Origin of the sequence: Albidovulum sediminicola (genome assembly GCF_025751575.1) — a bacterium.
In the GTDB taxonomy this organism is placed as follows: Bacteria; Pseudomonadota; Alphaproteobacteria; order Rhodobacterales; family Rhodobacteraceae; genus Albidovulum; species Albidovulum sediminicola.
Window position 1 is genome coordinate 1 of the sequence record NZ_JAOWLA010000012.1, and the last position, 55544, is coordinate 55544.

The 55544-nt window shown below is 65.3% G+C and carries 54 protein-coding genes, 1 tRNA gene and 1 pseudogene (1 of these 56 running past the window's edge); 28 read left to right on the forward strand and 28 right to left on the reverse strand.

Annotated features, from left to right (window positions below; all coding sequences use genetic code 11):
- Positions 1 to 121: 121 nt before the first annotated feature.
- Together OE647_RS13035 and mnmA are read right to left on the reverse strand one after the other, a co-directional pair.
- Positions 122 to 749, reverse strand: a pseudogene (locus OE647_RS13035) (transposase family protein); the annotation flags it as partial.
- A gap of 77 nt (positions 750 to 826) precedes the next feature.
- Entirely contained in the window at positions 827 to 1966 is a 1140-nt protein-coding gene (mnmA, locus tag OE647_RS13040) for a tRNA 2-thiouridine(34) synthase MnmA (RefSeq protein WP_263722180.1), read from the reverse strand.
- A 124-nt stretch (positions 1967 to 2090) separates the two neighbouring features.
- Here mnmA and sciP point away from each other — a divergent pair, with 124 nt between their 5' ends.
- The 5 genes from sciP (at position 2091) to OE647_RS13065 (ending at position 7682) form a co-directional block, all read left to right on the forward strand.
- The gene (sciP, locus tag OE647_RS13045) at positions 2091 to 2369 is read left to right on the forward strand and encodes a CtrA inhibitor SciP (protein ID WP_263722181.1); all 279 of its coding nucleotides are present in this window, start codon (positions 2091 to 2093) and stop codon (positions 2367 to 2369) included.
- Between the two features lie 93 nt (positions 2370 to 2462).
- On the forward strand, positions 2463 to 3170 hold the full coding sequence (gene ctrA / locus OE647_RS13050; RefSeq protein ID WP_263722182.1) for a response regulator transcription factor CtrA: 708 nt from the start codon (positions 2463 to 2465) through the stop codon (positions 3168 to 3170).
- A 70-nt stretch (positions 3171 to 3240) separates the two neighbouring features.
- The gene (gene ligA, locus OE647_RS13055) at positions 3241 to 5385 is read left to right on the forward strand and encodes an NAD-dependent DNA ligase LigA (protein ID WP_263722183.1); all 2145 of its coding nucleotides are present in this window, start codon (positions 3241 to 3243) and stop codon (positions 5383 to 5385) included.
- Positions 5382 to 7469 carry an ATP-dependent DNA helicase RecG gene (gene recG, locus OE647_RS13060; protein WP_263722184.1) on the forward strand — a complete coding sequence of 696 codons (2088 nt, stop codon included), beginning with the start codon at positions 5382 to 5384 and terminating at the stop codon, positions 7467 to 7469. Before ligA ends, recG begins: the two co-directional genes overlap by 4 nt.
- 90 nt (positions 7470 to 7559) lie before the next feature.
- On the forward strand, positions 7560 to 7682 hold the full coding sequence (locus OE647_RS13065) for a hypothetical protein (RefSeq protein WP_263722185.1): 123 nt from the start codon (positions 7560 to 7562) through the stop codon (positions 7680 to 7682).
- 169 nt (positions 7683 to 7851) lie between these two features.
- Here the strand turns inward: OE647_RS13065 and OE647_RS13070 are convergent, their stop codons facing one another.
- A complete protein-coding gene (locus OE647_RS13070) occupies positions 7852 to 8295 on the reverse strand; it encodes an iron-sulfur cluster assembly scaffold protein (RefSeq protein ID WP_263722186.1) in 444 nt (147 codons plus the stop codon).
- A gap of 63 nt (positions 8296 to 8358) precedes the next feature.
- On the opposite strand from OE647_RS13070, the gene hisI reads away from it, so the two are divergent.
- Positions 8359 to 8718, forward strand: a complete 360-nt coding sequence (hisI, locus tag OE647_RS13075) for a phosphoribosyl-AMP cyclohydrolase (protein ID WP_263722187.1) — start codon at positions 8359 to 8361, stop codon at positions 8716 to 8718.
- 55 nt (positions 8719 to 8773) lie between these two features.
- On the opposite strand, the gene gluQRS is transcribed toward hisI, so the two are convergent.
- The 3 genes from gluQRS to gyrA form a co-directional block, all read right to left on the reverse strand.
- Complete coding sequence (gene gluQRS / locus OE647_RS13080; RefSeq protein ID WP_263722188.1) at positions 8774 to 9610, reverse strand: tRNA glutamyl-Q(34) synthetase GluQRS; 837 nt, start codon at positions 9608 to 9610, stop codon at positions 8774 to 8776.
- Positions 9610 to 10950 carry a methylenetetrahydrofolate--tRNA-(uracil(54)-C(5))-methyltransferase (FADH(2)-oxidizing) TrmFO gene (trmFO, locus tag OE647_RS13085; RefSeq protein ID WP_263722189.1) on the reverse strand — a complete coding sequence of 447 codons (1341 nt, stop codon included), beginning with the start codon at positions 10948 to 10950 and terminating at the stop codon, positions 9610 to 9612. The genes gluQRS and trmFO overlap by 1 nt, the downstream gene beginning before the upstream one ends.
- Before the next feature lie 81 nt (positions 10951 to 11031).
- Complete coding sequence (gyrA, locus tag OE647_RS13090) at positions 11032 to 13758, reverse strand: DNA gyrase subunit A (protein WP_263722190.1); 2727 nt, start codon at positions 13756 to 13758, stop codon at positions 11032 to 11034.
- A 202-nt stretch (positions 13759 to 13960) separates the two neighbouring features.
- Here gyrA and OE647_RS13095 point away from each other — a divergent pair, with 202 nt between their 5' ends.
- Complete coding sequence (locus OE647_RS13095; protein WP_263722191.1) at positions 13961 to 14242, forward strand: usg protein; 282 nt, start codon at positions 13961 to 13963, stop codon at positions 14240 to 14242.
- Positions 14243 to 14300: 58 nt separating this feature from the next.
- Here the strand turns inward: OE647_RS13095 and OE647_RS13100 are convergent, their stop codons facing one another.
- From OE647_RS13100 to rocF, 3 genes are all read right to left on the reverse strand, one after another.
- Complete coding sequence (locus OE647_RS13100) at positions 14301 to 15389, reverse strand: hypothetical protein (RefSeq protein ID WP_263722192.1); 1089 nt, start codon at positions 15387 to 15389, stop codon at positions 14301 to 14303.
- Positions 15390 to 15579: 190 nt separating this feature from the next.
- The gene (locus tag OE647_RS13105) at positions 15580 to 16650 is read right to left on the reverse strand and encodes an ornithine cyclodeaminase (RefSeq protein WP_263722193.1); all 1071 of its coding nucleotides are present in this window, start codon (positions 16648 to 16650) and stop codon (positions 15580 to 15582) included.
- On the reverse strand, positions 16650 to 17576 hold the full coding sequence (rocF, locus tag OE647_RS13110) for an arginase (protein WP_263722194.1): 927 nt from the start codon (positions 17574 to 17576) through the stop codon (positions 16650 to 16652). Before rocF ends, OE647_RS13105 begins: the two co-directional genes overlap by 1 nt.
- Before the next feature lie 121 nt (positions 17577 to 17697).
- Here rocF and OE647_RS13115 point away from each other — a divergent pair, with 121 nt between their 5' ends.
- The gene (locus OE647_RS13115; RefSeq protein ID WP_263722326.1) at positions 17698 to 18129 is read left to right on the forward strand and encodes an Lrp/AsnC family transcriptional regulator; all 432 of its coding nucleotides are present in this window, start codon (positions 17698 to 17700) and stop codon (positions 18127 to 18129) included.
- A gap of 2 nt (positions 18130 to 18131) precedes the next feature.
- Here OE647_RS13115 and OE647_RS13120 read toward each other — a convergent pair whose 3' ends face one another.
- Together OE647_RS13120 and OE647_RS13125 are read right to left on the reverse strand one after the other, a co-directional pair.
- Positions 18132 to 18590: a disulfide bond formation protein B gene (locus OE647_RS13120; RefSeq protein WP_263722195.1), complete on the reverse strand. Its 459-nt coding sequence runs from the start codon at positions 18588 to 18590 to the stop codon at positions 18132 to 18134.
- A complete protein-coding gene (locus OE647_RS13125) occupies positions 18587 to 19165 on the reverse strand; it encodes a YqaA family protein (protein WP_263722196.1) in 579 nt (192 codons plus the stop codon). Before OE647_RS13125 ends, OE647_RS13120 begins: the two co-directional genes overlap by 4 nt.
- Before the next feature lie 139 nt (positions 19166 to 19304).
- Here OE647_RS13125 and ypfJ point away from each other — a divergent pair, with 139 nt between their 5' ends.
- The 3 genes from ypfJ (at position 19305) to OE647_RS13140 (ending at position 21455) form a co-directional block, all read left to right on the forward strand.
- The gene (ypfJ, locus tag OE647_RS13130) at positions 19305 to 20165 is read left to right on the forward strand and encodes a KPN_02809 family neutral zinc metallopeptidase (protein ID WP_263722197.1); all 861 of its coding nucleotides are present in this window, start codon (positions 19305 to 19307) and stop codon (positions 20163 to 20165) included.
- 54 nt (positions 20166 to 20219) lie between these two features.
- Positions 20220 to 20303 (forward strand) — tRNA-Leu (locus tag OE647_RS13135).
- Positions 20304 to 20882: 579 nt separating this feature from the next.
- A complete protein-coding gene (locus OE647_RS13140; RefSeq protein ID WP_263722198.1) occupies positions 20883 to 21455 on the forward strand; it encodes a Hint domain-containing protein in 573 nt (190 codons plus the stop codon).
- A 7-nt stretch (positions 21456 to 21462) separates the two neighbouring features.
- On the opposite strand, the gene OE647_RS13145 is transcribed toward OE647_RS13140, so the two are convergent.
- From OE647_RS13145 to OE647_RS13185, 9 genes are all read right to left on the reverse strand, one after another.
- A complete protein-coding gene (locus OE647_RS13145) occupies positions 21463 to 22077 on the reverse strand; it encodes a nucleotidyltransferase family protein (RefSeq protein WP_263722199.1) in 615 nt (204 codons plus the stop codon).
- 100 nt (positions 22078 to 22177) lie between these two features.
- On the reverse strand, positions 22178 to 24604 hold the full coding sequence (locus OE647_RS13150) for a GcvT family protein (protein ID WP_263722200.1): 2427 nt from the start codon (positions 24602 to 24604) through the stop codon (positions 22178 to 22180).
- A 156-nt stretch (positions 24605 to 24760) separates the two neighbouring features.
- Complete coding sequence (locus OE647_RS13155) at positions 24761 to 26086, reverse strand: branched-chain amino acid ABC transporter permease (protein WP_412174956.1); 1326 nt, start codon at positions 26084 to 26086, stop codon at positions 24761 to 24763.
- Entirely contained in the window at positions 26077 to 27087 is a 1011-nt protein-coding gene (locus OE647_RS13160) for a branched-chain amino acid ABC transporter permease (protein ID WP_263722202.1), read from the reverse strand. Before OE647_RS13160 ends, OE647_RS13155 begins: the two co-directional genes overlap by 10 nt.
- Positions 27088 to 27277: 190 nt before the next feature.
- Positions 27278 to 27604: a hypothetical protein gene (locus tag OE647_RS13165; protein ID WP_263722203.1), complete on the reverse strand. Its 327-nt coding sequence runs from the start codon at positions 27602 to 27604 to the stop codon at positions 27278 to 27280.
- A gap of 155 nt (positions 27605 to 27759) precedes the next feature.
- Positions 27760 to 28464: an ABC transporter ATP-binding protein gene (locus OE647_RS13170; RefSeq protein ID WP_263722204.1), complete on the reverse strand. Its 705-nt coding sequence runs from the start codon at positions 28462 to 28464 to the stop codon at positions 27760 to 27762.
- Positions 28461 to 29321: an ABC transporter ATP-binding protein gene (locus tag OE647_RS13175; RefSeq protein ID WP_263722205.1), complete on the reverse strand. Its 861-nt coding sequence runs from the start codon at positions 29319 to 29321 to the stop codon at positions 28461 to 28463. Before OE647_RS13175 ends, OE647_RS13170 begins: the two co-directional genes overlap by 4 nt.
- Before the next feature lie 94 nt (positions 29322 to 29415).
- On the reverse strand, positions 29416 to 30600 hold the full coding sequence (locus OE647_RS13180) for an ABC transporter substrate-binding protein (RefSeq protein WP_263722206.1): 1185 nt from the start codon (positions 30598 to 30600) through the stop codon (positions 29416 to 29418).
- Positions 30601 to 30760: 160 nt separating this feature from the next.
- Positions 30761 to 31780 carry a GlxA family transcriptional regulator gene (locus tag OE647_RS13185; protein ID WP_263722207.1) on the reverse strand — a complete coding sequence of 340 codons (1020 nt, stop codon included), beginning with the start codon at positions 31778 to 31780 and terminating at the stop codon, positions 30761 to 30763.
- Positions 31781 to 31925: 145 nt separating this feature from the next.
- Between OE647_RS13185 and OE647_RS13190 the strand changes: the two genes are divergently transcribed.
- Positions 31926 to 33296, forward strand: coding sequence for a class II 3-deoxy-7-phosphoheptulonate synthase (locus OE647_RS13190; RefSeq protein ID WP_263722208.1), 1371 nt, complete (start codon positions 31926 to 31928; stop codon positions 33294 to 33296).
- A 46-nt stretch (positions 33297 to 33342) separates the two neighbouring features.
- On the opposite strand, the gene OE647_RS13195 is transcribed toward OE647_RS13190, so the two are convergent.
- A complete protein-coding gene (locus tag OE647_RS13195; RefSeq protein WP_263722209.1) occupies positions 33343 to 34005 on the reverse strand; it encodes a PAS domain-containing protein in 663 nt (220 codons plus the stop codon).
- 145 nt (positions 34006 to 34150) lie between these two features.
- On the opposite strand from OE647_RS13195, the gene OE647_RS13200 reads away from it, so the two are divergent.
- From OE647_RS13200 to OE647_RS13260, 13 genes are all read left to right on the forward strand, one after another.
- Positions 34151 to 35053: a YicC/YloC family endoribonuclease gene (locus OE647_RS13200; protein ID WP_263722210.1), complete on the forward strand. Its 903-nt coding sequence runs from the start codon at positions 34151 to 34153 to the stop codon at positions 35051 to 35053.
- Positions 35054 to 35055: 2 nt separating this feature from the next.
- On the forward strand, positions 35056 to 35691 hold the full coding sequence (gmk, locus tag OE647_RS13205; protein WP_263722211.1) for a guanylate kinase: 636 nt from the start codon (positions 35056 to 35058) through the stop codon (positions 35689 to 35691).
- Positions 35688 to 36206 carry a gamma carbonic anhydrase family protein gene (locus OE647_RS13210; RefSeq protein ID WP_263722212.1) on the forward strand — a complete coding sequence of 173 codons (519 nt, stop codon included), beginning with the start codon at positions 35688 to 35690 and terminating at the stop codon, positions 36204 to 36206. The genes gmk and OE647_RS13210 overlap by 4 nt, the downstream gene beginning before the upstream one ends.
- A 36-nt stretch (positions 36207 to 36242) precedes the next feature.
- On the forward strand, positions 36243 to 36443 hold the full coding sequence (locus OE647_RS13215; protein ID WP_263722213.1) for a hypothetical protein: 201 nt from the start codon (positions 36243 to 36245) through the stop codon (positions 36441 to 36443).
- 82 nt (positions 36444 to 36525) lie between these two features.
- Positions 36526 to 37725 (forward strand): trans-sulfuration enzyme family protein, encoded by a 1200-nt coding sequence (locus OE647_RS13220; protein ID WP_263722214.1) that lies wholly within the window; start codon positions 36526 to 36528, stop codon positions 37723 to 37725.
- 25 nt (positions 37726 to 37750) lie between these two features.
- The gene (locus OE647_RS13225; protein ID WP_263722215.1) at positions 37751 to 38797 is read left to right on the forward strand and encodes an ATP-binding protein; all 1047 of its coding nucleotides are present in this window, start codon (positions 37751 to 37753) and stop codon (positions 38795 to 38797) included.
- A 140-nt stretch (positions 38798 to 38937) separates the two neighbouring features.
- The gene (locus OE647_RS13230; RefSeq protein ID WP_263722217.1) at positions 38938 to 39963 is read left to right on the forward strand and encodes a substrate-binding domain-containing protein; all 1026 of its coding nucleotides are present in this window, start codon (positions 38938 to 38940) and stop codon (positions 39961 to 39963) included.
- A 65-nt stretch (positions 39964 to 40028) separates the two neighbouring features.
- On the forward strand, positions 40029 to 41216 hold the full coding sequence (gene pstC / locus OE647_RS13235) for a phosphate ABC transporter permease subunit PstC (RefSeq protein WP_263722218.1): 1188 nt from the start codon (positions 40029 to 40031) through the stop codon (positions 41214 to 41216).
- The gene (gene pstA, locus OE647_RS13240; protein WP_263722219.1) at positions 41213 to 42523 is read left to right on the forward strand and encodes a phosphate ABC transporter permease PstA; all 1311 of its coding nucleotides are present in this window, start codon (positions 41213 to 41215) and stop codon (positions 42521 to 42523) included. Before pstC ends, pstA begins: the two co-directional genes overlap by 4 nt.
- A gap of 15 nt (positions 42524 to 42538) precedes the next feature.
- Positions 42539 to 43336 carry a phosphate ABC transporter ATP-binding protein PstB gene (pstB, locus tag OE647_RS13245; protein WP_263722220.1) on the forward strand — a complete coding sequence of 266 codons (798 nt, stop codon included), beginning with the start codon at positions 42539 to 42541 and terminating at the stop codon, positions 43334 to 43336.
- A 10-nt stretch (positions 43337 to 43346) separates the two neighbouring features.
- A complete protein-coding gene (gene phoU / locus OE647_RS13250; RefSeq protein ID WP_263722222.1) occupies positions 43347 to 44066 on the forward strand; it encodes a phosphate signaling complex protein PhoU in 720 nt (239 codons plus the stop codon).
- A complete protein-coding gene (gene phoB, locus OE647_RS13255) occupies positions 44063 to 44752 on the forward strand; it encodes a phosphate regulon transcriptional regulator PhoB (RefSeq protein ID WP_263722223.1) in 690 nt (229 codons plus the stop codon). The genes phoU and phoB overlap by 4 nt, the downstream gene beginning before the upstream one ends.
- 153 nt (positions 44753 to 44905) lie before the next feature.
- Positions 44906 to 46444, forward strand: coding sequence for a trimethylamine methyltransferase family protein (locus OE647_RS13260; protein ID WP_263722224.1), 1539 nt, complete (start codon positions 44906 to 44908; stop codon positions 46442 to 46444).
- A 57-nt stretch (positions 46445 to 46501) separates the two neighbouring features.
- Here the strand turns inward: OE647_RS13260 and OE647_RS13265 are convergent, their stop codons facing one another.
- The gene (locus OE647_RS13265; RefSeq protein WP_263722225.1) at positions 46502 to 46798 is read right to left on the reverse strand and encodes a DUF6477 family protein; all 297 of its coding nucleotides are present in this window, start codon (positions 46796 to 46798) and stop codon (positions 46502 to 46504) included.
- 222 nt (positions 46799 to 47020) lie between these two features.
- Between OE647_RS13265 and OE647_RS13270 the strand changes: the two genes are divergently transcribed.
- On the forward strand, positions 47021 to 48160 hold the full coding sequence (locus OE647_RS13270; RefSeq protein ID WP_263722226.1) for a DUF6456 domain-containing protein: 1140 nt from the start codon (positions 47021 to 47023) through the stop codon (positions 48158 to 48160).
- A 66-nt stretch (positions 48161 to 48226) separates the two neighbouring features.
- On the opposite strand, the gene katG is transcribed toward OE647_RS13270, so the two are convergent.
- Positions 48227 to 50404: a catalase/peroxidase HPI gene (gene katG / locus OE647_RS13275; protein WP_263722227.1), complete on the reverse strand. Its 2178-nt coding sequence runs from the start codon at positions 50402 to 50404 to the stop codon at positions 48227 to 48229.
- Positions 50405 to 50715: 311 nt separating this feature from the next.
- Between katG and lipA the strand changes: the two genes are divergently transcribed.
- Positions 50716 to 51666, forward strand: coding sequence for a lipoyl synthase (lipA, locus tag OE647_RS13280; RefSeq protein ID WP_263722228.1), 951 nt, complete (start codon positions 50716 to 50718; stop codon positions 51664 to 51666).
- A gap of 57 nt (positions 51667 to 51723) precedes the next feature.
- Here lipA and OE647_RS13285 read toward each other — a convergent pair whose 3' ends face one another.
- The 5 genes from OE647_RS13285 to hpt all read right to left on the reverse strand — a co-directional run bounded on the left by OE647_RS13285 (position 51724) and on the right by hpt (position 55082).
- Positions 51724 to 52611: a hypothetical protein gene (locus OE647_RS13285; protein WP_263722229.1), complete on the reverse strand. Its 888-nt coding sequence runs from the start codon at positions 52609 to 52611 to the stop codon at positions 51724 to 51726.
- A 134-nt stretch (positions 52612 to 52745) separates the two neighbouring features.
- Positions 52746 to 53639 (reverse strand): cytochrome c, encoded by an 894-nt coding sequence (locus tag OE647_RS13290; RefSeq protein WP_263722230.1) that lies wholly within the window; start codon positions 53637 to 53639, stop codon positions 52746 to 52748.
- Positions 53640 to 53691: 52 nt separating this feature from the next.
- Positions 53692 to 54156, reverse strand: coding sequence for a c-type cytochrome (locus OE647_RS13295; RefSeq protein WP_263722231.1), 465 nt, complete (start codon positions 54154 to 54156; stop codon positions 53692 to 53694).
- A gap of 186 nt (positions 54157 to 54342) precedes the next feature.
- Positions 54343 to 54510, reverse strand: coding sequence for a hypothetical protein (locus tag OE647_RS13300; protein WP_263722232.1), 168 nt, complete (start codon positions 54508 to 54510; stop codon positions 54343 to 54345).
- 26 nt (positions 54511 to 54536) lie between these two features.
- A complete protein-coding gene (hpt, locus tag OE647_RS13305) occupies positions 54537 to 55082 on the reverse strand; it encodes a hypoxanthine phosphoribosyltransferase (RefSeq protein WP_263722233.1) in 546 nt (181 codons plus the stop codon).
- A 67-nt stretch (positions 55083 to 55149) separates the two neighbouring features.
- On the opposite strand from hpt, the gene OE647_RS13310 reads away from it, so the two are divergent.
- A protein-coding gene (locus OE647_RS13310) for a type II toxin-antitoxin system RatA family toxin (RefSeq protein ID WP_263722234.1) crosses the window boundary here: on the forward strand, positions 55150 to 55544 show its 5' portion. It continues 55 nt past the right edge of the window; the window shows 395 of its 450 coding nt (coding positions 1-395); the start codon lies at positions 55150 to 55152; the stop codon falls past the right edge of the window.

The following is a 55544-nucleotide window of genomic DNA, read 5'->3' on the forward strand; positions in this document are numbered from 1 at the left end:
GTCATCGTCATCGCCGTCTCAGGTTTCAGGTTGCGCAACCCAAACCTGCTCCGAAGATCGACAGTGACCGCCAGCCTCGCACACCGCGTCGCTGGCCGCCTCCGACACCATGGGCTGCGGCACTATCCACCAGAACCGTTTGAACCTGATAGGGCAAAGCCTCGGGCATGTGCTGGAGTGGCTCCCAAGTCGTCTTTCAGCCAGCCGTTTCAACGAGTTGGACGACGGCGAATTTGGCCGTCCGGGCAATGTCGACGAACAGGTAGAGCTTGCCCTCGGTCGTCTGCACTTCGGCGATGTCGATGTGAACCGAAGGTCCGCGCGGCGAAAGAAGCCGATGGGTAGCGATTGAACTTCTGCCGCTTTGGCTTGTCGCCTTCCACATCCGGCAGACGCGAGATGCCATGGCGCTGGAGGCACCCGTGCAGCGCCGACCGGGTCAGGTGCGGGATCGAGGGCTGAAGGGCATAGAGGCAGTCGTCCAGCGGCAAGAGCGCATGGCCGCGGAACGCCACAACCGCCGCCGCCTCGGCCGCAGACAGCACGGTGGACCGGGGCTCAGTCGGTCCCGTCTGCAGATCCTCGACCGACGCCCGCTTGCGCCACTTCGCTACCGTCTTCGGATTGATCCCCAGCTCCAGGCTCAACTGCGCGAGCGAAGCTTGCGATCGCTGTACTGCCGCTCTGAAGGCGTGCCCTCGCCATCGGGCTTGAGCCGGTGGCGCCTCGCTGGCTCGATCGTGGCGCAGCCGTGACGAACTTGTCCCACGATGTCTCCTTCCATTCCTGCGAAAGGATCACACCATCAAACCGTGGGATGAAACACCTAGCGCCCCTTCCAGATCCAGCCGCCGCCCAGGATGCGACTTCCCCCGGTTTCGTAGAAGACGCAGGCTTGCCCCGGGCTGACGCCGGTTTCGGGGTCGAGAAGCTCGACCTCCGCCTCTGCCGGTCCCAGCGGGCGCACGATGGCGGGCCGGGGCGGGCGGGTCGAGCGCACCTTCACCGAGACATGGTGTTCGGCCTTGCCGTCGAAAGCCCCGTCGCCCAGCCAGTTGATCTCCCGCACCGGGATCACGCGGGTCGAAAGCGCCTCCTTCGGGCCGACGAGCACGCGGCGCGTGTCGGGATCGAGCCTCACGACATAAAGCGGATCGTCCAACCCACCGATGCCCAGGCCGCGGCGCTGGCCGATGGTGTAATGGATGACGCCCCGATGATCGCCCAGCACGTTGCCGTCCATGTCCACGATCTCTCCCGGGTCGGCCGCGCCGGGACGCAGTTTTTCGATCACCGCGGCGTAGTTGCCGCTCGGGACGAAGCAGATATCCTGGCTGTCCGGCTTGTCGGCAACCGACAGCCCGTATTTCGCCGCCAGCGCCCGCGTTTCAGCCTTGGATGCGAGATGCCCCAGCGGGAAGCGCAGGAAGTCGAGCTGTTCCGGCGTGGTCGAGAACAGGAAATAGCTCTGGTCGCGCGCGGGGTCGGCGGCGGCGTGAAGCTCAGCCCCCCCGGCGCCCATCTTGCGCTGAATGTAGTGCCCGGTCGCCATGCAGTCGGCATCAAGGTCGCGGGCGGTGGCGAGCAGATCCTTGAACTTCACCCGTTCATTGCAGCGGATGCAGGGCACCGGCGTGGCGCCCGCCAGGTAGGCGTCAGCGAACTCCTCGATCACGGCGTCACGGAAGATGTTTTCGTAATCGAGCACATAGTGTGGAAAGCCCATCGCCTCTGCCACGCGGCGGGCGTCATGGATGTCCTGACCTGCGCAACAGGCGCCCTTCTTTGCGAGCGCCGCGCCGTGATCGTAAAGCTGAAGCGTCACGCCGACGACATCGTAGCCTTCTTCCTTCAGCATGGCGGCGACCACCGAGCTGTCCACGCCGCCCGACATGGCGACGACGACGCGCGTTTGAGCGGGGGGCTTCGGCAGGCCGAGCGAATTGAGGGGGGCGTCCAGGGGCATTTCCGTCTCCGAGAGATGTGCGGGAATATAGGAAAATGCGACACAGTCGCAAGGCCGGGTTTCACCACCCCTTAAGCAAGCCGCCCGATGCTGTCCCCTGTGGTGAAGAAAGGAAGGTGTGGGGATGTATCTCAAGAGACTGAAGGGGCCGCGCGCGGTGACGTTGCCGGACGGATCCGTGATGACCCGGGCAGACCTGCCGCCAGCGGAGACCTGCCGCTGGGTGGCCAGCCGCAAGGCGAAGGTCGTCAAGGCCTTGGCCGCGGGGCTGATCACGCGTACAGAGGCGCGGGAACGCTACGACCTTTCCGAGGAAGAACTGGACCTTTGGTTCGAGGCCGTGGCGCGCCACGGGGTGAAGGCGCTCAAAGTCACCAAGATCCAGAAGTTCCGACAACTTTAGATTGTTGAGGTGAATTTCCGCGTTATGGTAACTGAGGGTTAACTATTCTCGGCAAGTCTCAGGTTATCGAGGGATGAAAGGGGAGATCTCCGGATGAGAATTCTGTTGGTGGAGGACGACCCGACCACTTCGCGCAGCATCGAACTGATGCTCACGCATGCGAACCTCAACGTCTATTGCACGGACCTTGGGGAAGAGGGGATCGATCTGGCGAAGCTTTACGACTACGACCTGATTCTGCTGGATCTCAACCTTCCGGACATGAACGGCCACGACGTTTTGCGCCAGTTGCGTCTGGCGAAGGTCGAAACGCCGATCCTGATCCTGTCTGGCGCGGATGACCCCGAGAACAAAATTCGCGGTTTCGGTTCGGGCGCGGACGATTACATGACCAAGCCCTTCCACCGTGAAGAACTGGTCGCGCGGATCCATGCGATCATCCGACGCTCCAAGGGTCACGCCCAGTCGATCATCCGGACCGGCAAGGTCAGCGTCAACCTGGACGCGAAAACGGTCGAGGTGGACGGCAAGGCAGTTCACCTGACGGGCAAGGAATACCAGATGCTGGAACTCCTGAGCCTCAGGAAGGGTACGACGCTCACGAAGGAGATGTTCCTCAACCATCTCTATGGCGGCATGGACGAGCCGGAGCTGAAGATCATCGATGTGTTCATCTGCAAGCTTCGCAAGAAGCTTGCCGAGGCGACGGGCGGCGAAAGCTATGTCGAGACGGTCTGGGGCCGGGGCTATGTGCTTCGCGAGCCTCTGGCGAACGACCGCCGCGTCGCCATCGGCGCCTGAGGGCTGGCAGCCACTGGACCTTGGGCGCGACGCCGCCTAACACTCGGAAGGTGACTTCCAGGGGGCGGCGATGGTTGCGAAAGATGCGGGCGCGGTGCGCGACATTCCGGTGACGGCGCTGTCCGCTGCGCAGGCGCGGGCCGAATGGAGCGATCTCGCGGCAGCCGTTCAGCGCGCGAATCAGGCCTACCATGCCGAGGATGCGCCGGAGATCTCCGACGCGGTGTATGACGCGCTGAAGCGCCGTCTTGCCGAGATCGAAGCGCGGTTCCCCGCGCTTGCCTCCGAAGGGAGCCCCACCGCGCAGATCGGGGCGGCACCGTCCGAGACCTTTGCCAAGGTTCGGCACGCCGTTCGCATGCTGAGCCTCGAAAACGCCTTCGACGCCGAGGAAGTTCGCGACTTCGATGACAGGGTCCGGAAATACCTGAACATTGGGCCCGGGACCCCGCTGCGCTACACGGCGGAACCCAAGATCGATGGTCTGTCACTATCCCTGCGCTACGTCGGCGGAAAGCTTGTGCAGGCGGCCACCCGCGGCGATGGTGAGACCGGAGAAAACGTCACCGCGAATGCACGTACCATCGCGGATATTCCCGAAGCGATTCCAGACGCGCCGGAAGTCCTAGAGGTCCGCGGCGAGGTTTACATGGGCCATACGGACTTCGCTTCGCTGAATGATCGTCAGGCTGCGGCGGGCGAAAAAACCTTCGCCAATCCCCGCAACGCGGCGGCAGGGAGCCTGCGCCAACTCAACGCCGCAATCACGGCGGCGCGGCCGCTACGCTTCTTCGCCTATGCCTGGGGTGAGGCGAGCGCCCCGCTCGCGGGTAGCCAGATGGAGGCCGTTCAGCGCCTTTCCGCCATGGGGTTCCAGACCAATCCACTCACCCGGATTTGTGCCGGGCCCGAGGAGTTGCTCGTCGTTTACAAGGACATCGAAGCGCAGCGCGCGACGCTTGGTTATGACATCGATGGCGTCGTCTACAAGGTCGACGACCTGTCCTTGCAAGAGCGTCTCGGGCTCCGCTCCACTACGCCCCGCTGGGCCATCGCGCACAAGTTTCCCGCCGAGCTTGCCTGGACACGGCTGGAAGCCATTGACATCCAGGTTGGCCGAACCGGCGCGCTGAGCCCGGTCGCCCGGCTTTTGCCGGTCACTGTCGGCGGCGTCGTCGTCTCCAACGCCACGCTGCACAACGAGGACTACATTGCCGGGCGCGACTCCCGGGGGGAGCCCATCCGCGAGGGTAAGGATATCCGCGTCGGCGACTGGGTGCAGGTCTACCGCGCGGGCGATGTGATCCCGAAGGTTGCCGATGTCGATCTGTCGAAACGCCCGGCAGGGGCGCAGCCTTATGCCTTCCCGTCGGTCTGCCCCGAATGTGGCTCGGACGCGGTGCGGGAGGAGGGCGATTCCGTCCGCCGCTGCACCGGCGGCATGATCTGCCCCGCGCAGGCGGTCGAGCGACTGAAGCACTTCGTCTCTCGCGGGGCCTTCGATGTCGAGGGGCTAGGCGCCAAGCAGATCGAAATGTTCTTCAACGACCCGGTGCTGCCCATCCGTGAACCGGCCCAGATCTTCTCGCTTCAGCGTCGCGATGCCGGGAACCTCGCCAAGCTGACGAACCGGGAAGGCTTTGGTGAGAAGTCCGCGAAGAACCTCTTTCAGGCCATTGAGGACAGGCGGAAAATTGAGCTTCGCCGCGTGATCTTCTCCCTGGGTATCCGCCATGTCGGCGAAAGCGCGGCAGGGCTGCTCGCTAACCACTTCGGCACCTGGGAGGCGTTTGAGACCGCCGTCACCGCTGCCCGCATCGGCGAGGGGCCGGAGTGGGCGGACCTTCTGTCCATCGACGGGGTGGGCGCGGTCATGGCGGCCTCGCTTGTCAACGCCTTCCACCAGGCGGCCGAACGCGCGTTGATTGACCGGCTCGTGGCAGAGCTGGAGATCCTGCCGGCCGAGCGGCGCGGCCCGGTGGAAAGTCCGGTTGCCGGCAAGACGGTTGTCTTCACCGGGACGTTGGAGAAGATGACCCGGGCCGAGGCCAAGGCGCGGGCGGAGGCCCTTGGCGCCAAGGTGTCGGGCTCTGTTTCGGCCAAGACCGATCTTGTCATCGCCGGGCCTGGTGCCGGATCCAAGGCGAAGGAGGCCGAACGGCTGGGCGTCGATATCATCGACGAGGACGCCTGGCTGCGGCTGATCGGCGGATGAGCCGCCCGGCCGTCCTCTTTCCGCTTTTCGCGGGGGTGGAGACGCTGCCGGGCGTCGGCGCGAAAACCGCCAGGAACCTTGAGCAGATCGACATCGCGCGCCCGCGCGACATGCTCTTCACCCTGCCGGTTTCTGGGGTGGATCGGGCCCTGCGCGACACCATCGTTGGCATCACGCCCCCGACGACGGTCACGGTGGAGGTGACGGTTGGCGCCCATGTGCCGCCACGGCGCAAGGGCGGGCCCGCGCGGGTCTTCGTCCGCGATGCCAAGACCGAGTTCCAACTGGTTTTCTTTCACGCGCGGGGCGATTTCCTGACGCGCCACCTGCCCACGGGGCAGCGCCGGGTGGTCTCCGGCAAGCTGGAAATCTTCGACGGCCTCGCCCAGATCGTCCATCCCGATCACATCCTGAGACCGGAAGAGGCCGGGGACCTTCCGGCTTTCGAGCCGATCTATCCGCTGACGGCGGGGGTTACGCAGAAGTTGATGCAGAAGGCGGCGGAGGGGGCACTTGACCGGTTGCCGGATCTTGCCGAATGGGCCGATCCGCCGCTGGTGGCGCGTGAGGGTTGGCCCAGTTGGGCGGATGCCTTACGGGCAATGCACCGGCCGGCGCAGATGGCGGACCTGTCGCCCAACGCGCCCGCGCGCCAGCGGCTGGCTTATGACGAACTTTTTGCCCATCAACTGACCCTCGCGCTCGCTCGAAGCGCGCTACGGCGCGGGAAGGGGCGGGCGAGCAAGGGCGACGGGCATCTGCGCCAGCGGGTGCTGGCCGCGCTACCCTACCGGCCAACCGGCGCCCAGGACCGTGCGGTGGCCGAGATCGTGGCCGACATGGCCTCCGACCGGCGGATGAACCGGCTTTTGCAGGGGGACGTGGGATCGGGCAAGACCCTGGTCGCGTTCCTGGCGCTCCTGAACGCGGTGGAGGCCGGGGGGCAGGGCGTGATGATGGCACCGACCGAAATCCTTGCCCGCCAGCATCTGGACGGCCTTCGTCCGCTCGCCGAAAGCGCCGGTGTGCGGCTTGATATCCTGACGGGCCGCGACCGGGGCGCCGAACGGGTGGCCAAGCTTGCCGATCTCGCGGCGGGGAAGATCGCGATCCTTGTCGGCACCCACGCGGTCTTCCAGAAGGACGTGGCATTCGCCGATCTGAGGCTTGCCATCATCGACGAACAGCACCGCTTCGGCGTCTCGCAGCGGATGGAGCTGGGGGCGAAGGGCCATGCAGCCGATGTTCTGGTGATGACGGCGACGCCAATCCCGCGATCATTGAGCCTTGCTCAATATGGCGATATGGACGTGTCGGTGCTGGACGAAAAGCCCGCCGGCCGCAAGCCGGTCAAGACCGCGCTCGTCTCCACCCAGCGGATGGAGGAAGTCGTTGATCACCTGCGTCGCGCGCTGCACGAGGGGCGGCGCGCCTATTGGGTCTGCCCGCTGGTGGAGGAAAGCGAGCTTGTGGACCTGACGGCGGCCGAGGAACGCTTCCGAATGCTGCGCGCCACGCTGGGCGAAGGCGTCGTGGGCCTGGTTCACGGGCAGATGCCGCCGGCTGAGAAGGATGCGGCCATGGCCGACTTCGTGGCAGGACGGACCCGCGTTCTGGTCGCGACCACGGTGATCGAGGTGGGCGTCAACGTGCCAGAGGCCTCGATCATGGTGATCGAACGGGCGGAGAGCTTCGGTCTTGCGCAGTTGCACCAGTTGCGCGGGCGGGTCGGACGGGGCACCGAGGCCTCCACCTGCCTGCTGATGTATCAGGCGCCCTTGTCCGACACCGCCGAGCGGCGGCTGTCGATCCTGCGTGAAACGGAGGACGGCTTCCGCATCGCGGAGGAGGACCTGGCCATGCGTGGGGCGGGCGACCTGATCGGAACCGCGCAATCCGGCCTGCCGCGCTTTCGCATCGCGGATCTGGAGCGCCAGGCAGGCCTTATGGCCATCGCGCAAAGCGATGCGCGGCGTCTTCTGGCTGAGGACCCCGGCCTGACCGGTGCGCGGGGCGAGGCCGTCCGCGTTCTTCTTTGGCTGATGGAGCAGGACCGCGCGATCCGTCTGATCAGTGTCGGATAGTTTCCGCTAAAGTTCACATTTGTTCTCATTAAGTTCTTTACAAATGGTAAATCATATGAGAACAAATAAGCAACACAGGTGGAGGTTCCGATGAAATTCGATCTGAAATCCGTACTCGTCCGCTCGTCCGGCACGTTGGCGCAGGACGCCGCAGGGCTGGCCTCCCTGATCGTGATGCTTGTGATTGGCCTTCATCTGCCCGGTCTTCTCTGACCCGGCCTTCGTTACTGCCTCGCGGTTTTCCTTCCCGGCGGTGCCGATCCCCCGGCACCAGACTCGCCTGTCCGGCGCGGCCTGTCCCCCAAGCTCGCCGCCCGTTGCCGGGGCGCACGGAAATATCGCTGACTGCCGCCGCCGTCGTTTCGACGTGCGGCGGTTTTTTTTATGCCGCGGCTTCGGCGCTGGCAAAGGCCTCCGCGGTCGCCTCAAGCGCGAGCAGAATGGAGGCGTGGCGGTTCTTGTAATCGCGGGCGGGCAACAAAACCTCCAGCCCGTCGAAGGGGGCGGAAGGTACCGGGCCGCCTTCCTTCAACATGGCGCGCAATTCGTCGCGAGCCTTTTCGACCTCGGCGCGCGTCCGCCCGATGATGGCGCCACCGACCACGGCGGCAGAGGCCTGACCCAGTGCGCAGGCCTTCACATCCTGCGCGAAATCAGCGATCCGCCCGTCTTCGACGACCAGATCGACCGTCACGGTCGATCCGCACAGCGGAGAGCGGCGCCGCGCGGTGGCCGTCGGCTGCGCAAGACGTCCCAGGTGCGGAATATCGGCCGCAAGAGCGAGGATCCGCTGCGAATAAAGCTTGATCAGTTCGCTGTCGCTCATGACTTTCCCCTGCGGCTTGCGTCCCATAAATAAGGGAACATGCGGCGTTTGCAAAGGTGAGCCATGACCTTCGATCCTACGACCTTGCGCTATGACGAACGCGGGTTGATCCCCGCCATCGCGCAGGACCATGCCTCGCGCGAGGTGCTGATGCTGGCCTGGATGAACGCCGAGGCGGTTGCCCGGACGATCGAGACCGGCCGCGTGACCTATTGGTCGCGCTCGCGTGGGGCGTTCTGGGTCAAGGGCGAAAGCTCGGGCCATGTGCAGCGGTTGGTGGAACTGCGCCTGGATTGCGACCGCGACTGCCTTCTGGCGCTGGTCGAGCAGACGGGGCCGGCCTGCCACACCAATCGGCGGTCCTGCTTCTATACCGCCCTGCGCGGCGGCGATGAGGTCGAGATCCTGCAGCCGGAGGCGTGAGCGCACCTGCGGATGCCTCCGGCGGGGGTATTGGGGCAATGAAGAAGCCGCGGTCTCAGGAAAGCCCAACCATGTTGCGGATGTCGGCGGGGGTGGCGCCATCCTCTCGGTACTTGCGGATGGCGCGGGCATCGTCGCGCTTGGCGAGCCGCTTGCCGTTCTCGTCCCGGATCAGCCGGTGGTGGTGGTAGACCGGTGTCGGCAGGTCGAAAAGGTGCTGAAGGATCACCTGGATCGGCGTGAACTCGAACAGATCCTCGCCCCGGATCACATGGGTGATACCCTGATCGGCATCGTCGAAGGCGGATGCGAGGAAATAGGCGACGATGTCCTCGCCCTTGCGGCTCAGGACCACGTCGCCGATCGTTGCCAAAGCGAGTTCGGGGTCGACGACCTGCCGACCGCAATGCGTCGGGCCGGTTTCCGTGAAAGTCAGGTCCTGTCTGGCCAGGACCGAAAGCGCCTTACCCAGGTCTAGCCTGAGGGCGTCGCCGGGCAGGCGGCTGGCCAGTGTGCGGCTCCGGCAGATGCCCGGATAGACGGGATGGGCCACGCCCTCCTGCGGGGCGGAAAGGGCCGCGCGGATGTCGCCTCGGGTGCAGGAGCAGGGATAGAGGAGCCCACGTTCGTCCAAGGTTTCAAGGCGCGCATTGTAGGTCGCGATCTTGTCCGACTGGCGCAGTACGTCACCGTCCCAGGTCAGCCCGAGCCAGGCCAGATCCTCGATGATCAGCGCCTCCCACTCGGGGCGGCAGCGTTGCAGGTCGGTGTCCTCCATCCGAAGGAGGAACTCTCCGCCGGCTGCGCGCGCCATGTCATGGGCGAGGATCACGGAATAGGCATGGCCAAGGTGCAATGGGCCCGTGGGCGAGGGCGCGAAGCGCGTCCGCATCAGGGCTGAATCTGAAGCCATTGGGAAAACGAAGTTTTCGCGCGATCGGTGTAGGCCTTGTAACGGTCCTTGCGGCCGCGGCGCCCCCCCTTGGCGTCGATCGGGGGGAAGAGGCCGAAGTTCACGTTCATGGGCTGGAAAGTCTTCGCCTCGGCGCCCCCGGTGATGTGCGTCACGAGCGCGCCCATCGCGGTTTCGGGGCCGGGCGGCGGGAGGTCGCGGCCGAGGATCTCCGCCGCCGCCATGCGCCCCGCCAGAAGGCCCATCGCAGCGCTTTCGACATAGCCCTCGACCCCGGTGATCTGGCCCGCAAAGCGGATATGGGGCCGCGCCTTCAGCCGCATCTGGGCGTCAAGCAGCGTGGGGGAGTTGATGAAGGTGTTGCGGTGAATGCCGCCGAGGCGCGCGAAGCTTGCATTCTCTAGTCCCGGAATCATCCGGAAAACATTGGTTTGCGCGCCATACTTCATCTTCGTCTGAAAGCCGACGATATTATAGAGCGTGCCCAGCGCGTTGTCGCGGCGCAGTTGGACGACGGCGTAGGGCTTCACGTCCGGTCGGTGGGCGTTGGTCAGGCCGACGGGCTTCATCGGGCCGAAGCGCAGCGTGTCGCGGCCGCGCTCGGCCATGACTTCGATCGGCAGGCAGCCGTCGAAGTATCCTGCCGTCTCGCCCTCGTGAAACTCGGTCTTGTCGGCAGCCAGAAGCGCGTCGATGAAGGCCTCGTACTGGTCGCGGTTCATCGGGCAGTTCATGTAGGCGGTGCGCTCCGCCTCCGTTTCGCCCTTGTCGTAGCGCGATTGCATCCAGGCGACCGACATGTCCACGCTTTCGGCATAGACGATGGGGGCGATGGCGTCGAAGAAGGCCAGTTGCTCGGCCCCGGTTTCGGATCGGATTGCCTGGCCAAGCGCGGCGGAGGTCAGGGGGCCGGTCGCGATGATCCAGTAGCCTAATGAGGGAAGGTCCTTAACTTCCTCTTCCGAAACGGAAATCAGAGGATGGGCGCGCAGGCGTGCGGTCACGGTTTCCGCGAAGGGATCGCGGTCGACGGCCAGCGCGCCGCCAGCGGGAAGCCGGTGGGCCTGGGCCGATTCCATGATCAGCCCGCCCGCCGCGCGCATCTCCCAGTGCAGCAGCCCCACCGCGTTGCGTTCATCGTCGTCGGAGCGGAAGGAGTTGGAGCACACCATCTCCGCCAACAGGCCGGTCTTGTGGGCGAAGGTGCCAACCTTGGGGCGCATTTCGTGGATGACCACGGGCACGCCCATGGACGCGGCCTGCCAGGCGGCTTCCGATCCGGCCATGCCGCCGCCGATGATGTGGAGCGTTTCTGTCATGGCGCGGGGTTTACGCCAGATCGCGGCAAACGAAAAGGGGCGGCGCAAGGGCCGCCCCGTTCCAAGCCCGCTGTTCGTAGCTTATTCTTCGGCTGTCTCGTCCTCGCCCTGTTCGGCGATGCGGGCGACGGACACGACTTCTTCCCCCGCGCCGGTATCGAAGACCTTCACCCCCCCGGCAGAGCGGGAGCGGAAGCTGATGCCATCGACCGGACAGCGGATCGACTGGCCGGTCGAGGTCGCCAGCATGATCTGGTCGTCCGGATCAACGGGGAAGCAGGCAACGAGCCGCCCGCCGCGTGTTCCGGTCGAGATCGCCTTGACCCCTTGGCCGCCACGCCCGCGCACCGGGTAGTCGTGCGAGGAGGTCAGCTTGCCGAGGCCCGAGGTTGTGACTGTCAGGATCAGGTCCTCCGCCGCCGACATCTCGGCGTAGCGTTCGGGGGTCAGCTGGCCCGCCGCCACATCCTCCTCGTCGTCCTCCACCTCGTCTTCGGTTACGCCGGCCATCAGGCGGCGCTGCTTCAGATAGGCGGCGCGTTCGGCCGGGTCGGCGTCGAAATGGCGGATGACGGACATGGACACCACGCGGTCGTTCGCACCCAGGCGGATGCCACGCACGCCGGTGGAATCGCGCCCTTTGAAGACGCGCACCTCGGTCGTGGGGAAGCGGATCGCGCGCCCTTCGGCGGTGATCAGCATTACATCGTCCTGCTCATCGCAGATCCGCGCATTCACGAGGCTGACGCCCTCCGGCAGCTTCATCGCGATCTTGCCGTTGCGCATGACGTTGGTGAAGTCCGACAGGGCGTTGCGGCGCACGTCGCCTTCGGAGGTCGCGAAGAATATCTGGAGGTTTTGCCATTCCTCCTCCGGCACATCCACGGGCATGAGGGCGGCGATCGACACACCCTGCGCGATCGGCAGGATGTTGATGATGGCCTTGCCCTTCGCGGTGCGGCCCGCCAGCGGCAGGCGCCAGCACTTCAGCTTGTAGACCATGCCGTCGGTCGTGAAGAACAGAAGCTGCGTATGCGTGTTGGCGACGAAGAGCGTGGTGACCACGTCGTCTTCCTTCGTCGCCATGCTGGCCAAGCCCTTGCCGCCACGGCGCTGGCTGCGGAATTCGGCCAGCGGAGTGCGCTTGATGTAGCCGCCCGAGGTGATGGTAACGACCATATCCTCGCGCTCAATCAGGTCCTCGTCCTCCAGATCGCCGGCCCAGTCCATGATCTCGGTCCGGCGGGGAACGGCGAAGGCGGTCTTCACCTCGTTCAGCTCGGTCGAGATGATTGCCATGATCCGCTCGCGCGAGGACAGAATATCCAGGTAATCCTTGATTTTGGCAGCAAGCTCTTCAAGCTCGTCCGTGACCTCCTTTACCCCCATTGCCGTCAGACGCTGAAGGCGCAGGTCCAGGATCGCGCGGGCCTGGGTTTCGGATAGGTTGTAGGTCCCGTCCTCATTCATCTTGTGGGTGGGATCGTCGATCAGGCGGATATAGGGGGCGATATCGGCGGCGGGCCAGCGCCGCGACATCAACCGCTCGCGTGCCTCGGCCGGATCGGCGGAGGCGCGGATGGTGGCGACGACCTCGTCCACGTTCGAAACGGCGACGGCCAGACCGCAGAGGATATGGCTGCGCTCCCGCGCCTTGCGGAGCTCGAACGCCGTGCGGCGCGCCACAACTTCCTCTCGGAAGGTGATGAAATGCGACAGAAAATCGCGCAGCGTTAACGTCTCTGGCCGGCCGCCGTTCAGCGCCAGCATGTTGCAGCCGAAAGAAGTCTGCATGGGCGAGAAGCGGTAAAGCTGGTTCAACACCACTTCGGGTGTAGCATCGCGCTTCAGCTCGATGACGACACGCACGCCGACGCGGTCGCTTTCGTCCTGCACATGGGCGATGCCCTCGATCCGCTTGTCGCGGACCATCTCGGCGATCTTCTCGATCATCGAGGCCTTGTTGACCTGGTAGGGGATCTCATCCAAGACGATGGCATAGCGATCCTTGCGGATCTCCTCGACCCGCGTCTTCGCCCGGATGATGACGCTGCCGCGACCCTCAAGGTAGGCCTTGCGCGCGCCGGAACGGCCAAGGATCAGCCCGCCCGTCGGAAAGTCGGGGGCCGGCACGATCTCCATCAGCTGTTCCATGGAGATGTCGGGGTTCTCGATCAGCGCCAGCGTGGCGTCCACGACCTCGCCCAGGTTGTGGGGCGGGATGTTGGTGGCCATGCCGACCGCGATGCCGCCCGCGCCGTTGACCAGCATGTTGGGGAAGCGCGCCGGTAGGACCGTCGGTTCCTTGTCCTTGCCGTCGTAGTTGTCCTGGAAATCGACGGTGTCTTTCTCGATATCCGCCAGCAACGCGGCCGCCGGTTTGTCCATGCGCACCTCGGTGTAGCGCATGGCCGCGGCGTTATCCCCGTCCATCGAGCCAAAGTTGCCCTGGCCGTCCAGCAACGGCAGCGACATCGAGAAATCCTGCGCCATCCGCACCAGCGCGTCATAGATCGCGGCGTCGCCGTGGGGGTGATACTTACCCATCACATCGCCCACCGGGCGCGCGGACTTGCGGTAGGGTTTGTCGTGGCCGTTGCCGGTTTCGTGCATCGCGTAAAGGATGCGCCGGTGAACCGGTTTCAGCCCGTCGCGCAGGTCCGGGATGGCGCGGCTCACGATCACGCTCATCGCGTAATCGAGATAGGCCGTCTTCATTTCCTCGGCGATGTCGACGGTCGGGCCGTCATACATCATCCGGCGCGGCTTTTCGCCTGCGTTTTCAGGGGTTTCCGGGGTGTCGGTCACGGATGCTCGCCCATATTTGATTGGCGGCCAAAGGGGGCCATATGTTGTTGTGCGCGACTATATCCCATCCCATCTGTTGGGTGCAATGGCAGGTGGGCCGATTGTCCGCGCATGCGGTTGCCAAAGTCCCAACACATTGTTTTCATTGAAAAGGTGCAGGTCTTTGGCAAACTAAACACCTGAGGCGATTCAGGAGGGTGCCATGCGGGCGGAAGGACCGGGCGCGGAAACCGAGCTGATGCTCAAGGGATACGGGCTCACCACGGCGGAGCTTTACTACAGGATGCCGGATTTCCAGAGCGTTCTGAACTCTTTCATCTGGCAGGAATACGACCTTGCCCCGGACTATCCGGAACTGTTCCGGTTCATCGAGTTCTGGCAGGAAAAGATCGAGGGGCCCTTGCATTCAGTGCGCTTTTGCCACCGAAAGCTGATCGCCCCCGGCGAGTGGCGAAACGTGGTGGGGGAGTTCCGCATTCACTAGCCCCGCGCCGCGCGGGCGCGGGGTCATGGGGCGCGTCACGGCCGGGCGTGCCCTGCTTTTACCATGCCGGTGCCTCTTTCATCAGCAAGATGCCGGGATGCAGGCAGCGGATAATTTCCCGCTCCATGCAGCGGCGGAAAAGCGGCGTGAAACTTGCCGTCGCGGCCGCCGGGTTCGAGGCGACGATGCCGATCACCGCACTGGCCAGCGCCGATCGGACCGCGCAGGTCTCCGCGATGCGGAAAATCAACTGCCCGACGCTTTGCGGCATGGCGAAGTAAACGTAAAAAACCAGCTTGGCAATGCGCACCCGCAGCACCGGCAGCGTGACCGTGATCCAGCTGCATCCGATGCGGATCCGGTGGCGCACCCATTCGATCTTGAATTCGGGCCAGGCGGCAAGCGACAGAAGCTTGAGCTGATGGTGGTTCATCACCCCGCAGTCGACCGGCTTCAGCGCCGCGACGATACGGTCCAGCGCCGCGTTCACTTTTGCCGGGTCATTGGCCCCGCCCTGAGTGACGACCTCGGTCGTCATCGGGTTGGTCGGCGCTTCCCCGTCGTCGATGATCAACTCCTCATGGATCGGCTTCAACGTGACGCCATGCTCGGTCGACCAGGTGCGCATCGAATAGTCCCCGACGATCGAGATATCGGCGCCGACCGTGTCGTCGTCCTGGGCGTGCATGCCCAGAAGTGCGTCGCGTTGAGAGGTATCGACCTCGTAGCGCGACCCACGTTTTTGCAGCGTGATCGCCGTGTCCAGCACGAAGTCGTCCATCGTCAGGAGCGGGCCGAGATTGGCCGCGACCCAGGCCTCCACGTCCTCGCCATGCGCGTCGGGATCGTAGCGGGAGAGGAGGTCGAGCCCATGGTCAATCGCCGCGTCCGAGATCCCGTCGCGGAAGAAAAGCCAGTATTCGGCCGTCATCTCCAGATCCTGCCCATAGGCGACGGTCACGCGGTGTATGCCCACGCTGGCGCCGTCCTGGCTGGGGTTCTGGGGCGTGCCGCTGCTACCCTCGTAAAGCTGCCAATGTTCCTCGACCAGGTAGGTCACCGGCAATCGCTCGGACTGCGGAGGGCCGCTCGGCCTGCGGTCGGCGGGGTTATGGGTGAAGCCCGGCGGCGTCGGCGGCTCAATCACGCGCCGATCTTGCGCTGTATTGTAAATAAATCGCTTCAGATCGGGATCGTCGAAGGAAATGGTAGCGTCGAAGAATATGGGCATATCGCCTCCCTGAGTTGCAGCCGGGGCCGAAACTCATTGAAAAAATTGGCGATAATGGGGCAGGGGGTGAGACGTGGAGGGCGGCGCAGGGCGCCGCCCCGCTGGATTAGCAGGCGGTCGCGAGCGGGCCTTGACCCGCGGCCTTCGCGCGCAGCAGCATCCCGAACAGATCGCGCGGATCGTCGGGATCGGCGATCATGTCGAGTTCATCGAAGAAGCGCGTGCCCTTCAGCCGGTCGTGGACGTAGCGCAACGCCGAGAAATCCTCGATCGCGAAGCCGACGCTGTCGAAAAGCGTGATCTGGCGGGCGTCGGTGCGGCCTTGCACCGCGCCGGTCATGACCTGCCAGAGCTCGGTCACCGGATGGTCGGCCTCAAGTTGCTGGATCTCGCCCTCAATCCGCGTCTGCGGCGGGTACTCGACGAAGATGGAGGAGCGCAGCAGGATGTCGCGGTGCAGCTCCGTCTTGCCGGGACAGTCGCCGCCGACCGCGTTGATGTGAACCCCGGCGCCGACGAGGTTATCAGTCAGGATCGTGGCGTTCTGCTTGTCCGCCGTGCAGGTCGTGATAATCCCCGCGCCCTCGACCGCTTCCTCCGGGCTGCGGCAGATCACGGTCCGAAGGCCGGTGGCCGCCAGGTTGCGGACGCACTTTTCAGTCGCCGCCGGGTCGATGTCGTATAGCCGCACGGTGTCGATGCCGCAGATCGCCTGGAAGGCGAGCGCCTGGAACTCGGCTTGGGCGCCGTTTCCGATCATCGCCATGGTCTTGACGCCCTTCGGCGCAAGGTGCTTGGCCGCAAGCGCCGACATTGCCGCCGTGCGCAGCGCGGTCAGGATCGTCATCTCGGTCAGAAGGATCGGGTAGCCGGTATTCACATCCGCCAGAAGCCCAAAGGCCGTAACGGTTTGCAGGCCTTCCTTCATGTTTTTCGGGTGACCGTTGACGTATTTGAAACCATACATCTCGCCATCCGAGGTCGGCATCAACTCGATCACCCCCACGTCCGAGTGCGAGGCGACGCGCGGCGTCTTGTCGAAGAGCGGCCAGCGTTTGAAATCGGCCTCGATATAGTCGGCGATCTCGGTCATCATGCGCGTCACACCAAGATGAAGGACGAGCTTCATCATGTTGTCCACGCTCACAAAAGGAACGACATTCAGTTTCTTGGTCATTATCCGAAGCTCCGGGTCGGGCGGTCAAAGACCTTGCGCCCCATCAGCGACCCGACAAGGTCCACCATGAGCCGCGCGGTCCGGCCGCGTTCATCAAGGAAAGGGTTGAGTTCAACGAGGTCGAGTGAGGTGACGAGGCCGCTTTCGTGCAGCAGTTCCATCACCAGATGCGCCTCGCGGAAGGTGATGCCGCCGGGCACGGTGGTGCCGACGGCCGGGGCGATACCGGGGTCGAGGAAATCCACGTCGAGTGAGACGTGCAGCATCCCGTTTTCTGCGCGCACCTTGTCGAGGAATTCGCGCAAGGGGGCGACGATACCGCGCTCATCCAGGACGCGCATGTCACAGATCGTGGCATCGCTTTCCAGCAGCCCCTCATGCTCGGGCCCATCGACGGAGCGGATGCCGTAAAGGCAGATACGCTCGGCCGGAACCGGGGCGGGGAAGGGCGGGAAGGCGTCGAAACCGGGGCGCCCCGCGATATAGGCCACCGGCGTGCCGTGCAGGTTGCCGGAGCTGGTGGTCAGCGGCGTGTGATAGTCCGAATGCGCGTCGAGCCAGAGAACGAAGAGCGGGCGGCCAGCGTCGCGCGCGTGGGCGGCCACGCCCGCGACCGAACCCAGCGAGAGCGAGTGGTCACCCCCCATGAAGATCGGGAAGCCCTCGGCCATCGCGCGCTTGCCCGTTTCGGCCAGAACCTCGGTCCAGCCCACGGTTTCGGCCAGCGAATGCACGGCCGCATTGGCGCAGGTCAAATCCCGGAGCCTGGGAAGGGCGACGTCGCCCCAGTCCTCGGCCCGGTTGCCGGTCTCGGCAATGGCGCGCCCGAGGCCTGCCACGCGAAAGGCGGCGGGGCCCATCAGGCATCCTTCGCGCTTTTGCCCGGTGTCGATGGGGGCGCCGATCAGGATACAGGTCTTGGTCATTGTGCAGGCCTCGTCGATTCAGGATTGCGCGCCAGTGTGTTGTCGTATTGTGTCAATACACACCCAGTTTTTTGTCGGAACGGACGAAGGATTATCCATAATGGCAGGCGCGGCAAGCGATCTGGACGAGCTGGATCAGAGGATCATCGCCGAACTTAGGCGCGACGGGCGCGCGTCGCTCTCCGACCTGGCGGATCGGCTGTCGATCGCGCGGGCCACGGTGCGCGCGCGGATGGAGCGGCTGCAGGCCCGGGGGGAGATCGTGGGCTTCACCGTCCTGACGCGGTCAGACGTGACCGCGCAGCCGGTGCGCGGCCTGATGATGATCGCGATCGAGGGCCGGGGTACTGAACGGATCGTCGCGCGCCTGACCGGCCTGCCCGAGATCATCGCGGTCCATTCGACCAACGGGCGCTGGGACATCATCGCCGAGATCGGCACCCGGACGCTCGAGGAGCTTGACCTCGTGCTGATGAAGGTGCGGGGCTACGAAGGGGTGCTGGCCTCTGAGACCAGCCTGCTCTTGTCGACCCGGCGCGCCAGTCGGCGCTAGGCTTAGACGCGGCGCGTGGCCGCCATAACCCAGATCGCAGCCAACGCGAAGGAAATCAGCGCGTTCCAGCCAGCCATGGAGACGCCAAAAAGGCTCCACGGGATTTCGTCGCAGCGGATCAGCGGCGCGGCCAAGATCTGGTTCATGAGTTCATCGGCCGAAAGCCCGCCGACGGGGCCGGAGGTGCAGGTGGTCGGCCCCTCCCACCATTTCTGTTCCACGCCCGCGTGAAAGACACCGATGGCGCCGGTCGTCGCGGCGGGCACCGCCCCGAGCCAGGGCAGCAAGCGATGGGTAATCAGCACGCCAAGCCCGGCAATCACGATGGCGGCGGCATGGGGCCAGCGTTGCCAAAGGCAGAGCTTGCAGGGCGCATAACCGAAGGCTTGGAACACGAAGGCGCCGCCCAGCAGAAGGACTGAGCCGAGTCCGGCGAGGAGGATAAGGTTCTTGCGAGTCATAGGTAGCGCACCAGAAGAAAACCACCGAGCAGGAGGCCGATGAACAGGGTGAACACCAGCCCGAGCCGCCGTTCGATGAAGTCGCGCATGGGCGCCCCGAATTGCCAGAGCAGGCCCGCCACCACGAAGAAGCGCAACCCCCGCGCCAGGATAGAGGTCGCGACGAAGGTCGCAATCGGCAAGCCGGTCCAGCCCGACATGATCGTGATGACCTTGTAGGGAAAGGGCGTGACGCCAGCGATCAGCACCGCCCAGAAGCCGAAATCGTTGAAGCGGGTGCTGAACTCCGCCATCGCGTCGGCCTTGCCGAGCGAGGTCAGGATCGGCTGGCCGATCTGCTCGAACGCGAAGGCGCCGATCGCGTAGCCCAGAAGCCCCCCGGCGACCGAGGCCGCCAGCGCCACCAGCGCGATAAGCCAGGCGCGTGACGGCCGGGCGAGGACCATCGGGATCATGAGCAGGTCGGGCGGGATCGGAAAGACGGAGCTTTCGACGAAGGAAACCAGCGCGAGGGCCGCCAGCGCGTGGCGATGGTTGGCCAGCCGCATGGTCCAGTCGTAAAGGGGCCGGATCATGGCCGGGCGTCTCCGATATTGCTGCCGGGTTCGCGGCGACGGCCTCTTAGGCCATGCGGGGGCTTTGGCGTCAAGCCGCTTTGCACCCATGCGCGCGCGCGTTAACGTGGCTGTGAAACGGTTGGGTTTGGGTGGCAGGATGCGCTGGCGCGGGCGTCGACAAAGCGACAATATCGAGGACCGTCGCCGTATGGGCCGGCGCGGGGGCACGGTGCAGGTCGGTGGCCTTGGCATCGTGGCGATTGTGGTCATCGGCTACTTCCTTGGCGTCGATATGACACCGGTGCTGGACGAGCTGTCGCGCCAGCAGGGTGGTGGCACGACTCAGGGCACAACGAAACTAACCGAGGCCGACCTTCAGGCGGGGGAGTTCGTCTCCGTAACGCTCGCCGACACGGAGGCGGTCTGGGGTCGGATCTTCCGCGCCGAGCTGAACCGGCCCTATGATCCGCCGACGCTGGTCCTGTTCAAGGGGATGACGCAATCGCCCTGCGCGACGGCCTCGGCGGCGACAGGGCCGTTCTATTGCCCCGCCGATCGCAAGATCTACCTCGACACCGAATTTTTCGTGACGCTGAGCCGCCAGCTTGGCGCCGGGGGTGATTTCGCGGCCGCCTATGTCGTCGCCCATGAGGTCGCCCATCACGTTCAGGATGAACTGGGTATCCTGGGCCAGGCGAACGCCGCGCGGCGGCAGGCCAGCCAGACCGACGCCAACGCCATCTCCGTCCGGATCGAGCTTCAGGCGGATTGCCTCTCTGGGATCTGGGCGCACCAGGCTGAATCGGTTCTGGGAACGATCGAGCCGGGCGACCTGAAGGAGGCGCTGAACGCCGCGCGCCGGATCGGTGACGACACGCTTCAGCGCAACGCCGGGCGCCAGCCGATGCCGCATACCTTCACCCACGGCAGTTCGGATCAGCGCGAACGCTGGTTCGCGCGCGGCTATGAGACCGGTGATGTCGAGGAATGCGACACCTTCAACGCCGCCCGGCTCTGAGCGTGCGCAAATCGCTTGTCTTGCGCAAAAGGGCGAGTTAGACCGCTGGCCGTGGCCCGAGTGGCGGAATGGTAGACGCAGCGGATTCAAAATCCGCCACCGCAAGGTATGTCGGTTCGAGTCCGACCTCGGGCACCACGTTTTCAGGAAACGCGACGCAACTTTGGGCGCTTATGCACGCGCGGCGATCTGTGGGGCGCGCCGGGTCGCCGTAGCCCGCCATCCGTGACCCGGGTTTCCGGGGCAGTTCCAATCCAGCTTCGATCACGGCCTGTCGCGGTCGCGGAAACGATCCGGCTGGTTTTCCGGCGGAGGCGGCAGGGCATCGCGCATACTGCGGTAACGGGGCGGCGGTCGCGCTGGCACATATCGCATTTCTTGATTTTATCCATATTTTTCTGGATATTAGAGCACATTTCGAACATTTCCGGGTAGGACGCGTGGCGCGCGCATCGGCTTTCCCGCCATTTCCAGTGTCGAGAAACAGCGTAATAATCGCGCGGAATGGCCCGGGTGACGTTACAATCGGATTTGCGTGGCGGATGCAGCGCCGCTAGACCTGTGTTCGGGCAATCGCGCTGACGTCGGGAGGGCGGAGCGGGGTTGAGGTTAAGCCGGGATCGGCAGAGGGACGTGTGAGAGTGACGATCGACTTGGGGTATCGAAGCGAGCAGAGCTCTATGGCGGGCCGTCGCCATCGGGGGCGGAGCGTCTGATATGCCGTTTCTGACTGGGGGCTGTGTCATCGCAACGGACCGCGGCGAAGTGCCGGCAGAGGTGCTGCGCGTGGGCGACAGGATCATCACCCGCGACAACGGGCTGCAGAGGCTCCGCTGGATCGGCACGCGGCGTCTCAACCGGGCAGATCTGTTCGCGAATGATCACCTCAGGCCGCTGCTGGTCAGGCAGGGATCGCTGGACGGATGGCTGCCAGAGGGCGACATCCGGGTTAGTCCGAACCAGCGCATCCTGGCGCCGCGCGACCGCAGCCTTGTTCATTTCGAGGAACATGAGGCGCTGATCTCTGCCAAGCACATGATCGACATGCGTCCGGCCGGTGCCAGCGCCAGCATCAGCTACACCTGTGTGCTTTTCGACCGGCACGAAATGATTCTGCTCAACGGCGTCTGGACCGAGGCGTTTCATCCGGGGGACATATCGGTGAACGGGATGGGGAATGCGCAGCGCTTCGAGCTATACGCGCTTTACCCCGAACTGCAGGCCCTGTTCGCCGAGGCGGTGGCCAAGGCGGTGCCCGGGCAGGTCGTGCCCTTCCCCCGCCAGCACTAGGACCACCTCAGCCCGCGGGATTTTCGCGTGCTGCGCGCCAGGCGGCCCATTCCTCGGGCGTGTCGAGATCGGTGATCGCGCGCCGGCCGGGCAGGGGGAGGAGCCGGACGACCTCGCCCGCGATGATCCGCCGCCCGCCCTGATCGCCGCTCAGAACGGCGAGTTCGCCGAACAACCGGGCGGGAAAGACGACCGGATGACCGGGCGTATAGTCGGAGGCTGCCGCGCGCAGGACCGTTTCCGGCTCACCCTCATAGACCGTGGCGACCGTGATCAGATCCGGCGCGGTCAATTCCGGCATGTCGGCGGGCACCACCATCAGCCCGGGCGGAGAGACATGCCCCGCCGCCGCGACTGCTGCGCGGAGCGACGCCGCAAGACCCTCATGCGCGTCCGGGACGGGCAGGGGCCGCACCCCTAGCCCGCTTAGCGCGGCAAGCCGTGGGCGGGCATGGGGACCGCCCTCGGGCAGGGTGACGAAGACGACAGGGCTCGCCGCCAACGACAGGCGCGCGATGCGCCTGAGCATCGGCTCGCCCTCGATCTCTTCCATCAGCTTGTCGCCGCCACGCATCCGGCTGGAGCTGCCGGCCGCGGGAATGACGATTGCGACCCTGTCCATGCCACCCAACTCCGCATCGGAGGGTCCGATGCCCGAAAAGGAAACGATGCGCGAAGTATCCGTTCCGCGCATCTCCGTGGCAAGAGCCGATGCGGCAGGCTTAGCCGCGCATTCGCGCCCCGTCCGCGTCCCAGAGCGGGCCATCGATCATCCGGGCCTTGCAGCGCTTGCCAAGGATCTCGATCTCCGCCTCAAGCCCGGCGGTGATCATCTCGACCGGGACGAAGCCCTGGGCGATCGATTGGCCGGTCCAATGCGAATACCCGCCCGAGGTGCAGAAGCCGACGACCTTGTCCCCGATCCAGATCGGCTCATAGGCTACCACGTCGGCCTCGTCAGTCTCGACGATGAACGCGCAGAGCTTCCGCTTGGGGCCCGCGGCCTTTTCGGCCATCGCGGGCGCCTTGCCGATCCAGTCGGCCGCCTTGTTCCAGCGGATGAAGCGGTCTATGCCGGTTTCGCCGGGGAAGTAGTCTGGCGAAAACTCCCGCGCCCAGGAGCCGAAGAGCTTGTCGAGGCGCAGCGACATCATCGCGCGCATGCCGAAGGGGCGCAGGCCCAGGTCCTGACCGGCCTCCCAAAGCGTGTGCCAAAGCGACCGCTGGCTCATGAAATCGGTGAAGATCTCATAGCCCAGGTCGCCGGTGTAGCTGACGCGCTGGACAAGGCAATCGGCCATGCCGATGGTCATGCGCCTGGCGTCCATGAACTTGAACGCCTCGCCCGAAACATCGGCGCGGGTGACGCGCGCCAGAAGATCGCGCGCCTTAGGCCCCGCGATCTGGAAGCCGGTGATCCGGTCAGAGACGTTTTCGACCCGCACGCCGTCATCCAGGTTCGCCTCGAACCAGCGCAGGTGCTGGTCCTGCGCGCCGTAGCTGCCGGTAATCCGGAACTCAGTTTCCGAGAGACATGTGACGGTGAAGTCGCCGATGATCTTGCCCTTGGGGCTCAGCATCGGGGTCAATGACAGGCGGCCGGGCTTCGGGATCGCGCCCGCCATGATCCGATCAAGCCAGGCGCGCGCGTTCGGCCCCGTCACGCGGAACTTGCCGAAGTTCTGCACCTCGTTGATGCCGACCGCCTCCCGCACCGCCATGACTTCCTGGCGCGTCGCCTCCCAGGCGTTGGAGCGCCGGAAGGTCGGCGTCTCGTAGCGCGGCTCGCCCGGCAGGGCGAAGTAGTTCACGACCTCAAGCCCGTATTGCTGGCCCCAGACCGCGTTCATGCCGTCGAAGATGTCGTACATCGGCGTCGTACGGAAGGGGCGCGCGGCAGGGCGTTCCTCGTTCGGGTAGGAGACCGAGAAGCGCATCTGGTAGTTCTCGATCACCTTCGGGACGGTGTAGCCCGGCGTGGTCCACTTGCCGAAACGGGCGACGTCAAAGCCGCGCGGGTCGACCTCGGTTTCGCCGTGGATCATCCATTCGGCAAGCGACTTGCCCATGCCGCCGCCTTGGCTGAAGCCTGCCATCACGGCGCAGGCCGACCAGTAGTTGCGAAGGCCCGGCACCGGCCCGATCAGCGGGTTGCCGTCGGGGGCGAAGGTGAAGGGGCCGTGGATCACGCGCTTCACCCCCGTGCGTTCCAGAACCGGGAAGCGGCGGTAGGCGAAGGTGACAGAGTCCTCGATCTTGTCGAACTGTTCGTTCAGAAGTTCATGGCCGAAGTTCCAGGGGGTGCCATCGACGCTCCATGGTTCGCAGGGCTTTTCATAGAAGCCGATGCAAAGGCCGCGCCCCTCTTGGCGCAGGTAGCTTTCGCCGCCGGGGTCCATGACGTGGGGGAATTCCTTGCCCGATTTCAGGATGTCCATGATTTCGGGGATGTCATCGGTCACCAGGTATTGGTGCGCCATCGGCAGAAGCGGCAGGTAGACACCGGCCATCGCGCCCACCTCGCGCGCCCAGAGACCGCCTGCGTTGACGATATGCTCGGCGTGGATCGTGCCCTGTTCAGTCACGACGTCCCAAGTGCCATCCGCACGCGGGTTGGTTTCCAGCACGCGATTATGCTCGACGATCTCCGCCCCGCCCATCTTGGCCGCGCGCGCATAGGCATGGGTGGTGCCCGACGGATCGAGGTGGCCGTCGAGCGGGTCGTAAAGCGCGCCCACAATCCCGTCGAGGTTCACCTGGCCATAGGTAAATGCCTTGATCTCCTCGGGGCCGAGGATTTCGGTGTGCAGGCCCATGTAGCGGTGCTTGGCGCGCTCGGCCACCAGCATCTCGAACCGGGCCTGGTTGTCGGCCAGCGTGATGCCGCCGACGTGGTGGAGGCCACAGGACATGCCGGTGATCGCCTCAAGCTCCTTGTAGAGCCCGATCGTGTAGCCCTGAAGCGCCGCCATGTTGGTGTCGCCGTTCAGCGTGTGGAACCCGCCCGCCGCATGCCAGGTGGAGCCGGAGGTGAGCGTGGAACGCTCGATCAGCATCACGTCCTTCCAGCCGTATTTCGTCAGGTGGTAAAGCACCGAGCAGCCGACGACGCCGCCGCCGATCACCACGACCTGTGCCTGGGTCTTCATGTTCGCCTCCAGAGGAATTTGCGACCAATCAAGGCCCGAAAGCGATCTGGAGCATGTCGATCAGCGACAAAAAATGTCGTTTCGCGTTTTGATCCCCATGAAAGCAGCGAAGCCGGGGTTGGCCCCGGCTTCGTCGCGGCGGGTTTTCCGCACGGCTCATTTTTCCGGAATGAGGCCCCTTGGGCTGAAGCGAAGCACGAGCAACAACACCAGTCCCAGCGCGATGAGGCGCATGTGGGCGGCGGAGTCCTTGAGGTGTTCGCGTAGCGGCGAAGCGGGGTCCATGCCCGCGGTCAGGTATTCGAGCGCGGCGGGGCCCCAGGCCTCGACCTTGAGCCAGAGGAAGCTGATCAGGAAGCCGCCGAGGATCGCGCCCCAGTTGTTGCCCGAGCCGCCGACGATGACCATCACCCAGATGAGGAAGGTGAAGCGCAAGGGGCTGTAGGTGCCGGGGTTGTGCAGGCTGTCCATCGTCACCATCATCGCGCCGGCCAGGCCGCAGACGGCGGAGCCGAGGATGAAGATCTGCAGGTGGCGGCCGGTCACGTTCTTGCCCATCGCCCCGGCCGCGACCTCATTGTCGCGGATGGCGCGCATCATCCGGCCCCAGGGCGACTTCAGCGCCAGTTCCGACGCGGCCGTCAGCAGGAGCAGGATGGCGAGGAAGAGGCCGGCATAAAGCAGCTTGACCACGACGGTGGAGGCCACGACCGGCTCGGCGCCGAAGCCGGCGGCGAAGTCGACGAAGGCGGGGCTTGCCTGCAGGTCGACCTCATAGGGAACCGGGCGGGGAATGCCGATGACGTTCTTGACGCCGCGCGCCAGCCAGTCCTCGTTCTTCAGGACGGCGACGATGATCTCGCCGATCCCTAGCGTCGCGATGGCGAGGTAGTCGGAGCGCAGCCCCAGCGCGGTCTTGCCGATCAGCCAGGCCGCGCCCGCCGCCAGAAGCGCGCCGACGGGCCAGGACAGGAGCACCGGCAGGCCGAGCCCGCCGAGGTTGGAATTGGTCGCGGGGTTGAAGGCCTCGATCACCTCGACCGCCGGGTCGAAGAGCGCGCGGTAGAGGAAGAAGCCGCCGATCAGCGTCACGCAGAGCGCGGCAAGCCGCACCCGGCCCTTCAGCCGGTGGTTCAGCACGATCGCCAGCGCGATCACGCCCAGGCCGACGATCAGCGCGAAGACCAGCCGGCCCACGCCGCCCGCGGTCCAGACCTCGGTCACCGGGGGCGTGGCGATCAGTACCGGGGCCAGCCCGCCAAGCGCGATGAAGCCCACGACGCCGACGTTGAAAAGCCCCGCGTAGCCCCATTGCATGTTCACGCCGAGCGCCATGATCGCCGAGAGCAGGCCGAAGTTCAGGATGAAGAGCGCGGTGTTCCAGCTGCCGCCGAAGATCCCGCCGAACGTGGTCGAGCCTTCGAGCACGATCAGCGCCGCCATGCCCGCGAAAAGAAGGATGTTGCGCGTGTTCATACCGATTTCCCCTTGAAGAGGCCGGTGGGCTTGAAGAGCAGGACGACGATGAGAAGCGCGAAGGAGACCGCGAACTTGTAGTCGGTGGAAAGCAGCTGCGCGAGCCCGTCGGGCGCCAGCGCCTCGGGCAGCACATAGGTCGCGACCTTCTTCCAGGCATAGGTCAGGCCGACCTCGGAAAAGGCGATCAGGAAGCCGCCCGCGATCGCGCCCAAGGGGCTGCCGAGCCCGCCGACGATGGCCGAGGCGAAGACCGGCAGCAGCAGCTGGAAGTAGTTGAAGGCCTTGAAGCTCTTGTCGAGCCCGTAGAGCGTGCCGGCGATGACGGCGAGGCCCGACGCGATGATCCAGGTCACCGCCACCACGCGTTCCGGGTTGATGCCCGAGAGCAGCGCGAGGTCCTCGTTGTCGGAATAGGCGCGCATCGACTTGCCGGTGCGGGTCTTGTTGAGGAACCAGAACAGGAGCGCGACGACGAGGACGGCGGCGGCGATGGTCTGGGCCTGGCTGGCCTTGAAGGCCAGCCCCTCGGCAAGGCCCGTGGACTTCTTGAACTCATTGGCGTTGATCAGGAACCGCGCGCCATCGGCAAAGCGGATCTCCTCCACGCCGATGACGAAGCGGGTGACGCCGTTCATCACGAACATCACCCCCATCGAGACGATCACCAGGATCACCGGCGCGGCCTTCTGCCGGCGGTAGAAGCGGTAGACCCCGCGGTCGGTCAGAAGCACGACCGCCGCCGTCGCTGCGATGCCGAAGGGCAGCGCGAGGAAGGCCGTGGGCAGCGGGCCAAGGCTGACACCCAGCGATTGCAGCCACCAGGTCACCAGGATCACGAAGCCCGTCCCCAGCGCCATCGTGTCGCCATGGGCGAAGTTCGAAAACCTGAGGATGCCGTAGATCAGCGTCACCCCAAGCGCCCCGAGCGCGAGCTGCGCCCCATAGGCCGTCGCCGGTATGACGACAAAGTTCAAAAGCGCGACAAGCGCATTGAGAAGGTCCATGCTTCTCCCCCGTGGCTGGCCCTTCGGCCTGTCTTTATTGTCCCTTGACCCAATACCATACCCGGCCCTCTCCGCAAGCCATTGCAGGACCCTTTGGGCCCGCGTCCCCCGACACGGCCGCGAAAAAGGCCCCGGACGGGGCCGGAACCCTGCGCGATGATGGCGAGGGCCTATCAGCGTCTTGTGTAACTCAGCCTTGGGCCGGTGTGCAGGTGCCCTGCACATAGCCGGTCTTGCTGCCGGTCCCGGTATAGTGCAGCTCCCCGGTTTCGGTGTTGAGGGCGTAGTTCTGCGTGAACCCGTCCCCGATTACGACGAAGAACAGACCCTTGGTGCCGGGGTGGACGTCCGCCTCGATCTCAGCGCCCTCGGAAAGGACTTGGCCCTTGTCCTGGCCTTCGTACTGGACAAGCTGCACCGCTGCCAATGCGGACTCGCCCGAACAATCAAAGACAATGTTTCCCGCTTCAGCGGACAGGGGCAGCAGAATGCCTGCGGAAAGGAAAAGGTATTTCACGGAAAACTCCAATAATGCTTCCGGATCGGCGCAGTAGGGATGCACTGTGGCGGAAAATTGTCGAATTCCGGGCGCTTTGGGGGGCGTTTGAAAGCGCGAAGGGACGCCGCGATAATGGCGTCCCTTCCGGTCGATAACACGTCGTTTTCGGGGTTTTAGCCCCCCAAGAAGGTGCGCCGCACCTCTGCGTTTGCTAGAAGCGCCTCGCCGGTGTCGGTGTAGCGGTTGGCGCCCTGGACGAGGACGTAGCCCTTGTCGGCGATCTCCAGCGCCTGGCGGGCGTTCTGTTCGACCATCAGGATCGAGATGCCGGTGCGGGCGACCTCGATGATGCGGTCGAAAAGCTCGTCCATGACGATGGGGGAGACGCCGGCGGTGGGCTCATCCAGCATCAGGAGCTTTGGCTGCGTCATCAGCGCGCGGCCCACGGCGACCTGCTGGCGCTGGCCGCCGGACAGTTCGCCCGCGGGCTGGCGGCGCTTGTCCTTCAGGATCGGGAAAAGGTCGTAGACCTGCTCCATCGTGGCGCGGAAGTCGTCGCGGCGGATGAAGGCGCCCATCTCCAGGTTCTCCTCGACCGACATCGAGGGGAAGACGTTGTTGACCTGCGGCACGAAGCCCATGCCCTTGGCCACGCGGTCCTGAGGCGTCAGGGCGGTGATGTCCTGCCCGTCGAGCGTCACCTGGCCCTTGCGCAGGTTCAGCATCCCGAAGACCGCCTTCATCGCGGTCGACTTGCCCGCCCCGTTGGGGCCGACGATCACCGCGATCTCGCCCTTGTCCACGGTCAGCGTGCAGTCGTGCAGGATGTCGGCGGCGCCGTAGCCGCCGGTCATGTTCTCGGCCGCGAGGAAGCTCATGCCGCACCTCCCTGGCCCGCTTCGTCGCCAAGTCCGGGCTGGGCGCCGTGCGACTCGTGGCGGGCCTCCTCAGCCTCGGCTTCCGCCTTGACTTTGTTCTTGAGGCCACGGCCCAGATAGGCTTCGATCACGGCCTCGTTCTCCATGATATGGGCGGCGGAGCCCTCGGCCAGCACCTTGCCCTCGGCCATCACGATGACCGGGTCGCAGAGGCGGCCGATGAAGTCCATGTCGTGCTCGATCACGCAGAAGGTGTAGCCGCGTTCCTTGTTCAGCCGCACGATCGCGTCGCCGATGGTGTTGAGAAGCGTGCGGTTCACGCCGGCGCCGACCTCATCGAGGAAGACGATCTTGGCGTCGACCATCATCGTGCGGCCAAGCTCCAGCAGCTTCTTCTGCCCGCCGGACAGGTTACCCGCGCGCTCGTCGGCCAGATGGGAAATCGTCAGGAAATCAAGCACCTCGTCGGCTTTCTTCGCGAGCGCGCGCTCTTCCTCGGCGATGCGCTTGCGGCCGAACCAGGCGTTCCAGAGCGTCTCGCCCGACTGGGCCGCCGGCACCATCATCAGGTTTTCTCGCACCGTCATCGAGGAGAATTCATGCGCGATCTGGAAGGTCCGGAGCAGGCCCTTGTGGAAAAGCTCGTGCGGCGGCAGGCCGGTAATGTCCTCGCCGTCCATGATCACCCGGCCCGAGGTCGGCGTGTAGACTCCGGCGATCACGTTGAAGAGCGTTGACTTGCCCGCCCCGTTCGGCCCGATCAGCCCGGTGATCGAGCCCTTCGCGATCTCGAGCGAGGCGCCGTCAACTGCGCGGAACCCCCCGAAATGCTTGTGCAGATCCTCAACGACGATCATGCGTGTTCATCCCCTTCGCACGGGTTCACCCGCGTCTGTCGATATCGAAAAGGCAGCCCGGATAAGCCGGGCTGCCTTGTGTGGCATCAAGCGATCAGCGGTAGCCGACCGTGGTGATCTTGCCGTCCTTGAACTCGTACTCGCGATACGCGCCCGAGGCTTCGCCCGGTCCGATCAGCTCGACCGCCGAGGCGCCGACGTAGTCGATGTCGGTCCCCGCCGCAAGAAGCTCAAGCCCCTTGGCCAGTTCGCCCGGATAGATCTTCTCGCCCGGCGCGTTGGCGACATCCATCACCTTCGCGGCAAGGTCGGCCGACTTCGAAGAACCGGCGGCCTGCATGGCGAGCATGATCAGCGCCGCCGCGTCATAGCTTTCGCCCGCATAGGACGAGGAGCCGTCGAAGCCCGCGGCCGTGGCCATTTCCAGGAAGGTCGCGCCACCGGCGCTGTCGGTGCCCGGAACGGTACCGAAGGAGCCATCAAGCTCGCTGCCGAACTTTTCTTCGAGCACGTTGCCATACATGCCGTCCGGCAGCATGAAGGTGCTGAAGGCGCCGGTGTCGAGCGCGGCGCGGATGACGCCCGCGCCGCCCTGGTCGACATAGCCCGCAACGACAAGCGCATCGCCACCGGCAGAGGCCAGTGCGCCGACCTCGGCCGAATAGTCGGCCTTGCCGTCTTCATGCGCGGCCGAGATGCTCACGCTACCACCGGCCGCTTCGACCGCGGCCTGGATGGAGTCGGCCAGACCCTTGCCGTAGTCGTTGTTGGTGTAGGAAATTGCGACGGAAGAGATGCTGCGGTCCTGCAGGACTTTGGCGATGATCTCACCCTGGCGCGCATCCGAGGGTGCAGTGCGGAAGAACAATCCGTTGTCCTCGGCCGAGGTCAGACCGGGGGAGGTCGCCGAGGCCGAGATCATCACGATGCCGTTCGGAACCGCCACATTGGCCAGGATCGCGCCGGTCACGCCCGAGCAGTCCGCGCCCATGATCGCGTTGACCTTGTCCGTGGTGACAAGGCGTTCAGCCGCCGCCGTGGCGGCCGCCGCGTCGACGCAGGTCGAATCGCCGCGCACCGAGGTCACGGTCGAGCCGTCGAGCAGCTTGCCGGAGTCGCTGACTTCCTTCATCGCAAGCTCGGCACCCGCGCCCATCGAAGGCGTGATCGATTCCAGCGGCCCCGTGAAGCCCAGGATCACCCCGAGCTTGATGTCCTCGGCGCCAGCCGCACCCGTCATGAGCGCGACCGCAGCGGTCGCGGCGAGAAGTTTCTTCATCTTGTTACTCCCATATTGGATCGAAATCTGGCGGCGAGCCTAGAGCGGCTTTGCCTAAAAGAAAAGCGGTTCGCGGAAGGGTCCTGCGGGGCGGTGGGAATTGACCCGGCGTCACCCTAAGCCGGATGTGCGGCGGGTCAAGGAAGCCCAGGGGGGCCCCTCAGATCGACAGGCGCGCGCCCCCCGGTACCCCGTGTGTGCCACGTTCCCGGTAAGGCGTCGTCTTGTAATGCGCGCGGTAGCATTTCGAAAAATGCGACGGGCTTGCGAAGCCGCAGGCCAGCGCAACGTTGATCACGCTCATGTCCGTCTGCATCAGCAGATTGCGGGCTTTCTGAAGCCGCAGCTCCATGTAGTACCGTTTCGGGCTGCGGTTCAGGTAGCGCCGGAACAGCCGCTCCAACTGGCGCGTCGACATGCCGACCTGCTCGGCCAGGTCCGCCGGGCTGATCGGGTCCTCGATATTGGCCTCCATCATCTGGATGACCTGGCTGAGCTTCGGGTGACGCACGCCGATCCGCGTCGGGATCGAGAGGCGCTGCGTGTCCTGGTCGGTGCGAATCGAGGAATAGATCAGCTGGTCGGCGACGGTATTGGCAACCTCTTCCCCGTGGTCCGAGGCAATGATCTTGAGCATCAGGTCGATGGAGGCCGTCCCGCCCGCCGTCGACATGCGGTTCCCGTCGAGGACGAAGACCGACTTGGTCAGCCTGACCTGCTCGAACTCCTCCAGGAAACTGTCCTGGTTTTCCCAGTGGATGGTGGCGCGCTTGCCGTCCAGAAGCCCGGCCTTGGCCAGGGTGTAGGCGGCGGTGCAAAGCCCGCCGATTGCCGCGCCGCGCCGCGCCTCGCGGCGAAGCCAGTTCAGAACCGGCTTGGTCGTGGCGTCCTGCACGTCGATGCCGCCGCAGACAAGCACCGTATCCTCGCGCGAGATCTCCCCAAGCCCCATGTCGAGCTTGAAGGCCGCGCCGTTCGAACAGACCGCCTCCTTCCCGTCCTCGCCCGCCAGTGCCCAGCTGTAGGCCTGCGATCCCAGTACGCGGTTGGCAATGCGAAGCGGTTCGATGGCGCCCGCGAAGGACAACATGGTAAAGCGGTTAAGCAAGAGGAATACGAACCGCTTCTTGCGCGGCGCGGCATTCGGCGCGGACTTGCTGGACGTAACTGCGGGGGGCATTATGCGACTCTTATTTGTCGTTTTGGTTACAGAAGCACCAAATTTCGCGCCCCGCAAGGGGCATGGGGCGGTGCATTGGGTTTGCAAGGCGGCCGGGCTGACAGTATAAGCCGCCCGGTTAACGCTAAACGCTTGGAGAAGACCCATGACCAAGGCCTGGAACAGATCCGATTGGCGCAGCCGTCCGCGGGTGCAGATGCCGGATTATCCGGATCAGGCCGCGCTGAACGCGGTGGAGGCGCAGATCGAAAGAATGCCGCCCCTGGTCTTTGCGGGCGAGGCCCGCAAACTCAAGCGCGCGCTTGGCGACGTGGCTGCGGGCCGTGCCTTCCTTCTTCAGGGCGGCGACTGCGCCGAAAGCTTTGCGGAATTTTCCGCCGACAACATCCGCGACACCTTCAAGGTGCTGTTGCAGATGGCGATCGTGCTGACCTGGGGCGCGAAGCTTCCGGTCGTCAAGGTCGGCCGGATGGCGGGCCAGTTCGCCAAGCCGCGTTCGGCGGGGACCGAGGTCATCGGTGGGGTGGAGCTGCCGTCCTACCGGGGCGACATCATCAACGGATTCGACTTCACCGCCGACGCCCGCGTGCCCGATCCCGCGCGGATGCTTCAGGCCTATACGCAGGCGGCGGCCTCGCTCAACCTGCTCCGGGCCTTCTCGACCGGCGGGTTCGCGGACATGCACCGGGTCCAGAGCTGGATTTCGGGCTTCACCCAGGAAGACGAGGCCAAGCGTTACCGCGAGGTCGCGACCCGCATTCAGGATGCGATGGACTTCATGGGTGCGGCGGGCGTCACCTCCGACACCGTTCACGCGATGTCCGCGGTCGATTTCTACACCAGCCATGAGGCGCTGCTTCTGGAGTATGAGGAGGCGCTGTGCCGGATCGATTCGACCTCGGGCCTGCCGGTGGCGGGGTCGGGTCACATGATCTGGATCGGCGACCGCACCCGTCAGCCCGACGGCGCGCATGTCGAGTTCTGCCGCGGCGTCCAGAACCCGATCGGGCTGAAATGCGGGCCCTCGCTGACCTCGGACGACCTCAAGAAACTGATCGCCCGGCTGAACCCGGAAAACGAGGCCGGCCGCCTGACGCTGATCGCGCGCTTCGGCGCGGGCAAGGTCGGCGACAACCTGCCGCGGCTGATCAGGGCGGTCGAGGAAGAGGGCGCCACGGTCGTCTGGACCTGCGATCCGATGCACGGAAACACGATCAAGTCGGCGACGGGCTACAAGACCCGGCCCTTCGACAGTGTCCTGCGCGAGGTGCGTGAGTTCTTCGCCGTTCACAAGGCGGAAGGGACGATCCCCGGCGGCGTGCATTTCGAGATGACGGGCAAGGACGTGACCGAATGCACCGGCGGCGTGCGCGCTGTGACGGACGAGGATCTGTCGGACCGCTACCACACCGCCTGCGACCCGCGTCTGAACGCCAGCCAGTCGCTGGAGCTTGCCTTCCTTGTCGCGGAGGAGCTTCAAGATCGCCGCGCGATGCAGAAAGCCGCCGGCATGTGAAACCGCCGTCCCGGCGATATGAAACGGGCCCCACCGGGGCCCGTTTTCATTCGTCGGTCTTGACGAGCCTGAGGTGCGCACGGGACCGGGGCGCGCGCATGAAGGGCGGCATGCTTTCCGCGAAGCCCCGCTCGGGCGTGATCGCCCGGGGCGACGGTTGGCCCGCCGCGATCTCGGTCCTCAGGGTCTCTGAAAGGCTGAAGCGGCGCGGCGCCAGTCCGATCTGCCCGTTGCTCGCCAGGCAGCCAAGCGCCCGGTCGATTCCGCCCCGGTCGCTGCGCATGGGCAAGAGCAAGAGCCGCGCGGTCAGTTCCGGCCGTCCCGCGCCCGCTTCCGCGCGCAAGACAACCTCTGCCACGGCGGGGGACTCAAATACATCGGCAAGCACGGCCCCCATCTGCGGGCGTGATCCAGGCGAAAGCATCGCCGTGATCGGCATGCCGCGCACCTCCATCCCCATCAGGTCGTTGAGATGTCCTCCAGCGACTCGGAACCGGGCGATCTGCGGAGCCACGCGCTCAAGAATGAAGGCGTAATCCAGCGCTCTCTCGATGCCCCTCGGGTCCACCTCGGACCTCAACGGCACGGGCCGTCCGCCACGCAGGGCTTCCCAATAGGCCCTGACTTCTTCCACGGTCGATCGAGTCATGTCTTTTCGCGCCCCCGCGAAGGGGACGACCTCGCCCCCGAAGAAACCATCTACACTCATTACACAACCTCCAGCTTGATCCTTTCACGCAGTCTCCGGTTCGCGTTGTCCACAGGTTCAGGCTTTGTTAACCGTAGGGCGGAAAAGCTTACCTAAGTGTTAACATAGCCCAACGCCGCGGCGCCGGGGGGAAAAAAGGAAACCAATGGTTAATCACGCGCTTGTCTCGATGACCGGATTCGCCGAACGCCGGGGATCGGACGCCGGAGCCGATTGGGTCTGGGAGATCCGGGCCGTCAATGGCAAGGGGCTCGACCTTCGCACGCGCCTGCCGGATGGAATCGACGGGCTGGAACAGGGCGCGCGCGCGGCGGTGTCGGCGCGCATGGCGCGGGGGAATGCCACCCTTTCGCTCAAACTGTCGCGGGCGGCGGAGGCCGGGGCGATCCGGGTCAATGCCGCAGGTCTGTCCGCGGCGCTTGACGCGGTGTCCCAAGTCGGTGCGGAGGCGGCGCGCCGGGGCGTGGAACTGCCCGCGCCCTCCGCCACCGATATCCTCACGCTGCGCGGCGTGCTCGAAACCGGAGCCGTGGCCGAGGATACCGGTCCGCTTCTGGCCGCGCTGTTGGCTGACCTTGACGTGCTTCTGGCCGATTTCGCCGCGATGCGTGCGGCGGAGGGGCGGGCACTGGCCGTCGTCATTGATGGCCAGATCGCACGAATCGCCCAACTGGCCGATGAGGCGCGCACCGCGGCAGAGGCGCGTCGGCCGCAGATGGAGCAGGCGCTGCGCGACAACCTTGCCCGTGTGCTTGCCGGCGCGGCCGAGGCCGATCCGGCCCGCGTGGCGCAGGAACTCGCGCTGCTGGCGGTCAAGGCGGACGTGACCGAGGAACTTGACCGCCTGGCGGCCCATGTTGCTGCGGCCCGCAGGCTTCTGGCCGAAAAGGGCGCGGTCGGCCGCAAGTTCGACTTCCTGATGCAGGAATTCATGCGCGAGGCGAACACGCTTTGTTCAAAGTCGGGCAATGCCGAGCTGACTCGGATCGGCCTTGACCTCAAGACCGTGATCGACCAGATGCGCGAACAGGTTCAGAACGTGGAATGACAATGCAGCGCAGGGGCTTACTGATCATCCTTTCATCGCCTTCGGGCGCGGGGAAATCGACGCTTGCCAAGCGGCTGATGGCCTGGGACCCGACGCTGAAGTTCTCCGTCTCGGCAACGACGCGGGCGCCTAGACCGGGTGAGGAGGATGGGCGCGAGTACTACTTTCGTACCCGCGCGGAATTCGAGGCGATGGTCGCGGCGGGCGAGATGCTGGAACATGCTGAGGTCTTCGGAAACTTCTACGGCTCGCCCAAGGGGCCAGTGGAGGCGGCGATGAACGAGGGGCGCGACACGCTTTTCGACATCGACTGGCAGGGCGGCCAGCAGATCCGCCGATCGGCGCTCGCAAAAGATGTGGTCTCGATCTTTATCTTGCCGCCTTCGATCGCGGATCTGGAAAGCCGACTGCGTGGGCGCGGGCAGGACAGCGAGGATGTCATCGCAGGCCGCATGGCGAAAAGCCGTGACGAGATCAGCCATTGGGCGGAGTACGACTACGTCATTATCAACCGGGATATCGACGAAGCCGAAGAGGAGCTCAAGACCATCCTCAAGGCGGAGCGTTCGCGTGCCGACCGCCAGCCTGGCCTCACCGAGTTCGTCCGTGGTCTCAACAGGGAGTTCGAAGGTAGATGATCTATGCGCTTGACGGAGTAGCCCCCGAGATCGGCCGGGATGTCTGGGTCGCCCCGGACGCCAACATCATCGGCAAGGTGGTGCTGGAGGATGAGGCGGGCATCTGGTTCGGCGCCACGCTCAGGGGCGACAACGAGGTCATCCATGTGGGCCGGGGCACGAACATCCAGGAAAACACCGTCTGCCACACGGACATGGGCTATCCTATGGTGATCGGGCCGGACTGCACGATCGGGCACAAGGCCATGCTGCACGGCTGCACCATCGGGGCCGGCTCGCTGATCGGGATGGGGGCCACGATCCTCAACGGGGCGAAGATCGGCTCGGGCTGCCTGATCGGGGCCGGGGCCCTTGTGACCGAGGGCAAGGAGATTCCGGACGGCTCGCTCGTCATGGGGGCGCCGGGCAAGGTTGTGCGGATGCTGGACGATGCGGCGCGGGCGCGGCTTCTGGCCTCGGCCGAGGGCTACCGCAGAAACGCCAAGCGCTTCCTCGCCGGGTTGAAGGCCCTGTGACGGGTGATCCCGGCTACCGTCCGAATGGGGGCTGACATGGCGCGATTTCTCGACCGCGATCATCCGATGTTCCGGCAAACCTGGGTTCGCGCGGTGACCGTCGCGGTGCCGCTTGTGGGGGCGGGTTTCGAACTGACGCTTGGTTCACCGCTCTGGGGGGCCATCTTTGCCGGCCTTGCCGGTTACGCGCTTTGGGAGCTGTTCCTGCGCGGCCCTCGGGGCGGCGACCGCGGCTGATCGGACGGGTCAGTGCCACGGCACGCGGCCACTTGAGCGGGACCGGGCGACGTGCCAATCAGGGCGGAAAGGAGACCCGCCCATGTCCGATGATCGCCCGATCCCCGAAAACCTCGTCCGCCGCACGCCGCTGCCCACCAGTGTCAGCCGTCCGGTCGTGACACCGATCATGCCCTCGGTCGTCTATGCCTCCGACTGCCCCGATGAGCTTGACGCGCAGTACGAAGGCCGGGTGAAGGGCTTCACCTATGCGCGCGAGGGCCACCCCAACGCCGAGGTTCTGGCGCAGAAGATCGATGCGCTGGAAGGGGCCGAGGGCGGGCTGATCCTGGGCTCTGGCATGGCGGCGGTCACGGCGGCGTTGATGGGGTGCCTGAAGGCGGGCGACCACGTTCTGGGCGGCGATCAGCTTTACGGCCGCTCCCTTCGCCTTATGGGGACGGACCTGCCGCGCTTCGGCATCGCCACCTCGCTTGCCGATCCGACGGATGCGGCGGCCTTCGCCCGCGCGATCCGGCCCGAGACGCGGATGGTGCTGGTCGAACTGGTCTCAAACCCCACGCTCAGGGTCGCCGATATTCCCGGCATCGCGGCGATCTGCAAGGAACGCGGCGTGCTTCTGGCGGTGGACAGCACCTTTTCCACGCCGCGCGCCTTCCGCCCGTTCGAGCATGGGGCGGATATCGTCATCCACTCGGTGACCAAGCTGTTGGCGGGCCATTCCGACGTGACGCTGGGCTATGTCGCGGCGAAGGACCCGGCGCTGCGCAAGGCGATCTACGATTTCGCGGTGACGACGGGCCTGACGCCGAGCCCCTTCGATTGCTGGCTGGCCGAACGCGGGCTGATGACCTTCCACCTGCGCTATGACCGGGCGGAGGAGAACGCCAAGGCGCTGGCCGACCATCTAGCGGGCCTGCCGGGGGTACGGCGCGTGCTATACCCGCTGCGCGCCGATCACCCCGACCACAACCGAGCGTCGGGGCTTCTGGGCGCGCGGGGGGGCAACATGCTGTCGTTTGAGGTCGAGGGCGGCCGGGCGGGGGCCAATGCGCTGACCCGCGCCATGAGAGACCTGCCCTTTGCCCCGACGCTTGGCGATATCGCGACGATCCTGTCGCATTCGGCCTCCTCCTCCCACCGGGCGCTCTCGCACGAGGCGCGGGCGGCCCTGGGGATCAGCGAGGGGTTCTTCCGCATCTCGGTGGGGGTCGAGGATATCGGGCTCTTGAAGCGGGATTTCGCGGCTGGCGTCGCCGCAGCCAGGGCCGCAGCCGGATAACTGGGCATCGACCGGGGAGGGGGGCATGAACAGCCAGGACTGGCAAGAGGCGATCGCCGCCATTCCCATCGCGCTGATGGTGCTGGACGCGGACGAACGCATCGTCGCGGCAAACCAGACGGCGCGCGGGCTTTTCGGCGCCGCGGTGGAGGACCGGCTGGGCGCGGCGGTCCTGAGGCACCCGGCTTTCCTTGCCGCGCTGTCCCGTGTCCTGGCCGAGGGCGTCGCGGTCGAGGCGCGCGCGACCCTGCCCGGCAAGTCGGAGGAAGGCGGGCTCAGGGTCCAGATCTCCCCGGTTCGCATTCAGGGACGCCGCGGCGCTTTGGCCGCGTTTGAGGACATGTCGGGGATGGAACAGGCCGAGGCGATCCGGCGTGACTTCGTGGCCAATGTCAGCCACGAGCTGCGCACGCCGCTGACCGCGCTGGTCGGGTTCATCGAAACGCTGAAGGGGCCCGCGCGCGACGATGCCCCGGCACGCGACCGCTTCCTCTCCGTCATGGAGAGCGAGGCGGGGCGGATGATGCGGCTTGTGAACGACCTTCTGTCCCTGTCGCGTGTGCAGTCAGAGGAGCGGCGCCTGCCCTCGGAAACGGTGGAGATCCTCGCCCTCCTGCGGCGGGCGACCATGGCGCAGGCGGCCCTTGCCGACGCCGCGGGTGTCAGCCTTGAGATCGAGACGGACCTTCCGGAGGCCCAGGTACGCGGCGATTCCGACCAGTTGACCCAGGTCTTCCTGAACCTGATCGAGAACGCGGTGAAATACGGCGGCGCCGGCAAGGTCGTGACGCTGAAGGTCAGCCAGGTGGCCCGCGAACCGGTCCTGAAGGGGCCCGCCGTCCAGATCGAGGTCATCGACCGTGGCGAGGGGATCGATGCGATTCACCTTCCCCGCCTGACGGAGCGATTCTACCGCGTGGACACGCACCGCAGCCGGTCGCAGGGGGGCACCGGCCTGGGCCTGGCGATTGTGAAGCACATCATCAACCGCCACCGGGGCCGGTTCCGCATCACCAGTGAGCGCGGGAAAGGCAGCAATTTCATAGTGATACTGCCATCGGTTTCGGGCTGACCCCGTGAGAGCATCGCGTGCGGACTGCGCGATTGTCATTCACCTGTTACAATCGGGTCACAAAAGCATTGCACGCGACAGCTAGACCGCCGTCGAGGTCGCCAGAGAGGCGATCGAAACCGAAGTTTAAGGACTGTGCCATGAAAGCCACCAAACTTGCCGTTTCCGCCCTGGCGATTGCCGCCGCTGCCGGCGCCGCCGAGGCCCGTGATCAGATCCAGGTTGCCGGTTCTTCGACCGTGCTGCCCTACGCCACCATCGTTGCCGAGGCTTTCGGCGAAAACTTCGACTTCCCGACCCCGGTCGTTGAATCGGGCGGCTCCTCCGCCGGTCTGAAGAAGTTCTGCGAAGGCGTCGGCGAAAACACGATCGATATCGCGAACGCCAGCCGCAAGATCAAGGACAAGGAAGTCGCCGCCTGCGCCGAGAACGGCGTGACCGACATCATCGAAGTCCGCATCGGCTATGACGGGATCGTCTTCGCCTCTGACATCAACGGCAACGGCTTCGCCTTCACGCCGGAAGACTGGTACAAGGCGCTTGCCGCCGAGGTCGTCGTGGATGGCCAGCTGGTCGCCAACCCGAACACCGCCTGGTCGGACGTGAACGCGGAACTGCCCGCGCAAGAGATCATGGCCTTCATCCCCGGCACCAAGCACGGCACCCGTGAAGTGTTCGAGGAAAAGGTGATCCTGGCTGGCTGCAAGGCCTCCGGCGCGCTTGAGGCGATTGCCGCGATCAAGGGCGACGAGAAGGAAGCCGAGAAGACCTGCATGGCCCTGCGCGCCGACAACCGCGCTGTCGATATCGACGGCGACTACACCGAAACGCTCGCCCGCATCGGGTCGAACAAGGACGGCATCGGCGTCTTCGGTCTGGCCTTCTACGAAAACAACACCGACAAGCTTCAGGTCGCGACGATGTCCGGCGTGACGCCCTCGGTCGAGACCATCGCATCGGGTGACTACCCGGTGTCGCGTCCGCTCTACTTCTACATCAAGAAGGCGCATCTGGAGGTGATCCCGGGCCTGAAGGACTATGCGGAGTTCTTCGTCTCCGACGACATGGCCGGCCCGGACGGCCCGCTGGCCGAATATGGCCTGGTCTCCGACCCGGAACTTGCGGCGACGCAGGAAGCGGTCGCCGGCGAAGAGCTGATGAACTGACGAATTGACCTCATTGGTCGCGGCGGGGCAATCCGCCGCGACCTTTCCATGAAAGCGGGCCCTTCATGACGCTGCCTCTTCTTCTTGCAACGCTTCTGGTCCTGGCGCTGGCGGGTTTCTTTGCCGGCCGGGCGAGGGCGGTCGCGACCGCGGGTGGAGACGCGCGCAAGCTCCATTCCGTCCCGGCCTATCACGGTTGGTTCGCCGCGCTCGCAGGGCTTGTGCCCGCGGGGATGGCTCTTCTGGCTTGGCGCGCGGTTGCCCCGGGGCAGGGGACCTGGCAGGGGTTTGCAGTTCTGGCCGTGGCGATTGTCGGGATGATCCTAGCGATCTCGGCGACGCGCGGCGAGACGCGCGCGCGCAACCGCGTCGAGGGGATCGTCAAGGCGGGGCTGATCCTTTGCTCGGTCATTGCCATCGCGACCACGGCGGGCATCGTCCTGTCGATGCTGTTCGAAACCGGGCAGTTCTTCAGCCAGTACAGCTTCACGCGCTTCTACTTCGGCACCGTCTGGCAACCGAACTTCCGCGGCGACTCCGAACTCGGCATCCTGCCGCTGCTTTGGGGTACGCTCTACATCTCGCTGATCGCGCTTGCGGTCGCGGTGCCCGTCGGGCTTTTCGCCGCTGTCTATATGTCGGAATACGCAAGCCGCCGCTTCCGCGGCTTCGCCAAGCCCGCCATCGAGGTGCTGGCGGGTATCCCGACCATCGTCTACGGCCTTTTCGCGCTGATCACCGTGGGGCCCGCGTTGCGCGACTACTTCGCGCAACCGCTCGGGCTTGGGGAAAGCGCATCCTCCGTGATGACGGCGGGGCTGGTGATGGGGATCATGATCATTCCCTTCGTCTCCTCGCTGTCGGACGACATCATCAACGCCGTCCCCCAGTCGCTGCGCGACGGTTCGCTGGGCTTGGGCGCGACGCAATCCGAGACCATTCGCCAGGTGGTGCTGCCGGCTGCGCTGCCGGGGATCGTGGGCGCCGTTCTTCTCGCGGCCTCCCGTGCCATCGGGGAGACAATGATCGTGGTGCTTGGCGCGGGTGCTGCCGCGAAGCTCAGCCTCAACCCGTTTGAGGCGATGACAACCATCACCGTCAAGATCGTGAGCCAGCTGACCGGCGACACCGATTTCGCCGCGCCAGAGACGCTTGTCGCCTTCGCGCTTGGCCTGACCCTTTTCGTCGTGACGCTTGGCCTCAACATCCTGGCCCTGATCGTCGTCCGGAAATACCGGGAGGAATACGAATGACCGCCCCCCGCCGCTCGCTTCTGGCACCGGACCCCCGGACGATTGCCCGCAACCGGGCCGAAGCGCGTTTTCGTGCCTATGGGCTTGGCGCCGTCGGCGTGGCGCTTGTCGCGCTCGCGGTGCTGCTGTTGTCCATCTTCGGCAACGGGTCCTCGGCCTTCTACCAGACCTATCTGGAAGTCCCGGTCATGCTGCCCGAGAAGTCGCTCGACAAGTCCGGCACGCGCGATATCGAGGTGATGAAAAAGGTCACGACCGTCGGCTACGCCAAGGTGCTCAAGACCGCGCTCGATGAGGCGATCGAGGCGAACGGGATCATCGTCGAGGGCCTCGGCAAGAAGGACGTCGGCAACATGATCTCGGACGAGGCTGCCGCGCAGCTTCGCAACATGGTGTTGGCTGATCCCACGCTGGTGGGCCAGACCATCGCCTTCGAGATGCTCGCAAACGGTCGCATCGACGGCTACTACAAGGGCCGCGTCACGCGCGAAAGCGCCGCACTCGACAGCAACGTCAGCCCCGCGCAGCTCGACCTTGCCGACGCGCTGGCCGAAAAGGGGCTGCTGGCGACGCGGTTCAACCTGGACTTCATCACCGCCCCCGACGCCTCGGACCAGCGGCCGGAGGCTGCGGGGCTTGGCGTGGCGATCCTTGGCTCGTTTTACATGATGATTGTCGTGCTGGCGCTTTCCCTGCCGATCGGGGTCGCGACAGCGGTCTATCTTGAGGAATTCGCGGTCAAGAACCGCTTCACCGACGTCATCGAGGTCAATATCTCAAACCTTGCCGCGGTGCCCTCGATCGTCTTCGGCATCCTTGGGCTCGCGATCTTCATCAACTTCGCCCATCTGCCGCAGTCCGCACCGATCGTGGGCGGCCTAGTACTGACGCTGATGACGCTGCCGCGGATCATCATCCCGGCCCGCGCCGCGCTGAAGGCCGTGCCCCCTTCGATCCGCGACGCGGCCCTTGGGGTGGGCGCCTCCCGCATGCAGTCGGTCTTCCATCATGTGCTGCCTCTCGCGGCGCCGGGCATCCTGACGGGCATGATCATCGGCCTTGCCCAGGCCCTGGGGGAAACCGCGCCGCTTCTGCTGATTGGCATGGTCGCCTTCGTTCGGGACTATCCGGGCGGGCTTTTCGATCCGGCGACCGCGCTGCCGGTGCAGGTCTACAACTGGACCCAGCGCGCCGACCCGGCCTTTGTGGAGCGCGCCTCGGGCGCGATCATCGTGCTTCTGATCTTCCTCCTGATCATGAATACTGCGGCCATCGTGCTGCGCCGCCGCTTCGAACGGCGTTGGTGAACGGAAATGAGCGACATGAACGACATGCGAGTGAGCGAAAGCGCGGTGGGCGCGCAGGACGTGAAGATCTCTGCCCGCAAGGTGCAGGTCTTCTACGGGGAGAACCACGCCATCAAGGACGTGGATGTGGAGATCCTGGACCGCACCGTCACCGCCTTCATCGGCCCGTCGGGCTGCGGCAAGTCCACCTTCCTGCGCTGCCTGAACCGGATGAACGACACCATCCCGATCTGCCGGGTCGAAGGCGACATCATGCTGGACGGAGAGGACATCTACGACAGGCGCGTGGACCCGGTGCAGCTGCGCGCAAAGGTGGGCATGGTCTTCCAGAAGCCCAACCCCTTCCCGAAATCGATCTACGACAACGTCGCCTACGGCCCCCGCATCCACGGCCTGACCCGCAACAAGGCCGAGCTGGACGAGGTCGTCGAACAGTCTCTGCGCCGCGCGGCACTTTGGAATGAGGTCAAGGACCGGCTGCACGCCCCGGGCACTGGCCTGTCGGGCGGCCAGCAGCAGCGGCTTTGCATCGCGCGCGCGGTCGCGACCTCGCCGGAGGTCTTGCTGATGGACGAACCCTGCTCGGCGCTCGACCCGATCGCGACGGCGCAGGTCGAGGAACTGATCGACGAGCTTCGCGCCAACTTCTCGGTCGTGATCGTCACGCACTCGATGCAGCAGGCCGCCCGCGTCAGCCAGAAGACGGCGTTCTTCCACCTCGGCAATCTCGTCGAATACGGCGAGACCGGCGACATTTTCACCAGACCGCAAGATCCGCGAACGGAAAGCTACATTTCCGGGCGGATCGGTTGAGGAGACGAGCATGACCGAACAGCACATCCTGCGCGCCTTCGACCGCGACCTGGAGACGATTCAGGCCCAGCTGATGAAGATGGGCGGCATGGTCGAGACCGCCATTCTAGAGGCCTCCAGCGCGCTTGAGGCCAGGGACGATGAACTGGCCCAGAAGGTTCGCAGCGCCGACAAGGCGATCGACGCGATGGAAGAGCGCATCAACGAAGAGGCCGCCCGCCTGATCGCACTGCGTGCGCCGATCGCGACCGATCTGCGCATGGTGCTTTCGGTGATGAAGATCGCCGGCAGCCTGGAGCGGATCGGTGACTACGCCAAGAACATGGCCAAGCGCTCGGTTCTTCTGGCGCAGATGCCCACGGTCGGCAGCGCTGGCGGTTCGCTGCGGCGAATGTCCAAGGCCGTCGTCGGGATGCTTTCCGACGCGCTTGACGCCCATGTCAGCCGCGACGCCGATCTGGCGCGCGACGTACTCAACCGCGATCGCGAAATCGACCAGATGTACAATGCGCTGTTCCGGGAATTCCTGACCCACATGATGGAGGACCCGCGCAACATCACCGCCTGCATGCACCTGCATTTCATTGCCAAGAACATTGAGCGCATGGGCGATCACGCCACCACCATCGCCGAACAGGTGATCTACCTCGTGACCGGCGTGATGCCGGAAGAGGACCGCCCGAAGGCCGACAGCGTCACTTCGCATGGCGTTGATGGAGCCCAGTCATGAGCATTGCGCAACCGAGCGTCCTCGTCGTCGAGGACGAGGCGGCGCAGCGCGAAATCCTCGCCTATAATCTTGAGGCCGAAGGGTTTCGTGTCCGCATCGCCGGCGATGGCGAGGAAGCGATGACCATGGTGGCGGAGGAAACGCCAGACATCGTGGTGCTGGACTGGATGATGCCCAACGTCTCGGGCATCGAGGTCTGCCGCAGGCTTCGGGCGCGCGCTGAAACGCGGTCGGTGCCGATCATCATGCTTTCGGCCCGGTCGGAGGAGTTCGACCGCGTACGGGGCCTGGAAACCGGAGCGGACGACTACGTCGTCAAACCCTATTCGGTCGTCGAACTGATGGCGCGCATCCGCACCCAGCTGCGCCGGACCCGCCCCTCGACGCAAGGAGAGGTTCTGGAGTTCGAGGACATCACGCTCGACGCCGAATCGCACCGCGTCCAGCGCGACGGCAAACCCATCAAGCTCGGGCCGACGGAGTTCCGCCTGCTCTCCACGCTGATGGAAAAGCCTGGCCGCGTCTTCAGCCGCGACCAGCTTCTGGACCGGGTCTGGGGCCGGGATATCTACGTCGACACCCGGACGGTCGATGTGCATGTCGGCCGCCTTCGCAAGGCGCTGTGCATTCACGGCGGCGAAGATCCCCTGCGCACGGTGCGGGGCGCGGGTTACGCCCTGGGCTGACCCGCTGCCGTCGTTCGGCGACTCGGCGGGGCACGGGCGTCGCAAATACCCCGGTGCGATGTCGTTTTCGCCTGCCATGTGACGGAAAACGCAACCGCCTTGGCCCGCGAGAGGATAATAAAGCGCCCAGACCATACCCAAGGAGTGGCAGACATGAGCGATGTGGGCGAAGGCCGTCGGGCACGGGGCGGCGGCGCGGCACGCCGGGCGGAGCGTACCGCGGTCCGGATTGAATGCGCGAAATTCATCGAGCGCAATATCCCGAACCTCGAAGTCCTGAACGAGGAAGCGCTCCAGATCATCGAGCACAATGCCGAAACGATCCTGGAGGAAATTGGCGTCAACTTCGTCGAAAACCCGGCCGCGCTGGAGCGCTGGAAAGCCGCTGGCGCCGATGTCCAGGGTGAACGCGTCCGCATTCCGCGCGGCCTTGCGCGCGAACTGTGCAAGACGGCGCCCTCGTCCTACGTCCAGCATGCGCGCAACCCTGAGCGCAACGTCACCGTTGGCGGGCGTGGCCTCGTCCTCGCGCCGGTCTATGGCCCCCCCTTCGTGCGTGACGAAAACGGTCGCCGCTACGCGACGATCGAGGACTTCAAGAAATTCGTGAAACTTGGCTACATGTCCAAGTGGCTCCACCACTCGGGCGGCACCGTTTGCGAACCGACCGATGTTCCGGTGAACAAGCGTCACCTCGATATGCTGCTCGCGCACATGACGCTCTCGGACAAGCCCTACATGGGCTCGGTCACCGAGCCGGTCCGCGCCGAGGATTCGGTCGAGATGTCGAAGATCCTGTTCGGCGACGACTTCGTCGAGCAGAACACCGTGATGACCTCGCTCATCAACATCAACTCGCCGATGACCTTCGACGGGGTCATGATGGGCGCGCTTGAGGTCTATGCGCGCCACAACCAAGCGGCGATCATCTCGCCCTTCATCGTCGGTGGCGCGATGGCGCCGGTGACCGTTGCCGGTACGCTGACCCAGGTGCTGGCCGAGGTCCTGGCAGGCGTGGCCTACAGCCAGCTGATCCGCAAGGGCGCCCCGGTCATCGCGGGTGCCTTCGTGACCTCGATCGACATGAACTCCGGCGCGCCGACCTTCGGCACGCCCGAGGCGAGCCTGATCACCTATGGTGCCGGCCAGCTGGCGCGTCGCCTGGGTCTGCCCTTCCGCTCCGCCGGCGGTTTCACCGGCTCTAAGCTCCCGGACGCGCAGGCGGCCTACGAAAGCTCCAACAGCCTCAACATGGGGCTGCTGTCGGGCGTGAACTTCATGCTGCACGCCTGCGGCTGGCTCGAAGGCGGTCTCGTTTCCTCGTTCGAGAAATTCGTGATGGACGCCGACCAGCTGGGCGTGCTGCACCACATCGCCAAGGGTGTCGATGTGAGCGAGAACGGCCAGGCGCTGGACGCGATCCGCGAAGTCGGACCCGGCGGCCACTACCTGGGCTGCGCCCACACGCAGGCGAACTTCAAGTCCGCCTTCTGGCGCACGAACGTCCTCGACTACAAGCCCTATGAGGCCTGGGAAGAGGAAGGCGCACGCGACACGATGCAGTTGGCCCGCGAACGGGTAAGCCGCATGCTCGGCGACTACCAGAAGCCCGCGATCGATCCGGGCATCGAAGAGGCGCTGAACGAATACGTCGCCAAGAAGAAGGCGTCGATGCCCGACGCCTTCATGTAAGCTCCGGTCTGGAAACGGATTGGCAAGGCCGCGCCCTCTGGGCGCGGCCTTTTCGTTTCAGGGACGCAGGTCCAGAACCCTTGGCATCAGCCGCAACTCGGCGAGCATGGCGATCAGCACCTCGATGTGACGCGTCAGGTTGTAGCTCGCGTCGCCGCGCTGACGTACCTCCTCAAGCCGCGTTTCCTCGGTGATCAGCGCATCCACGGCCTCGGCGGGCGCGGGGCAGGAAGGGCAGCGCAAGACGCGCCGCAGGTCGCGGTCGCGGTCGTAGTCGCAGAGCCCGTGCCGGGCCGCCTGGAGCAACAGGCGCGGGCGGCGCATCTGGGAAAGACGGGTCATAAGGTCGGTCATCAAGGATTCCTTTCAACAGCAGGTCGAAAGAAAGCCGGGATTCGGCAGTGTTGCGCCCAAGCTCCGGCCTGCGCTCGGCCGGGTGAGAGATATTTATAATTTTTCAATAAATGTTGGCTTCAAGCCCGCCATTAACGACCGGGTAAGAAATGGTTCCCACGTTTGGCACCGACAAGGACGAACAATTTGGGAGCCCCGACAGAACTGTGAGGGACATCATTTATGACGGCATTGGTTGAATGCCCTGTCCGACTGCCCGGGTGGCTTCCGGACAAGGCGCTCCTCTATCTCCGCCATACCGAGGAAGGGTTGACGATCCGTGAACTTGCGCGACGTGAAGGCTGTCATGCCTCGACCGTCCTGCGCCGCGTCCGGGCCTATGAGAACCGGCGCGACGACCCCTTGGTGGACGAGGCGCTGGACCGCCTTGGCCGCATCCACGCCAGGCTGACACGCGCATGCCTGGCGCCCCAGCCATCCCCCGAAACCCTTTCCCCGAACGAGGACAATGCCCCCATGGCTGCCGCGATACGCCACAAGCCCGAAATTGCCGACGAAGCGACCATCAACCGCGAGGCGCAGAGGATCCTGCGCCGGCTGTGCGAAGCGGGCGCGATCCTCGCGGTGTCCTGCGACCTGGACAAGGCCGTCGTGCTGAAGGGAGAGGTCCGGACCGCCGTGGTCGAACGCGCGGTCGCGCAGGTCTTCGCGCTCAAGGACTGGATCTCGGTCAAGACGCCGGGCCGGGTGACGACCTATCAGATCACCGGGGCGGGGCGCGCGGCGCTCAAACGGCTTCTGTCCGATGCGGCCGCGCGAGGCGGCGTAGCGGAAGCCACGATGCCCTTCGCCGACCAGCACCGCATCTGGGCCGAGCGCAACGTGATGGCCGACGACGGCGAAGGGCCGCGCAAGCTGCGCTACAACCTCGCCGAAAGCCCGCTTGCGGCGATCGCGCGGCGCCGCGACCGCGATGGCGAGCCGTTCCTGACCCCGGACCTCGTGGCCGCAGGGGAGCGGCTGCGCGAGGACTTCGAGCTGGCGCAGATGGGACCGCGTATCACCCAGAACTGGGACAAGTTCCTGACCGGGACGGATCGCGGCAGCGCCCTGCCGGGGCAGGGGATGAGCGAGGGATCGACCCGCGCCCGTGACCGCGTGGCCGCCGCGCTGCGGGAACTCGGCCCCGGGCTGGGCGACATGGTGCTGCGCGTCTGCTGCTTTCTGGAGGGGCTGGAGGCTGCGGAACGCAGGCTGGGCTGGTCCGCGCGATCCGGAAAGATCGTGCTTCGAATCGCGCTCATGCGGCTCAAACGGCATTACGAGGAAACCTATGGCGCCCGCCCGCCAATGATCGGGTAAGCACCCAAAGGAACGGCGGCGCCCGGTTTCCCGGACGCCGCCATGATGTCTTGCGATCCCGCCCGATCAGGCCAGATCGAAGCGGTCGAGGTTCATGACCTTGGTCCAGGCCGCCACGAAGTCGGTGACGAAGGTCGTGTCGTCCGATCCGTAGACCTCAGCCAGCGCGCGCAGGATCGAGTTCGACCCGAAGACGAGGTCGGCGCGCGTCGCCGTCCATTTCAGGTCGCCCGTAACGCGGTCGCGGCCCTCATAGGTGTCGTCCGCCGCCGGCGTCCACTTCGTCCCCATGTCGAGCAGGTTGAGGAAGAAGTCGTTGGTCAGCGCGCCCGGCGTCTTGGTGAAGACACCGTGCTGAGAGCCGCCGGCATTCGCGCCCAACACCCGCAGGCCGCCGACCAGCACCGTCATCTCCGGCGCCGAGAGCGTCAGAAGCTGCGCACGGTCCAGCATCAACTCTTCCGCCGGAACGGTGAAGCGGGCCTTTTCGAAGTTGCGGAAGCCATCGGCCACCGGCTCCAGCACGTCGAAGGACTCGGCGTCGGTCTGCTCTTGCGTGGCATCGGTCCGGCCGGGGGTGAAGGGCACCTCGACACTATGACCGGCCTTGCGGGCGGCTTCCTCGACACCTGCACCGCCTGCCAGCACGATCAGGTCGGCCAGCGACACCTTCTTGCCGCCGCTCTGGCCAGCGTTGAACTCGCCCTGGATGGCCTCAAGCTTCGCCAGAACCTTCGCGAGTTGTGCCGGATCGTTGGCCGCCCAGTCTTTCTGCGGGGCCAGGCGGATGCGGGCGCCGTTCGCGCCGCCGCGCTTGTCCGAGCCGCGGAAGGTAGAGGCCGAAGCCCAGGCAGTCGAAACCAGTTCCGACACCGTGAGGCCAGAGGCCAGAACCTTCGCCTTCAGGGCCGCGGCATCGGCGGCGTCGATCAGCGGGTGATTAACGGCGGGAACCGGATCCTGCCAGATCAGGTCCTCGGCCGGAACCTCGGCGCCGAGGTAGCGTGCCTTCGGCCCCATGTCGCGGTGCGTCAGCTTGAACCAAGCCCGCGCGAAGGCATCGGCGAAGGCCTCCGGATCTTCCGCGAACCGACGGGAGATCGGCTCATAGATCGGATCGAAGCGCAGCGACAGGTCCGCCGTGGTCATCATCGGGCGATGCTTCTTCGAGGGGTCATGGGCATCGACGACCATGTCCTCGTCGTCCACGTCCTTGGCCAGCCAGATGTTCGCGCCCGCGGGGCTCTTCGTCAGTTCCCATTCGTATTTGAAGAGAACCTTGAAATAGCCCATGTCCCAGGTCGTCGGGTTGGGCTTCCAGGCGCCCTCAATCCCGCTGGTGATGGTGTCGTAGCCCTTGCCGCTGCCGTGGCTGGACAGCCAGCCGAGGCCCATGGCCTCCATCGGGGCGGCTTCCGGCTCGGCGCCGACGGCGGTCGCGGGGCCATTGCCATGGGCCTTGCCGAAGGTGTGGCCGCCTGCAACCAGTGCCACGGTTTCCGCGTCGTCCATTGCCATCCGGCCGAAGGTCTCACGCACGTCGCGGCCAGAGGCGACCGGGTCGGGGTTGCCGTCCGGCCCTTCGGGGTTCACGTAGATCAGGCCCATCTGCACCGCGGCCAGCGGGTTTTCGAGGTCACGTTCGCCCGAGTAGCGGCTGTTGGGCTTGTCGCTGGTGGCGAGCCACTCGGTCTCGGCGCCCCAGTAGATATCCTCTTCCGGCGCCCACACGTCGGCGCGACCACCGCCGAATCCGAAGGTCTTGAAACCCATCGATTCGAGCGCGCAGTTCCCGGCAAGGATCATCAGGTCGGCCCAGGACAGGGCGCGGCCGTATTTCTTCTTGATCGGCCAGAGCAGCCGGCGCGCCTTGTCGAGGTTGCCGTTGTCCGGCCAGCTGTTCAGCGGCGCGAAGCGCTGGGTGCCGTTGCCGGCCCCGCCGCGCCCGTCAGAGGTGCGGTAGGTCCCGGCGCTGTGCCAGGCCATGCGGATGAAAAGCGGGCCGTAATGCCCGTAGTCGGCCGGCCACCAGTCCTGGCTGTCGGTCATCAACGCATAAAGGTCGGCCTTGACGGCCTGAAGGTCGAGCTTCTTGAACGCCTCGGCGTAGTCGAACCCGGCACCCATCGGGTCTTGGGCGGGGTGATTCTGGTGAAGGACACGCAGGTTCAGCTGGTTGGGCCACCAGTCCTGGTTGGTCACCTTCTTCTTGCCCGAAAACGGGCACTTGATGTCGCCATCCATGTCAATCCTCCGATCTGTTCTTCGGTCTTGGTTTTTCCGCCGCATGGATGTCCTTGCGGCGCGGTTATCGGCGCTTTGGACTGTCGGCACGGCAAGCCCGACGCTTTCCGTCAGGGCCACACCACAGATCCCCGGAGCCGCTTCCGGCCCCGTGCTCGAAGATACTTATAATGATTCTAAAATGAGATGCGAGGGGTTCGTCACGCCCCGCGCCACTTTCCGCGGTGAAGGCGGTCGGGCGCGCGCCAACGGCTTGGACATTCCCCTCCTATTGGCCTAAGAAAGCGTAGTTGAAATAGGAGCGTGGGCCCATGCGCGATCTAAAAATTCCCCAGGAACGGCATCCCGAAAAGGCCCACAAGCCCGATCAGGCGCAGCCGCAGAAGCCTTCCTGGATCCGGGTCAAGGCGCCTACCTCGGCCGGGTACAAGCAGACGCGCGAAATCCTGAAGACGAACAAACTCGTCACCGTCTGCGAAGAGGCGGGTTGCCCGAACGTCGGCGAATGCTGGAGCCACGGCCACGCCACCATGATGATCATGGGCGAGATCTGCACGCGTGGCTGTTCCTTCTGTAATATCGCAACCGGCCGGCCCGACGCGCTTGACACGTTTGAGCCGGGCAGGGTGGCCCATGCGGTGCAGACGCTGGGCTTGAAGCATGTCGTCATCACCAGCGTGGACCGCGATGACCTCGACGACGGCGGGGCCGAGCATTTCGCCCAGACGATCCGCGCGGTGCGCCACCGCTCACCCGATACCACCATCGAGATCCTGACACCTGACTTCCTGAAATGCGGGCCGCAGGCGCTGGAAACCGTCGTGGCCGCGCGGCCCGATGTCTTCAACCACAACCTTGAGACGGTGCCGGGCCTCTACCCCACCGTTCGCCCGGGCGCGCGCTACTTCCACTCGCTGCGGCTCCTGCAGAGGGTGAAGGAGCTTGACCCCTCGATGTTCACCAAGTCGGGGATCATGGTGGGCCTGGGAGAGGATCGGCAGTCCGTGCTTCAGGTCATGGATGACATGCGCGCCGCCGATGTCGATTTCCTGACCATCGGCCAGTACCTGCAGCCGACCCCCAAGCATCACCGGGTCGACCGCTTCGTCACGCCCGAGGAGTTCGCGGGCTACGAAAAGTCAGCGTTCGGCAAAGGGTTCCTGATGGTCTCTGCCACGCCGCTGACGCGGTCGTCCTATCACGCGGGCGAAGACTTTGCGCGCCTTCGTGATGCGCGTCTCGCAAAACTCGGGCGAAACTGAGGGCGGGTGAACTAAAGGTGCCGGGGCGACGGTTGCCGCCCCGCGAGCCTGTTTGGATCAGAAGCGCAGGCCGATCGAGGCGTCCCAGACCGGGTCGCCGTTCTCCGAATCCGCCACGCCAAGCTGAACGCGCGAGTAGTTGAGGAAGCGCCACTCACCGCTCAGCCCGTAGATGGTGGTCCCGTCGATATCCATGATCGACGCGGTCAGATCGGTGTTCGGGAGCGCGCTGTAGCTTGCCCAAGCCATCGTCGTATCCGGCAGCACGTCGTCGGCAGAGGTGAAGCCGATCCCGGCAGAATAGTAGTCCGCAGCCGCGCCGGCCTCGAGATGGACAATGTTCGAATCGGTGGTGCTGGTATTCAGGAATTCGACACCGCCGGTGACGAAGAAGATGCCCGACTGATAGCTGGCGGCAAGGTCGGTGATCGTGCCGTCAAGGTCGTCGAAGTCGTGATAGGAAACGCCGACCTTCAGGTTGCCGTATTCGCCGTCGTAACGCGCGCCGAACTGGTTTTCCCCGCTCATGAGCGCCGTGTAATCCACCAGCCCGTCCGTAAGCGGGGCCGTGGTCAGACGGATGTACTTGACGCCGCCGATGTCCGGCATCCGCGTGAAATCGCCCAGGGCACCACGCGGCATCCCGACGCTGAACTTGCCGTGCGCGGTGTCATAGGTCAGCGCCACAAAGACCGTCGAGTTGCTGGAAGTGCCCGCGTCGTAGCCGAGAAAGCCGAGGTCAATCCCCAACCCGCTGCCGCCAAGCGCGAAAGAGGCGTCAAGGTCGCCGTAAACGACGGTCTTGCCGTCGCCATCGAAAGACAGGCCTTCGATCTCCGTCTCCCCCGATATCGTGATCCCTTCGGGGAGCGACTGCGCCCAAGCCGTCATCGGGACCGAAGCCGCGAGCGCGAGAATGAGGGAGGAGAGCGAAACCGGGCGCATGTCAATCGTCCTTGCAAGAACCGTTATCCTTTAGATGGACCGAGCGCCGGTCCTGGGCAAGTGGGGCCGCAGGCCAACAAGGGACTCCTCCCGGGCTTGTTGCGCCAATCGCACAATTTCGCTCGCGAGGACGCCTATTTAACGGGTGCGACCCGCTTCAGGTAGGCCGCCATCGCGGCGCGGTCCTCGGCCGGAAGATGCGCGGTGTTTTCCACCACCAGCGCCATGTGCCCGCCGGCGCTGTCGTACTCCGGCGTGAAGCCGGAGTTGAGGTATTCCGCGATATCGGCCTTGGACCAGTCCAGCGCACCGGGCGTGATATTGGGGAAGCGGCCCTTGCCGTCGGGCGTGGGGCCGCCGGCAAGCCAGCGGTCCGTCTGCAACCCGCCCAGCGCGCCACGCGGCGTGTGGCATTCGCCGCAATGGCCCAGCGCCTCGACCAGGTAGCGGCCGCGCGTCTCCTCAGGGCTCAGATCGCCCGTGACGACCCAGTCGCTGTCAAGGTAAAGCGCCTTCCAGAGCGTCAGCCCAAGGCGGATGTTGAAGGGGAACCCGACCTCATGCGGCGCGCTTGGTGTGGGGTCAGCGGGCAGCGTCGCAAGGAAGGCGCGCAGGTCCACGACGTCCTGCAGCGCTGCGCGGCTGTAGCTGGCGTAGGGAAAGACCGGGTAGTAATGCGCGCCGTCGGGAGAGACCCCATGGAGCATCGCGTTGGCGAGGTCTGCGGTACTCCATCCACCGATGCCTGCATCCACATCGTTGGAGATGTTCGGCGCCACGAATGTCCCGAAGGCGGAGGCAAATCTCTGCCCGCCCGCAAGCACCAGCTTCTCATCCCCCTTGGCGTCGGCGTCCGCATGGCACGAGGCGCAGCCAGCGGCCCAGAAAACGGCCTCGCCCCGGGCCGGATCAGCACTCAGCCCATCAAGCGCCTGCGGCTGAAGGGCCTCGGGCCGGGCGGCGAACAGCGCGCCAGCCGCGCCGGCGACCCCGGCAATCGCCATGATCCTGATGAATCGCCTGATCATTTCGATGGATTGGCCGCAGGGCCGGACAAAGGCCCGGCGGCCGGTCCTCGCGTCAGCCGTCGGACTTGCGATAGGTCTTGTGGCAATCGCCGCAAGCCGCACCCACCGGACCGAACGCCGCCTTGAGCGCATCAAGCCCGCCGCCCGCCGCCGCCTGAAGTGCCGCGGCCGCCTCGGCCATGGCCTTGCCCTTGGCGCCGATGTCCGATCCTTCGGCCCAGATCGCGGGCAGCGCGGCCGTTTCCATGACCGCATCGCTGTCGGAGCCCGCAGGCCACAACATCGAGGCGTCGAGCGTCGAGGCGGCAAGCAGCGCGTCCGCCGCCTTTTGCGCCGCAGCGGCGTCGTATTCGACCTCGCCCTTCACCATGCCGCCCAGAACGCCCATCTGAAGCGCGCGGTAATCCATGATGCCCTGACGGGCGTCAATCTGCATCTCAAATGGTTCGTCATCGGCAAAGGCTGCGCCCGTACCCAGCGCGGCAGCAATCATCATTCCGGCAATAACTTTCTTCATTCGTCGACTCCCTGTTCAACCTTGGGGGAGTGTAGCGGCGCCCCTACGCAAGACCAGCGGGCAAAACCGCAATGGGCCTGTGATGAGGCGCACATTCGGCGGCAATCCGATCATAAGTCCTTGCTATGGGCGGGTTTTCGCCGGAACGGTCCGTCGCGTCATAACAAACAAGTGAATGCCGGCGGCTCAGTTCAGCGGCGTCACCCTTGGCGGAGCCACCTTTTCGGCCTTCATCATGAAGTCGGGCAGCCAGCCCATCCGTTCGGCGCCCGCCAACAACAGCCCTGCGGCGAGGACGCCCGCGAAGATCGCCACCTGGCGGGCGGAGGGCGGACGACGCGCCCAGCGTGCCATCCGCAGGATCTGGCGCGGCCCAAGCATCACTCGGGCGCCGTAAAGCGGACCTTGCCGATGAAAGGCAGGTTGCGGTTGCGTTGGGCGAAGTCGATGCCGTAGCCCACGACGAATTCGTCCGGGATCTCGAAGCCCGTCCAGGTGGCCTTGATCGGCACTTCCCGCCGCGCGGGCTTGTCGAGCAGGGCGCAGACCTCCAGCCGCCGGGGCTCACGGCTTTTCAACAGATTCACGACATGATGCAGCGTGAAGCCCGTGTCCACGATATCTTCGACCACCAGAACGTCGCGGCCCGCGATCTCTCCGCGCAGGTCCTTCAGGATGCGCACCTCGCGGCTCGATTCCATGGCGTTGCCGTAGGAGGACGCCTCCAGGAAGTCCACCTCGACCGGCAAGTCGATTTCGCGCACCAGGTCGGCGATGAAGACGAAGGACCCGCGCAAAAGCCCGACGACCACCAGCTTGTCGGTGCCCTCGAAGACGCGCGTGATGTCTTTCGCAAGCGCCTCGATCCGCGCGGCGATGGCCTTGGCCGAGATCATTTCGTCGATGACATATGGGCGCTGCGACATGGTTCCCCCTTGATTTCAGGTTTCCTTTACCCGAAACGGGCGCGGACTGTCATCAAGGGAAGGCGCCATGCCCTCGCATGCCGAGACGCGGAAGATGCCCTACAGCGCGCGCCAGATGTACGATCTGGTCGCCGATGTCGCGCGCTATCCCGACTTCCTGCCCTGGACGGCGGCGGCGCGCATCCGTTCGCGCACGCCGCGCCCGGACGGGGCCGAGGTGATGGAGGCCGATCTGGTCATCTCGTTCAAGGTCTTCCGCGAACGCTTCGGTAGCCGTGTGACGCTTTGGCGCGACCAGGGGCGGATCGATACGGAGTACCTGGACGGGCCGTTCAGGTTCCTGAAATCCGGCTGGACCTTCCGCGATCTGCCCGAGGGCGGCGCGGAGGTCGATTTCCACGTCGATTTCGAGTTCAAGAACGCGCTCCTGCAAAAGGTGATCGGCGTCGTCTTCGACGAGGC

Bases quoted from the DNA above. Each gene is read 5' to 3' on its own strand.
- gluQRS (WP_263722188.1), bottom strand. From the start codon at position 9,610: ATGCGGACGCGCTTCGCGCCCTCGCCCACGGGCCCATTGCACCTTGGC.
- OE647_RS13190 (WP_263722208.1), top strand. From the start codon at position 31,926: ATGACCAAGGCCTGGAACAGATCCGATTGGCGCAGCCGTCCGCGGGTG.
- OE647_RS13105 (WP_263722193.1), bottom strand. From the start codon at position 16,650: ATGACCAAGAAACTGAATGTCGTTCCTTTTGTGAGCGTGGACAACATG.
- pstA (WP_263722219.1), top strand. From the start codon at position 41,213: ATGACCGCCCCCCGCCGCTCGCTTCTGGCACCGGACCCCCGGACGATT.
- OE647_RS13195 (WP_263722209.1), bottom strand. From the start codon at position 34,005: ATGAGTGTAGATGGTTTCTTCGGGGGCGAGGTCGTCCCCTTCGCGGGG.
- lipA (WP_263722228.1), top strand. From the start codon at position 50,716: ATGCGCGATCTAAAAATTCCCCAGGAACGGCATCCCGAAAAGGCCCAC.
- OE647_RS13270 (WP_263722226.1), top strand. From the start codon at position 47,021: ATGACGGCATTGGTTGAATGCCCTGTCCGACTGCCCGGGTGGCTTCCG.
- OE647_RS13290 (WP_263722230.1), bottom strand. From the start codon at position 53,639: ATGATCAGGCGATTCATCAGGATCATGGCGATTGCCGGGGTCGCCGGC.
- phoB (WP_263722223.1), top strand. From the start codon at position 44,063: ATGAGCATTGCGCAACCGAGCGTCCTCGTCGTCGAGGACGAGGCGGCG.
- OE647_RS13220 (WP_263722214.1), top strand. From the start codon at position 36,526: ATGTCCGATGATCGCCCGATCCCCGAAAACCTCGTCCGCCGCACGCCG.
- OE647_RS13160 (WP_263722202.1), bottom strand. From the start codon at position 27,087: ATGGACCTTCTCAATGCGCTTGTCGCGCTTTTGAACTTTGTCGTCATA.
- ligA (WP_263722183.1), top strand. From the start codon at position 3,241: ATGGTTGCGAAAGATGCGGGCGCGGTGCGCGACATTCCGGTGACGGCG.
- OE647_RS13185 (WP_263722207.1), bottom strand. From the start codon at position 31,780: ATGCCCCCCGCAGTTACGTCCAGCAAGTCCGCGCCGAATGCCGCGCCG.
- sciP (WP_263722181.1), top strand. From the start codon at position 2,091: ATGTATCTCAAGAGACTGAAGGGGCCGCGCGCGGTGACGTTGCCGGAC.
- OE647_RS13260 (WP_263722224.1), top strand. From the start codon at position 44,906: ATGAGCGATGTGGGCGAAGGCCGTCGGGCACGGGGCGGCGGCGCGGCA.
- pstC (WP_263722218.1), top strand. From the start codon at position 40,029: ATGACGCTGCCTCTTCTTCTTGCAACGCTTCTGGTCCTGGCGCTGGCG.
- OE647_RS13070 (WP_263722186.1), bottom strand. From the start codon at position 8,295: ATGAGCGACAGCGAACTGATCAAGCTTTATTCGCAGCGGATCCTCGCT.
- OE647_RS13120 (WP_263722195.1), bottom strand. From the start codon at position 18,590: ATGACTCGCAAGAACCTTATCCTCCTCGCCGGACTCGGCTCAGTCCTT.
- ctrA (WP_263722182.1), top strand. From the start codon at position 2,463: ATGAGAATTCTGTTGGTGGAGGACGACCCGACCACTTCGCGCAGCATC.
- hpt (WP_263722233.1), bottom strand. From the start codon at position 55,082: ATGTCGCAGCGCCCATATGTCATCGACGAAATGATCTCGGCCAAGGCC.
- OE647_RS13215 (WP_263722213.1), top strand. From the start codon at position 36,243: ATGGCGCGATTTCTCGACCGCGATCATCCGATGTTCCGGCAAACCTGG.
- OE647_RS13125 (WP_263722196.1), bottom strand. From the start codon at position 19,165: ATGATCCGGCCCCTTTACGACTGGACCATGCGGCTGGCCAACCATCGC.
- pstB (WP_263722220.1), top strand. From the start codon at position 42,539: ATGAACGACATGCGAGTGAGCGAAAGCGCGGTGGGCGCGCAGGACGTG.
- trmFO (WP_263722189.1), bottom strand. From the start codon at position 10,950: ATGACAGAAACGCTCCACATCATCGGCGGCGGCATGGCCGGATCGGAA.
- OE647_RS13145 (WP_263722199.1), bottom strand. From the start codon at position 22,077: ATGGACAGGGTCGCAATCGTCATTCCCGCGGCCGGCAGCTCCAGCCGG.
- gmk (WP_263722211.1), top strand. From the start codon at position 35,056: ATGCAGCGCAGGGGCTTACTGATCATCCTTTCATCGCCTTCGGGCGCG.
- mnmA (WP_263722180.1), bottom strand. From the start codon at position 1,966: ATGCCCCTGGACGCCCCCCTCAATTCGCTCGGCCTGCCGAAGCCCCCC.
- OE647_RS13180 (WP_263722206.1), bottom strand. From the start codon at position 30,600: ATGAAGAAACTTCTCGCCGCGACCGCTGCGGTCGCGCTCATGACGGGT.
- recG (WP_263722184.1), top strand. From the start codon at position 5,382: ATGAGCCGCCCGGCCGTCCTCTTTCCGCTTTTCGCGGGGGTGGAGACG.
- OE647_RS13295 (WP_263722231.1), bottom strand. From the start codon at position 54,156: ATGAAGAAAGTTATTGCCGGAATGATGATTGCTGCCGCGCTGGGTACG.
- OE647_RS13065 (WP_263722185.1), top strand. From the start codon at position 7,560: ATGAAATTCGATCTGAAATCCGTACTCGTCCGCTCGTCCGGCACGTTG.
- OE647_RS13225 (WP_263722215.1), top strand. From the start codon at position 37,751: ATGAACAGCCAGGACTGGCAAGAGGCGATCGCCGCCATTCCCATCGCG.
- OE647_RS13140 (WP_263722198.1), top strand. From the start codon at position 20,883: ATGCCGTTTCTGACTGGGGGCTGTGTCATCGCAACGGACCGCGGCGAA.
- hisI (WP_263722187.1), top strand. From the start codon at position 8,359: ATGACCTTCGATCCTACGACCTTGCGCTATGACGAACGCGGGTTGATC.
- OE647_RS13265 (WP_263722225.1), bottom strand. From the start codon at position 46,798: ATGACCGACCTTATGACCCGTCTTTCCCAGATGCGCCGCCCGCGCCTG.
- OE647_RS13200 (WP_263722210.1), top strand. From the start codon at position 34,151: ATGGTTAATCACGCGCTTGTCTCGATGACCGGATTCGCCGAACGCCGG.
- OE647_RS13300 (WP_263722232.1), bottom strand. From the start codon at position 54,510: ATGGCACGCTGGGCGCGTCGTCCGCCCTCCGCCCGCCAGGTGGCGATC.
- OE647_RS13170 (WP_263722204.1), bottom strand. From the start codon at position 28,464: ATGAGCTTCCTCGCGGCCGAGAACATGACCGGCGGCTACGGCGCCGCC.
- ypfJ (WP_263722197.1), top strand. From the start codon at position 19,305: ATGCGCTGGCGCGGGCGTCGACAAAGCGACAATATCGAGGACCGTCGC.
- phoU (WP_263722222.1), top strand. From the start codon at position 43,347: ATGACCGAACAGCACATCCTGCGCGCCTTCGACCGCGACCTGGAGACG.
- OE647_RS13285 (WP_263722229.1), bottom strand. From the start codon at position 52,611: ATGCGCCCGGTTTCGCTCTCCTCCCTCATTCTCGCGCTCGCGGCTTCG.
- rocF (WP_263722194.1), bottom strand. From the start codon at position 17,576: ATGACCAAGACCTGTATCCTGATCGGCGCCCCCATCGACACCGGGCAA.
- OE647_RS13095 (WP_263722191.1), top strand. From the start codon at position 13,961: ATGCGGGCGGAAGGACCGGGCGCGGAAACCGAGCTGATGCTCAAGGGA.
- OE647_RS13230 (WP_263722217.1), top strand. From the start codon at position 38,938: ATGAAAGCCACCAAACTTGCCGTTTCCGCCCTGGCGATTGCCGCCGCT.
- OE647_RS13210 (WP_263722212.1), top strand. From the start codon at position 35,688: ATGATCTATGCGCTTGACGGAGTAGCCCCCGAGATCGGCCGGGATGTC.
- OE647_RS13150 (WP_263722200.1), bottom strand. From the start codon at position 24,604: ATGAAGACCCAGGCACAGGTCGTGGTGATCGGCGGCGGCGTCGTCGGC.
- katG (WP_263722227.1), bottom strand. From the start codon at position 50,404: ATGGATGGCGACATCAAGTGCCCGTTTTCGGGCAAGAAGAAGGTGACC.
- OE647_RS13175 (WP_263722205.1), bottom strand. From the start codon at position 29,321: ATGATCGTCGTTGAGGATCTGCACAAGCATTTCGGGGGGTTCCGCGCA.